The 57084-nt window shown below is 32.4% G+C and carries 74 protein-coding genes (1 of these 74 only partly in view); 3 read left to right on the top strand and 71 right to left on the bottom strand.

The genetic code is table 11. From position 1 onward, the window contains the following. Nucleotides 1-56: the beginning of a glutamine--fructose-6-phosphate transaminase (isomerizing) gene (gene glmS, locus ABDZ93_RS09340; protein ID WP_343825754.1), read on the bottom strand. 1771 nt of this gene lie to the left of the window's left edge; only the first 56 of its 1827 coding nucleotides appear in the window; the start codon lies at nucleotides 54-56; its stop codon lies beyond the left edge, outside the window. Nucleotides 57-1243: 1187 nt separating this feature from the next. Here glmS (ABDZ93_RS09340) and ABDZ93_RS09335 point away from each other — a divergent pair. After that, a complete protein-coding gene (locus tag ABDZ93_RS09335) occupies nucleotides 1244-1459 on the top strand; it encodes a helix-turn-helix transcriptional regulator (protein WP_343825752.1) in 216 nt (71 codons plus the stop codon). Then, nucleotides 1450-1929: a hypothetical protein gene (locus tag ABDZ93_RS09330; protein WP_343825750.1), complete on the top strand. Its 480-nt coding sequence runs from the start codon at nucleotides 1450-1452 to the stop codon at nucleotides 1927-1929. The genes ABDZ93_RS09335 and ABDZ93_RS09330 overlap by 10 nt, the downstream gene beginning before the upstream one ends. A 44-nt stretch (nucleotides 1930-1973) precedes the next feature. On the opposite strand, the gene glmM is transcribed toward ABDZ93_RS09330, so the two are convergent. From glmM to cdaA, 16 genes are all read right to left on the bottom strand, one after another. Continuing rightward, the gene (gene glmM, locus ABDZ93_RS09325; RefSeq protein ID WP_343825748.1) at nucleotides 1974-3323 is read right to left on the bottom strand and encodes a phosphoglucosamine mutase; all 1350 of its coding nucleotides are present in this window, start codon (nucleotides 3321-3323) and stop codon (nucleotides 1974-1976) included. Nucleotides 3324-3544: 221 nt separating this feature from the next. Further along, nucleotides 3545-4840, bottom strand: a complete 1296-nt coding sequence (locus ABDZ93_RS09320; RefSeq protein ID WP_343825746.1) for an MFS transporter — start codon at nucleotides 4838-4840, stop codon at nucleotides 3545-3547. 96 nt (nucleotides 4841-4936) lie between these two features. Continuing rightward, a complete protein-coding gene (locus tag ABDZ93_RS09315) occupies nucleotides 4937-5833 on the bottom strand; it encodes a polymer-forming cytoskeletal protein (RefSeq protein WP_343825745.1) in 897 nt (298 codons plus the stop codon). Between the two features lie 35 nt (nucleotides 5834-5868). Next, nucleotides 5869-6492, bottom strand: coding sequence for a DUF4004 family protein (locus ABDZ93_RS09310; protein ID WP_343825743.1), 624 nt, complete (start codon nucleotides 6490-6492; stop codon nucleotides 5869-5871). Nucleotides 6493-6573: 81 nt separating this feature from the next. Continuing rightward, nucleotides 6574-7368, bottom strand: coding sequence for a polymer-forming cytoskeletal protein (locus ABDZ93_RS09305; RefSeq protein WP_343825742.1), 795 nt, complete (start codon nucleotides 7366-7368; stop codon nucleotides 6574-6576). 750 nt (nucleotides 7369-8118) lie between these two features. Then, nucleotides 8119-8652 carry a 2-oxoacid:ferredoxin oxidoreductase subunit gamma family protein gene (locus tag ABDZ93_RS09300; protein ID WP_343825741.1) on the bottom strand — a complete coding sequence of 178 codons (534 nt, stop codon included), beginning with the start codon at nucleotides 8650-8652 and terminating at the stop codon, nucleotides 8119-8121. 1 nt (nucleotide 8653) lies between these two features. Further along, entirely contained in the window at nucleotides 8654-9406 is a 753-nt protein-coding gene (locus ABDZ93_RS09295; protein WP_343825740.1) for a thiamine pyrophosphate-dependent enzyme, read from the bottom strand. Next, nucleotides 9406-10476 carry a 3-methyl-2-oxobutanoate dehydrogenase subunit VorB gene (locus ABDZ93_RS09290; protein WP_343825739.1) on the bottom strand — a complete coding sequence of 357 codons (1071 nt, stop codon included), beginning with the start codon at nucleotides 10474-10476 and terminating at the stop codon, nucleotides 9406-9408. Before ABDZ93_RS09290 ends, ABDZ93_RS09295 begins: the two co-directional genes overlap by 1 nt. Before the next feature lie 16 nt (nucleotides 10477-10492). Then, the gene (locus tag ABDZ93_RS09285) at nucleotides 10493-10702 is read right to left on the bottom strand and encodes a 4Fe-4S binding protein (RefSeq protein ID WP_343825738.1); all 210 of its coding nucleotides are present in this window, start codon (nucleotides 10700-10702) and stop codon (nucleotides 10493-10495) included. 193 nt (nucleotides 10703-10895) lie between these two features. Continuing rightward, nucleotides 10896-11573 carry a nucleotide-binding protein gene (locus tag ABDZ93_RS09280; RefSeq protein WP_343825736.1) on the bottom strand — a complete coding sequence of 226 codons (678 nt, stop codon included), beginning with the start codon at nucleotides 11571-11573 and terminating at the stop codon, nucleotides 10896-10898. A gap of 9 nt (nucleotides 11574-11582) precedes the next feature. Beyond that, nucleotides 11583-12653, bottom strand: a complete 1071-nt coding sequence (buk, locus tag ABDZ93_RS09275; RefSeq protein WP_343825734.1) for a butyrate kinase — start codon at nucleotides 12651-12653, stop codon at nucleotides 11583-11585. Between the two features lie 14 nt (nucleotides 12654-12667). Next, the gene (ptb, locus tag ABDZ93_RS09270; RefSeq protein WP_343825732.1) at nucleotides 12668-13570 is read right to left on the bottom strand and encodes a phosphate butyryltransferase; all 903 of its coding nucleotides are present in this window, start codon (nucleotides 13568-13570) and stop codon (nucleotides 12668-12670) included. Between the two features lie 18 nt (nucleotides 13571-13588). Beyond that, entirely contained in the window at nucleotides 13589-14680 is a 1092-nt protein-coding gene (buk, locus tag ABDZ93_RS09265) for a butyrate kinase (RefSeq protein ID WP_343825730.1), read from the bottom strand. 281 nt (nucleotides 14681-14961) lie between these two features. Then, nucleotides 14962-16563, bottom strand: a complete 1602-nt coding sequence (locus tag ABDZ93_RS09260; RefSeq protein WP_343825728.1) for an NAD(P)/FAD-dependent oxidoreductase — start codon at nucleotides 16561-16563, stop codon at nucleotides 14962-14964. Then, a complete protein-coding gene (locus ABDZ93_RS09255; protein WP_343825726.1) occupies nucleotides 16553-17791 on the bottom strand; it encodes a CdaR family protein in 1239 nt (412 codons plus the stop codon). Before ABDZ93_RS09255 ends, ABDZ93_RS09260 begins: the two co-directional genes overlap by 11 nt. After that, nucleotides 17761-18621, bottom strand: a complete 861-nt coding sequence (cdaA, locus tag ABDZ93_RS09250; RefSeq protein WP_343825725.1) for a diadenylate cyclase CdaA — start codon at nucleotides 18619-18621, stop codon at nucleotides 17761-17763. The genes ABDZ93_RS09255 and cdaA overlap by 31 nt, the downstream gene beginning before the upstream one ends. A gap of 187 nt (nucleotides 18622-18808) precedes the next feature. Here cdaA and ABDZ93_RS09245 point away from each other — a divergent pair, with 187 nt between their 5' ends. Further along, entirely contained in the window at nucleotides 18809-19819 is a 1011-nt protein-coding gene (locus ABDZ93_RS09245; protein ID WP_343825724.1) for a hypothetical protein, read from the top strand. A gap of 201 nt (nucleotides 19820-20020) precedes the next feature. Here ABDZ93_RS09245 and ABDZ93_RS09240 read toward each other — a convergent pair whose 3' ends face one another. The 54 genes from ABDZ93_RS09240 to ABDZ93_RS08975 form a co-directional block, all read right to left on the bottom strand. Then, the gene (locus ABDZ93_RS09240; RefSeq protein WP_343825723.1) at nucleotides 20021-21316 is read right to left on the bottom strand and encodes a tetratricopeptide repeat protein; all 1296 of its coding nucleotides are present in this window, start codon (nucleotides 21314-21316) and stop codon (nucleotides 20021-20023) included. A 161-nt stretch (nucleotides 21317-21477) separates the two neighbouring features. Continuing rightward, entirely contained in the window at nucleotides 21478-22503 is a 1026-nt protein-coding gene (locus tag ABDZ93_RS09235; protein WP_343825720.1) for a DUF4652 domain-containing protein, read from the bottom strand. Between the two features lie 17 nt (nucleotides 22504-22520). Next, entirely contained in the window at nucleotides 22521-23075 is a 555-nt protein-coding gene (locus ABDZ93_RS09230; protein WP_343825718.1) for an RNA polymerase sigma factor, read from the bottom strand. Between the two features lie 369 nt (nucleotides 23076-23444). Next, nucleotides 23445-24983, bottom strand: a complete 1539-nt coding sequence (gene citF / locus ABDZ93_RS09225; protein WP_343825716.1) for a citrate lyase subunit alpha — start codon at nucleotides 24981-24983, stop codon at nucleotides 23445-23447. Between the two features lie 24 nt (nucleotides 24984-25007). Then, nucleotides 25008-25877, bottom strand: a complete 870-nt coding sequence (locus ABDZ93_RS09220) for an HpcH/HpaI aldolase/citrate lyase family protein (protein WP_343825714.1) — start codon at nucleotides 25875-25877, stop codon at nucleotides 25008-25010. An 11-nt stretch (nucleotides 25878-25888) separates the two neighbouring features. Beyond that, nucleotides 25889-26152: a citrate lyase acyl carrier protein gene (gene citD, locus ABDZ93_RS09215; RefSeq protein WP_343825712.1), complete on the bottom strand. Its 264-nt coding sequence runs from the start codon at nucleotides 26150-26152 to the stop codon at nucleotides 25889-25891. Between the two features lie 175 nt (nucleotides 26153-26327). After that, complete coding sequence (locus ABDZ93_RS09210) at nucleotides 26328-26885, bottom strand: Fe-S-containing hydro-lyase (protein WP_343825710.1); 558 nt, start codon at nucleotides 26883-26885, stop codon at nucleotides 26328-26330. Between the two features lie 16 nt (nucleotides 26886-26901). Further along, nucleotides 26902-27744 (bottom strand): fumarate hydratase, encoded by an 843-nt coding sequence (locus ABDZ93_RS09205; RefSeq protein WP_343825708.1) that lies wholly within the window; start codon nucleotides 27742-27744, stop codon nucleotides 26902-26904. Between the two features lie 163 nt (nucleotides 27745-27907). Further along, the gene (locus ABDZ93_RS09200) at nucleotides 27908-29152 is read right to left on the bottom strand and encodes a methylaspartate ammonia-lyase (protein ID WP_343825706.1); all 1245 of its coding nucleotides are present in this window, start codon (nucleotides 29150-29152) and stop codon (nucleotides 27908-27910) included. Between the two features lie 71 nt (nucleotides 29153-29223). After that, the gene (locus ABDZ93_RS09195; RefSeq protein ID WP_343825705.1) at nucleotides 29224-30678 is read right to left on the bottom strand and encodes a methylaspartate mutase subunit E; all 1455 of its coding nucleotides are present in this window, start codon (nucleotides 30676-30678) and stop codon (nucleotides 29224-29226) included. Nucleotides 30679-30699: 21 nt separating this feature from the next. Further along, the gene (gene glmL / locus ABDZ93_RS09190) at nucleotides 30700-32094 is read right to left on the bottom strand and encodes a methylaspartate mutase accessory protein GlmL (protein WP_343825704.1); all 1395 of its coding nucleotides are present in this window, start codon (nucleotides 32092-32094) and stop codon (nucleotides 30700-30702) included. Between the two features lie 68 nt (nucleotides 32095-32162). Beyond that, nucleotides 32163-32576, bottom strand: a complete 414-nt coding sequence (glmS, locus tag ABDZ93_RS09185) for a methylaspartate mutase subunit S (RefSeq protein WP_343825702.1) — start codon at nucleotides 32574-32576, stop codon at nucleotides 32163-32165. A 17-nt stretch (nucleotides 32577-32593) separates the two neighbouring features. Beyond that, nucleotides 32594-33565, bottom strand: a complete 972-nt coding sequence (locus tag ABDZ93_RS09180) for a GntR family transcriptional regulator (RefSeq protein ID WP_343825700.1) — start codon at nucleotides 33563-33565, stop codon at nucleotides 32594-32596. Between the two features lie 141 nt (nucleotides 33566-33706). Further along, nucleotides 33707-34468, bottom strand: coding sequence for an N-acetylmuramoyl-L-alanine amidase CwlD (gene cwlD, locus ABDZ93_RS09175; RefSeq protein WP_343825698.1), 762 nt, complete (start codon nucleotides 34466-34468; stop codon nucleotides 33707-33709). A 97-nt stretch (nucleotides 34469-34565) separates the two neighbouring features. Further along, on the bottom strand, nucleotides 34566-36191 hold the full coding sequence (locus ABDZ93_RS09170; protein WP_343825697.1) for a Na/Pi cotransporter family protein: 1626 nt from the start codon (nucleotides 36189-36191) through the stop codon (nucleotides 34566-34568). A gap of 284 nt (nucleotides 36192-36475) precedes the next feature. Beyond that, entirely contained in the window at nucleotides 36476-36868 is a 393-nt protein-coding gene (rpsI, locus tag ABDZ93_RS09165; RefSeq protein ID WP_343825695.1) for a 30S ribosomal protein S9, read from the bottom strand. 26 nt (nucleotides 36869-36894) lie between these two features. Further along, nucleotides 36895-37329, bottom strand: a complete 435-nt coding sequence (rplM, locus tag ABDZ93_RS09160) for a 50S ribosomal protein L13 (RefSeq protein ID WP_147520521.1) — start codon at nucleotides 37327-37329, stop codon at nucleotides 36895-36897. Nucleotides 37330-37471: 142 nt separating this feature from the next. Continuing rightward, nucleotides 37472-38206, bottom strand: coding sequence for a tRNA pseudouridine(38-40) synthase TruA (gene truA / locus ABDZ93_RS09155; protein ID WP_343825692.1), 735 nt, complete (start codon nucleotides 38204-38206; stop codon nucleotides 37472-37474). A 26-nt stretch (nucleotides 38207-38232) separates the two neighbouring features. Next, a complete protein-coding gene (locus tag ABDZ93_RS09150; RefSeq protein ID WP_343825691.1) occupies nucleotides 38233-39030 on the bottom strand; it encodes an energy-coupling factor transporter transmembrane component T family protein in 798 nt (265 codons plus the stop codon). A 31-nt stretch (nucleotides 39031-39061) separates the two neighbouring features. Next, a complete protein-coding gene (locus tag ABDZ93_RS09145; protein WP_343825689.1) occupies nucleotides 39062-39916 on the bottom strand; it encodes an energy-coupling factor transporter ATPase in 855 nt (284 codons plus the stop codon). Beyond that, nucleotides 39901-40779: an energy-coupling factor transporter ATPase gene (locus tag ABDZ93_RS09140; protein ID WP_425544785.1), complete on the bottom strand. Its 879-nt coding sequence runs from the start codon at nucleotides 40777-40779 to the stop codon at nucleotides 39901-39903. Before ABDZ93_RS09140 ends, ABDZ93_RS09145 begins: the two co-directional genes overlap by 16 nt. A 151-nt stretch (nucleotides 40780-40930) precedes the next feature. Further along, complete coding sequence (gene rplQ / locus ABDZ93_RS09135) at nucleotides 40931-41272, bottom strand: 50S ribosomal protein L17 (RefSeq protein ID WP_035133348.1); 342 nt, start codon at nucleotides 41270-41272, stop codon at nucleotides 40931-40933. A gap of 12 nt (nucleotides 41273-41284) precedes the next feature. Further along, on the bottom strand, nucleotides 41285-42232 hold the full coding sequence (locus ABDZ93_RS09130; protein WP_343825685.1) for a DNA-directed RNA polymerase subunit alpha: 948 nt from the start codon (nucleotides 42230-42232) through the stop codon (nucleotides 41285-41287). A 63-nt stretch (nucleotides 42233-42295) separates the two neighbouring features. Then, entirely contained in the window at nucleotides 42296-42916 is a 621-nt protein-coding gene (rpsD, locus tag ABDZ93_RS09125) for a 30S ribosomal protein S4 (protein WP_150845882.1), read from the bottom strand. A 19-nt stretch (nucleotides 42917-42935) separates the two neighbouring features. Continuing rightward, entirely contained in the window at nucleotides 42936-43328 is a 393-nt protein-coding gene (gene rpsK, locus ABDZ93_RS09120; protein ID WP_035133342.1) for a 30S ribosomal protein S11, read from the bottom strand. Between the two features lie 15 nt (nucleotides 43329-43343). After that, nucleotides 43344-43712 (bottom strand): 30S ribosomal protein S13, encoded by a 369-nt coding sequence (gene rpsM / locus ABDZ93_RS09115; protein ID WP_343825681.1) that lies wholly within the window; start codon nucleotides 43710-43712, stop codon nucleotides 43344-43346. A 43-nt stretch (nucleotides 43713-43755) separates the two neighbouring features. Further along, complete coding sequence (gene rpmJ / locus ABDZ93_RS09110) at nucleotides 43756-43869, bottom strand: 50S ribosomal protein L36 (protein ID WP_003373491.1); 114 nt, start codon at nucleotides 43867-43869, stop codon at nucleotides 43756-43758. 15 nt (nucleotides 43870-43884) lie between these two features. Continuing rightward, complete coding sequence (gene infA, locus ABDZ93_RS09105; protein WP_035133338.1) at nucleotides 43885-44103, bottom strand: translation initiation factor IF-1; 219 nt, start codon at nucleotides 44101-44103, stop codon at nucleotides 43885-43887. A gap of 8 nt (nucleotides 44104-44111) precedes the next feature. Next, complete coding sequence (locus ABDZ93_RS09100; RefSeq protein WP_343825680.1) at nucleotides 44112-44393, bottom strand: KOW domain-containing RNA-binding protein; 282 nt, start codon at nucleotides 44391-44393, stop codon at nucleotides 44112-44114. Nucleotides 44394-44406: 13 nt separating this feature from the next. Beyond that, a complete protein-coding gene (gene map, locus ABDZ93_RS09095; protein WP_343825678.1) occupies nucleotides 44407-45153 on the bottom strand; it encodes a type I methionyl aminopeptidase in 747 nt (248 codons plus the stop codon). After that, nucleotides 45140-45802 (bottom strand): adenylate kinase, encoded by a 663-nt coding sequence (locus ABDZ93_RS09090; protein WP_343825677.1) that lies wholly within the window; start codon nucleotides 45800-45802, stop codon nucleotides 45140-45142. The genes map and ABDZ93_RS09090 overlap by 14 nt, the downstream gene beginning before the upstream one ends. A gap of 25 nt (nucleotides 45803-45827) precedes the next feature. Then, nucleotides 45828-47111 carry a preprotein translocase subunit SecY gene (gene secY, locus ABDZ93_RS09085; RefSeq protein ID WP_343825676.1) on the bottom strand — a complete coding sequence of 428 codons (1284 nt, stop codon included), beginning with the start codon at nucleotides 47109-47111 and terminating at the stop codon, nucleotides 45828-45830. Beyond that, nucleotides 47112-47552: a 50S ribosomal protein L15 gene (rplO, locus tag ABDZ93_RS09080; RefSeq protein ID WP_035133331.1), complete on the bottom strand. Its 441-nt coding sequence runs from the start codon at nucleotides 47550-47552 to the stop codon at nucleotides 47112-47114. A gap of 17 nt (nucleotides 47553-47569) precedes the next feature. Then, nucleotides 47570-47749 carry a 50S ribosomal protein L30 gene (gene rpmD / locus ABDZ93_RS09075; RefSeq protein ID WP_343825675.1) on the bottom strand — a complete coding sequence of 60 codons (180 nt, stop codon included), beginning with the start codon at nucleotides 47747-47749 and terminating at the stop codon, nucleotides 47570-47572. Nucleotides 47750-47761: 12 nt separating this feature from the next. After that, nucleotides 47762-48259, bottom strand: a complete 498-nt coding sequence (gene rpsE / locus ABDZ93_RS09070) for a 30S ribosomal protein S5 (protein WP_343825674.1) — start codon at nucleotides 48257-48259, stop codon at nucleotides 47762-47764. 17 nt (nucleotides 48260-48276) lie between these two features. After that, nucleotides 48277-48639: a 50S ribosomal protein L18 gene (gene rplR / locus ABDZ93_RS09065; protein ID WP_150845878.1), complete on the bottom strand. Its 363-nt coding sequence runs from the start codon at nucleotides 48637-48639 to the stop codon at nucleotides 48277-48279. 25 nt (nucleotides 48640-48664) lie between these two features. Next, nucleotides 48665-49204 (bottom strand): 50S ribosomal protein L6, encoded by a 540-nt coding sequence (rplF, locus tag ABDZ93_RS09060; RefSeq protein WP_343825671.1) that lies wholly within the window; start codon nucleotides 49202-49204, stop codon nucleotides 48665-48667. A gap of 23 nt (nucleotides 49205-49227) precedes the next feature. Beyond that, nucleotides 49228-49626 (bottom strand): 30S ribosomal protein S8, encoded by a 399-nt coding sequence (gene rpsH / locus ABDZ93_RS09055; protein WP_147520505.1) that lies wholly within the window; start codon nucleotides 49624-49626, stop codon nucleotides 49228-49230. Nucleotides 49627-49658: 32 nt separating this feature from the next. Continuing rightward, the gene (locus ABDZ93_RS09050) at nucleotides 49659-49844 is read right to left on the bottom strand and encodes a type Z 30S ribosomal protein S14 (protein WP_035133318.1); all 186 of its coding nucleotides are present in this window, start codon (nucleotides 49842-49844) and stop codon (nucleotides 49659-49661) included. A 14-nt stretch (nucleotides 49845-49858) separates the two neighbouring features. Then, entirely contained in the window at nucleotides 49859-50401 is a 543-nt protein-coding gene (rplE, locus tag ABDZ93_RS09045) for a 50S ribosomal protein L5 (RefSeq protein WP_343825668.1), read from the bottom strand. A 22-nt stretch (nucleotides 50402-50423) separates the two neighbouring features. Beyond that, nucleotides 50424-50738, bottom strand: coding sequence for a 50S ribosomal protein L24 (gene rplX, locus ABDZ93_RS09040; RefSeq protein WP_343825667.1), 315 nt, complete (start codon nucleotides 50736-50738; stop codon nucleotides 50424-50426). Between the two features lie 17 nt (nucleotides 50739-50755). After that, entirely contained in the window at nucleotides 50756-51124 is a 369-nt protein-coding gene (gene rplN, locus ABDZ93_RS09035) for a 50S ribosomal protein L14 (protein ID WP_035133311.1), read from the bottom strand. Nucleotides 51125-51147: 23 nt separating this feature from the next. Then, nucleotides 51148-51402: a 30S ribosomal protein S17 gene (gene rpsQ, locus ABDZ93_RS09030; RefSeq protein ID WP_035133308.1), complete on the bottom strand. Its 255-nt coding sequence runs from the start codon at nucleotides 51400-51402 to the stop codon at nucleotides 51148-51150. Nucleotides 51403-51423: 21 nt separating this feature from the next. Further along, nucleotides 51424-51636 (bottom strand): 50S ribosomal protein L29, encoded by a 213-nt coding sequence (gene rpmC / locus ABDZ93_RS09025; RefSeq protein WP_035133305.1) that lies wholly within the window; start codon nucleotides 51634-51636, stop codon nucleotides 51424-51426. Next, entirely contained in the window at nucleotides 51626-52069 is a 444-nt protein-coding gene (gene rplP, locus ABDZ93_RS09020; protein ID WP_035133300.1) for a 50S ribosomal protein L16, read from the bottom strand. Before rplP ends, rpmC begins: the two co-directional genes overlap by 11 nt. A gap of 27 nt (nucleotides 52070-52096) precedes the next feature. After that, complete coding sequence (rpsC, locus tag ABDZ93_RS09015; protein WP_343825664.1) at nucleotides 52097-52762, bottom strand: 30S ribosomal protein S3; 666 nt, start codon at nucleotides 52760-52762, stop codon at nucleotides 52097-52099. A gap of 16 nt (nucleotides 52763-52778) precedes the next feature. Continuing rightward, the gene (rplV, locus tag ABDZ93_RS09010; protein WP_035133296.1) at nucleotides 52779-53114 is read right to left on the bottom strand and encodes a 50S ribosomal protein L22; all 336 of its coding nucleotides are present in this window, start codon (nucleotides 53112-53114) and stop codon (nucleotides 52779-52781) included. A 22-nt stretch (nucleotides 53115-53136) separates the two neighbouring features. Then, a complete protein-coding gene (gene rpsS, locus ABDZ93_RS09005; RefSeq protein WP_035133294.1) occupies nucleotides 53137-53418 on the bottom strand; it encodes a 30S ribosomal protein S19 in 282 nt (93 codons plus the stop codon). Nucleotides 53419-53480: 62 nt separating this feature from the next. Further along, nucleotides 53481-54314: a 50S ribosomal protein L2 gene (gene rplB / locus ABDZ93_RS09000; RefSeq protein WP_343825662.1), complete on the bottom strand. Its 834-nt coding sequence runs from the start codon at nucleotides 54312-54314 to the stop codon at nucleotides 53481-53483. Between the two features lie 52 nt (nucleotides 54315-54366). Next, nucleotides 54367-54663 carry a 50S ribosomal protein L23 gene (rplW, locus tag ABDZ93_RS08995; protein WP_343825661.1) on the bottom strand — a complete coding sequence of 99 codons (297 nt, stop codon included), beginning with the start codon at nucleotides 54661-54663 and terminating at the stop codon, nucleotides 54367-54369. Then, entirely contained in the window at nucleotides 54663-55283 is a 621-nt protein-coding gene (gene rplD / locus ABDZ93_RS08990) for a 50S ribosomal protein L4 (protein WP_343825660.1), read from the bottom strand. Before rplD ends, rplW begins: the two co-directional genes overlap by 1 nt. A 17-nt stretch (nucleotides 55284-55300) precedes the next feature. Then, nucleotides 55301-55930 carry a 50S ribosomal protein L3 gene (rplC, locus tag ABDZ93_RS08985; protein ID WP_343825659.1) on the bottom strand — a complete coding sequence of 210 codons (630 nt, stop codon included), beginning with the start codon at nucleotides 55928-55930 and terminating at the stop codon, nucleotides 55301-55303. Between the two features lie 107 nt (nucleotides 55931-56037). Continuing rightward, entirely contained in the window at nucleotides 56038-56346 is a 309-nt protein-coding gene (gene rpsJ, locus ABDZ93_RS08980; RefSeq protein ID WP_035133283.1) for a 30S ribosomal protein S10, read from the bottom strand. A 660-nt stretch (nucleotides 56347-57006) separates the two neighbouring features. Then, on the bottom strand, nucleotides 57007-57084 hold a 78-nt coding region (locus ABDZ93_RS08975; protein WP_486187758.1), incomplete at its 5' end, for an EF-Tu C-terminal domain-related protein.

Here is a 57084-nt window from a genome sequence, read left to right as displayed (position 1 = left end):
TCAATAAGCAGTGGTGCTGCTTCTCTCTTTCCAAAATAACCTACTATTCCGCACATAAAAAATCTTCCTCCTAAATGTCTTCTATTTCAAATTAGATTTAACTCTATATGAATAAGAAAAACCCTTGATTCAACACAATCTCTGAAAATAACTATCAATTAAATTAAAAATAATTATTTTTAGCAATAGAAATACCCTACAATGCTTCATGAAGTTAAAACTATTATCTTTAACCATCCACATGTTCAGATTATACCTATCAACTTATCCACATTTAGTTAAGGTTTTACACCAGATTGCTTTGTAACAGAAATCACTTTCTATCTTTATCAATCGTTAACGGTAGTGCGATACCGTGGGGCACCCGCCGAAGATTCGATACTCCCCATCCTCGTCGACTTAAGTGACACTCCAAATCTATGATTTGGCTAGTAGAACTTACCCCACAGAACGTATGTGAAGCGGAGTTTCCACTAATAGCCATATATAAGATTGAGTTTCCTTTTTCCCCCTCTAAATCTTTGATTTAGTTAGGTGAACTTACTCATTGAAATGCAATGAAAAGGAGCTTCCTTTTCACTTAAGTCCTGGCGCTTAGTTAAGTGGTTAGACTATTTCCTCCTTTCTAACACTTGGTTTTCAAAGTGTATTATAAAAGAGTAAGGATGTACACATTTTATATACTCTCTTAAACTCATACTCCACATATACGATATAAAGAGCAATAAAGTTTGTGAACTTAATATTAAAATTAATTATTTAAATCAAATTTTTAATATTTATCTATCCAAAATCTAAAACCGATTAACCTCATTATATTATATTCATTTAATGCATTTTGGTCAATGGTATTTATTAATAGTGTCTAATAAATGAAATTCATCTATATATATACATATTTCAATTATAATATTATTTAACTTTATATTATTTTATTTCAAATTAATTCCACAATTATAAATGTTTATTTAATTCTAATCTTAATTATACAAATATTTATATATAAAAATAGTTAAACTTTTTTATACAAAACTATTTACCTATATAAATATTTAACTAGTTGTTGTCGCCATGCGGGTTTCAAGGTTTTCCTACTTAAAATATAAATAATTTTCATAAAAATGTATAGTATGCTTGACATTAAAAGTAAAGTGTACTATACTTAAATTGTAAAGTTTGCTGTACATTTAAAGAACCTAAAGATTTATTATTAAATATTACTAATAGAACAGGATGTGATAAGTTGAAAAACAGAATCCAAGAACTTCGCAAAGAAAAACGAGTTACTCAAAGTGAACTTGCTGATGCTGTAGATGTTACTAGACAAACAATTATTTCTCTTGAAAACGGTAAATATAAAGCTTCATTGGTATTAGCCCATAAAATTGCTCAGTATTTTGAAATGAACATTGAAGACATTTTTATTTTTGATTTAGAGGAGGAAAATTTATGTTATTAAAAGCTATTATATCTAACGCTACAACGGATAAAGATTATAAAAAAGTACTAAAGAAAAGATTTTCTTTACTTTATATTGTGGTTATTCTTGGAGTTGCCACTATAGCTATTAGTTTTATATTTTCTAATGGAAAATATGACTATCTACCTGACTTTTTAAATGGATTTTATACTGGAATCGGTGCTGCATTAATTACAATAGGTTTAATATTTATAATTAAGATAAAAAACATTTTAAAAGATGAAAAGAAACTAAAAGAAAAAAGGTTAGAAGAACAAGATGAGAGAAATCAAATGATTACTCAGAAAGCTATATACTCTTCAGCTATTATACTAAACATTCTTGTTTATATAGGCTTAATGATATCTGGAATATTCAACCTTGCTATATTCTGGACTCTATGGATTGTACTTGTTGTATTTATGGTTACATTTGTCATTCTACAAGTGTACTATAGTAAAAAACTTTAGGTGAATTTTATAATAAAAACCCGTGAAATTTCACGGGTCTTATTTTATCTATTCGCTTTTTCTTCTATTTTTTTAGCTAGTTCATGAGCCATTTTATCTATTTCTTCTTGATTTTCACCTTCTAGCATTACTCTCACTAGTGGCTCTGTACCCGAAGGTCTGATTAATACTCTACCGCAACCTGCCATTTTATCTTCCATTGCTTTTATATCTGCTATGATTTCTTCATCTTTCTCATGGATATCCTTCATGTTATTTGGTACCTTCGCATTTACTAATACTTGTGGTAATTCCTTCATTGTTGCTGCAAGTTCACTTAAAGTTTTTCCAGTACTCTTCACTGTTTCTGCAAGTTGAAGTCCTGAAACTAAACCATCTCCTGTAGTATTGAAATCTAAGAATATAACGTGACCTGATTGCTCTCCCCCAATAGAATATCCTTCTTTAGCCATCTCTTCTAGCACATATCTATCTCCAACCTTAGTACTAATAGTTTTAATCCCAGCTTCTTTTAAAGCTATATGAAGTCCAAGGTTACTCATAACAGTTACAACAACTATATCCTGATTTAATTTACCTATAGACTTAAGATGTTTAGCTGCTATTACCATCATGAAATCTCCATTCACAAGGTTTCCTTTTTCATCTACTGCTAGGCATCTATCTGCATCCCCATCAAAGGCTAATCCTAAATTGCATCTATTTTCCACAACAAATTTCATTAGCTCCTCAGGGTGAGTTGAACCACAATCCTTATTTATATTAATTCCATCTGGATCGCTATTAATTATAAAAACTTCTGCTCCTAATTCTTTTAATGCTTTTACTGAAGTTTTATAAGCTGCTCCATTTGCACAGTCAACGGCAATTTTCATACCACTTAAATCACCATCAATAGTAGATTTAGCAAACTCTACATAGTCACTTATGGCATCTTCTCCTATGTATTTTCTACCTAACATTCCTCCTGTAGGAATATCAATTCCTTCAAAATCACTTTCTATTAACTTTTGAATTTTATCTTCTAATTCATCACTTAACTTAAATCCATCTTTATTAAAGAACTTAATACCATTATATTCAACGGGATTATGTGATGCAGATATTACAACACCTGCTTCTGCCTTATACTTTCTTGTTAAATACGCAACAGCTGGAGTTGGTACTACCCCTAGACAAAGAGCCTCTGCTCCTACTGATAAAATCCCTGCAACTAAAGCTGATTCTAGCATATCTCCAGATATTCTTGTGTCCATTCCTACAATTATTCTAGGTTTGCTAGTGCACTGAGTTAAAACTAATGCTCCCGCTTTTCCAAGTTTATATGCAAGGTCTACAGTTAATTCCTTATTAGCAATTCCTCTTACTCCATCAGTTCCAAACATTCTACTCATATATCATTCTTCTCCTCTTTATATGATTTCTTATCTACAAATAATCTCATTTTATCTACTAAGTTTACATTATCATGTGAAGTTTTCACTATAACATACAGATTTATTATAATATAAATTATATATCATAACAATAATAGTTTACCATTAATCCTTAAATATAACAAAAGCAACACAAAATCTGTGTTGCTTTTATTGTCTACTATTCTTTTTATACCATATTAACTTCCTAAGGCAATACCATTTGTTTTCTCTATAAGTTCCTCTACGGTACCATCACTGCTTTCATATTCCATCAACGCTTTACTTCCTCTTACTGAAACCAATGCTATAGCAAATATAAAAGTTACACCTAGAAGAGATAAAATAGCTGCTCTTATAGGCATAAATTCACCTAAAATTCCACCAACCAAAGTTCCTATAGGCTGTAATCCTCCACTTATGGTATTCATTAATGCTCCAATTTTACCTCTCTTATCTGATGGTACTACAAGCATAATTGCAGAATTAAATATAGTATTAAATATTACATTGAATAAAAAGGATATAAATGCTATAGGTATCATAACATAAAAATTTTCTACTATAACCACAAAAGGTAGCATTCCAAGACATATCAATGCACCAAATTTATAAATCTTAAACTTTTGATTCTTTTTAATGCTAATTATTGATAAGAGTGCACTTCCTACTAACATTCCCATAGGTATAGATGCCATAAATAAACCGTATTTTTCTGGTCCCAAAAATGGCATAGATTTAAAATATGGAAGTATTAATATAAATGCTGCATTAACAAAAAGATTTAGTAGTGATGCAAGTAAAAATAAATTTCTTAAAGTTTTAAAGTTCCAAAGAAATCTAAATCCCTCTTTAAAATCTTCTACAAAAGTTATTTTTTCAGCTTTCTTCTCTCTTTTAGGCTCGGTTATAAATATTTCTGTAAAAGCTGAAATTAAATAAGATATACCATTAGCCAAAAACATGTATGGAGCACCAATGGCTACATATATAACTCCGCCTATAGCACTTCCTATCATATCCATACCAGAAGTTGCAAGACTAGTAACAGAATTAGCTTTTACAAATTTAGATTCGTGAACTAATTCTGGTTTTATTGAATTTACAGCTGGTCCAAAAAAAGCAGAACATAACCCACTAATTATTCCAACTATAAATACCATCCATACCTGTATAAATCCAAATATACCAGCAATGCCTACAAAGGTTATAACTATACCTCTTATAAAATCCGTTAAAACTATAATATTTCTTCTATTCCACTTATCTACAAAGACTCCTGCGAAAGGTCCTAAAACTATTCTTGGTAGCATTGTAAGAGCACTTAAAAGTCCCATAAGTCCAGTGGAGCCAGTAATGTCTAGTATCCAAAAGTCCAATGCTATCATATATAATATATCCCCAAGCATAGATACCAGCTGTCCTTGCCAAAGCAAGAAAAAGTTCTTATTCCATAATCTTATATTTTCCCCTTGATCTTTTAACTTTTCCTCCATGATTTTCCCCCTTCTTGTTTTAATTCATATGTTATTAATTATATTTAACAGATAACTTTACATTATATTAACAGCTGTAACTTATATTGTTTTTAACTATATCCTTATAGACTCTTTAACTATTCCATCATCTTCTATGATAAGCTCTCCTGAATATTCAACTCTATTAATAATTGATCCTTTTCCTATGGTAACATTTTTACCTCTTACTATAGCTACCTTGGAATTTTTAAGTAGTATGTCATCCCCTTCTATACATTGACAATGAAGACTTCCTTTATTTCTAAATCTATTAGCAAATAGTGAATTTATTATTCCATTTCCTGATATATTTTCTGTTACTGCTACAAATCTTCCACCTATTTCTTTAATATGATGATTTCCTGACATGGTAATGTATATCTCATCACCATTTATTAGTCCATCACTATTTGTATCCCCACTTAAAGTTATTTTTTCTCCCTCTATACCTTCTTTTACAGTTATATCTCCCGATATAACTATATCTCCACCAGTAATTTTCCCTTCACTTTCTATATCACCTGAAGCTTCAATTTTATCAGCTTTTAGATTTCCTCCAATAACAGCATCTCCACTTAAATGAAATAATCCAGTACAATCCAGGTTGCTTTTTACGTCTAAATCCCCACTTATTCTGAGGGTTCCACAAGTTAATCTTCCATCTACATTAACATCTCCACTAATCTTTAATTCTCCCCTTACAGATAAATTCTCATGGATATCTACATCTCCACTAACTCTTAGAGTTCCACACTGTAGACTATTTTTTATATCCACATCTCCACTTACTTTAAATAGGTCTTCACAGTATACATTTCCCTTTAATTCTGCATCCCCACTTACACTGATAGTTCTACAATTAATATCCCCATTTATAGTTCCATCTCCACTTATTTTTATATCTCTATAATTTCCACCTTGTGATACCCAGTCATCATTTATTTTTAAATCAGCACAATTATCATAATTCATTTTTACACCCCATTTTTTATATTTTTAAATGTTAACTATACTGTTAATCTCATCTTAATATTTTCTATAGTATTTTTAATATTTACTTCACCTATGATTTTGCTGCCATCATCCACAATTATTTTTTCTCTGTATGCTACTACACAAATTCCAATACCTAATCTTCTTATGATATAAAGTGTTCCATCTTTTTCTTCTATATTTCTATATTCTTTATCAATGAGTTTTAACATGATTTCTATCTCACTAATAGTTAGCTTTCCTAAATCAAATTCACTTTGAAGTATATGCATCAGTAAAATATCCTTAAAATTATATTCATTCTTTTCTCTGAATATATCCTTATATATAGGAAGAGTTTCTTCTCTTATAATTTCTTTTTCTATAACATACTCTTCACTTACATCATCTACCTTTGGTTTGTTAGTAAACATTGCGGCTAAATCATCTAAAGGCATATCATCCTTTAACTCTATAATTTTATTTATTCTATTTATTATCTTCTCCCTAGGGAAGAATGTTTCTTGACCCGTATAACTCGACTTCTTTATAAACCACTCTTCTGGAATAAGCTCTTTTCTCTTCCATCTATATAGTTGTCCGTAAGATATTCCCGTCATATCTAATATTTCTTTTTTAGAAATTAACTCTTCCTCCACTTTATTTCCTCCTCTTTTATAGTCTAGTTTTTAGCTCCATCTAAACTTTTTATATCTTTATCAATTAAATAATTATAAAATCTATAGCTTCATTTCCTCTTCAATAATAGAATCTGAATTTAGTTTTTCTAGATTCTCACTATATTCTATTCTTTTAATTTTACACCCCTCTCCTATAGTAATCTTTCCCCCACGAACTACATCTGCTATGGTATTTTCTAAATAAATTTCATCTGCTTCAATAGTTCTTATAGTTAAATATCCATAATTTTTACTAAAGAGTTTACAAATAAATCTTCCAATAACATTCATAGTAGAGTATTCTTTTAAAACTTTTACCTTAGTGGCTCCAATTTCTTCAACTTCACAACCACCATTTAACTCTATATTTACTTCATCTCCGTTTACCATTCCTAGACTTTTAAGGGCACCTTTTATAGTTATAAACTCACCTTCAATACCATGACCTACTCTAATAGCGCCTAAAAGCTTAACATTAGTTGCATTTATTCTACCTTCAATTCTTCCTGCTCCTGCCACAGTGAGCTCTTCTCCTTTAAAGTTACCACCTATTTTACCACTTCCACTGATATTAAATTTATTTGCATGGATAGAACCTAGTACAGAGCCACTTCCGCTGATACTACCAGTAACACAGTTTAAGTCTCCAGTTACTTTACCACTTCCACTAATACTAAAGCTATTACTTATAACAGCACCTTCAACCTTTCCACTACCACTTATACTAAATTTCTCACAGTTTACATCTCCAACAATTTTTCCACTACCACTGATAGATGTAACTCTATATCTTCCACCTGTAGCACTACCTGAACCTGATATCTTTAAATCTCCAAACTGTTCATTATTTACCATAATTCATACCTCCATTTCAATTTTCACATAACAATGTTACACTACCTAATTACACACAGTCCCTTTTCACCATAAATTACTGCATACTTAACTTTCTTTTACCATATTATTATGGTAACATAACATTGTTACGCTTGTAAATAGTTTTTTTCAATTTTTATACAATTGTTATAAACAGAATTCTTAGTATCAGTATTTTCGATACTAAGAATTCGTTGTCCTTTAGGGGAAATCGTTATCCAAGCTCTTCACTCCCACCTTGAAGAAGATGGGAGTATTAGAGCTGGTAGTCATCAGGTAAAAAAGTAAAAAGTATAAAACTTAAACAATAAGTTTTATACTTTTTACTTTTACCCTTATTCTCTTACTTAGTCCTATACATTAAAAAGTGGCTTTCACAAAATATATTACTAATCTTAAAAATGTTGAGCTTGCCTTTTATATTATTGTTAGCGAATGCCATTTGCATAAGTAAGAATCTAAATCTTTGATTTAGTTATTCGAACTTAGTTCTTCTAACTTGTTAGAAGAACCTCCAAAACATTGACTACTTAGCATTTATGAATGGCAAAATCGTAAGCAATACAACCTGTTTGAGTGTATACGAGTTGTTGTATTGTAGATTTTTCATTGAATAAATGCTTTGGTAAATCAATATTCCGAAACGGCTGAGCGTTAATAATATATGGGCATGCTCAACATTTCTTTTAGATTAGCTAATTTTGCGAAAGCCACTTTTAGCTAATAAGCTTATTTTACTACGTATGATGCTCCAATTTCTAAAGCTTTTCTATTGATTTCAAAGAATTTTTCTTTTCCGTGATCTCTTAGAGATTGAAGTAAAGTTTCCATAGAAACTATTTGTGTTTTTGCAACTAATGCTCCTAAAAGCACCATGTTTGCAATTTGTTTGCTTCCAAGATTATCAGCTTCTGTTTGAGCTGGTATTTTTATAACTTCAATATCATCTCTTTCAACTGGTCTTTCAACTAAGTCGCTATCTAATATTAGTAATCCACCTGGTAAAATTTCTTTTTCAAACTTATCAAGGGAAGGTCTATTCATAACAACTAGTGATGTAGGGTTAGTTACTATTGGAGAACCAACAGCTTCGTCTGAAACAATAACAGAACAGTTTGCAGTACCTCCACGCATTTCTGGTCCATAAGAAGGTAACCATGAAACATTCATATTAACATCCATTCCAGCATAAGCTAAGAATTTACCCATTGATAATATTCCTTGTCCACCAAATCCAGCAAATATTATTTCTTGTGATGCCATACTATTTCCCCTCCTCAGTTGTTGTATCTTTTTTAACACCTAGAGTGTAGAATGGCATCATATTATCTCTTAACCATCCAAGTGACTCTTCAGTTGATAGTCCCCAGTTAGTTGGGCATATTGATAGAACCTCAACCATTGAAAAACCTTTTCCAGCAATGGCATTTTGGAAGGCTTTCTTAATAGCAGCTTTAGCTTTATTTACATGTGGTACGTTATCTACTGATACTCTTTCTACATAGCAAGCTCCATCTAATGTAGATATCATTTCAGATACTCTTATTGGATGACCTTGAAGTTTAACATCTCTTCCATATGGAGAAGTTTCTGTAACTTGTCCTGGTAATGTTGTTGGAGCCATTTGTCCTCCTGTCATACCATAAATACAGTTATTTACGAAGATTGTAACTATGTTTTCTCCTCTTGTAGCTGCATGTACAATTTCTGCTGTTCCTATAGCCGCTAAGTCTCCATCTCCTTGATATGTGAATACAACTTTATCAGGATTAGATCTTTTTATTCCTGTAGCTACTGCTGGTGCTCTTCCGTGTGCAGCTTCAAACATATCACATGCAAAGTAGTCATATGCCATAACTGAACATCCAACTGGAGCTACACCAATTGTTTTATCTATAACATTTAATTCTTCAAGTACTTCCCCTACTAGTCTGTGGATTATTCCATGAGTACATCCTGGGCAGTAATGGGTAGGCACGTCTAATAATGCTTTTGTTGGTTGAAATACTATTGCCATTATTTAGCACCTCCTATGAATTTTTTAACATTTTCAAGGATTTCATTAGGGCTTGGAACCATTCCACCTGTTCTTCCAAAGAAGAATACTGGTTTTCTTCCTTCAACAGAAAGTCTAACATCTTCTACCATTTGACCACAGCTAAGCTCTATTGATGCGTAACCATGTTTAGTTTTATTCACAGTTTTTTCAAAAGCTTCTACTGGGAAAGGCCATAATGTTATTGGTCTTATTAAACCTAATTTTATTCCTTCTTTTTCAGCTAATTTTACAACAGTTTTGCATATTCTTGAAGTTGTTCCATATGCAACCATTATTAAATCTACTTCATCTTCACAATTATATAATTCATATTTAGTTTCATTTTCTTTTATAGCTTTATATTTAGCTTGTAACTTTAAGTTGTGAGCTTCAAGACCTTCTGGTTTTAAGTAAAGTGAGTTTATTACATTATGGTTAGTTCTTCCGTTTAGCCCATTAGCAGCCCAAGTTTTTTCTGGAAGTTCTTTTGCACTTCTTTCTTTAAACTCTACTGGCTCCATCATTTGTCCAAGCATTCCATCTCCCATAACCATAACTGGAGTTCTGTACATATCAGCTACATCGAAAGCATCTTGAACTAAATCTACCATTTCTTGAATTGAACATGGTGCATATACTGGCATGTTGAAATCTCCATGTGCTCCACCTTTAGTTGCTTGGAAGTAATCTGATTGAGCTGGTTGAATTCCACCAAGGCCTGGACCACCTCTAACTATGTCAATGATAACACAAGGAAGTTCTGCACCTGCTATATAAGATATTCCTTCTGCTTTTAAGCTTATTCCAGGTGAACTTGAAGATGTCATACATCTTACTCCTGTTCCTGCTGCTCCATATACCATATTTATTGCAGCAACTTCACTTTCAGCTTGTAGGAAAACTCTACCTATTTTAGGCATTTTTCTTGAAAGATATGCTGATATTTCTGTTTGTGGTGTTATAGGGTATCCGAAGAAACATTGACAACCAGCTTGGATAGCTGCTTCACCTATGGCTTCATTACCCTTCATTAAAACTTTTTCTGACATGAATCTTTCCCCCCTATTATTTCTCCACTGTAATTACAAGATCTGGACACATTTTTCCACATGATGCACAACCAATGCACTTAGGCATATTTTCTTCTGTAACTGTGGCTGGATGATATCCTTTTACGTTTAGTTCCTCAGAATAAGTTATGATTTGTTTTGGACATGCATTTATACATTGTCCACATCCCTTACATCTTTCTTCCCTAAAAGTTACCTTTGCCATAATACTTACCTCCTTATATAGAAAGTTTAGAATATTTTATCTACTATATATTGTTTATGACCTACATTTAAGTTGTAATACGTTTACATTTTATTGTCTTATATCCCCAAGGATAATGGACTAAATACGTTTACATATATATAATTTATCACTTTTTAGTACAAGATGTCAACTTAGCACTTAATAATTAGTGCTAAATTGAATCTTTTCTCCATGGTGGCAACATATATATACGAATTGGGAATAGTTTTCCTGAAACCTTCCCTTCCACTGCCTCTACAAGTTCTTTTGAACATACAGTGTAGGCATGAGGAATATCTAATTCTTTAGAAAGCTCGGCTATTTCCATATCCCCTTTAATTATATGTTCCTTTGTAGTTTCATATGATAAGTTTGTATTAGATATAAGATGAGTCACTTTTAATCTTGAAGCTCTCTCTATATCTCCAAGAAACTCTACAGTATCCTTGTCATTAGATGTAAATGGTCTATTACCATTTATTACAAAGTACATATCATAAGGTTCTTCTTTAAAATATCTGTTATATTGACCAAGAGCTATTGCTCCTGCATCATCTCCTCCAATATCAAAAATTACCTCATAACTTTTATCATTAAATACACTTCTAACTTCTGCTGGTACTACCATAAGTTCAGCATTAACATAATCCGGATTTGAAGATATAACTCTTATATTATATTTTTCCTTCAGTTCCTGTGTAAGATCTCTAACACAAAAATATGGATTTACTATATCTAAATCTACAAGGGCTACTTTTTTCCCCTCTTTAGCTAATTTGATTGCATAATTTATTGCTATTTCTGTCTTTCCACTTCCAAAGTGACCTGTAAAAACCCTTATTCTACTCATAGTTTCACCCTATTTATATTCCTTAGCAGCTTCTTGACCTGTTAATACTCTAAGTCCACCTTCTGCTAAAGCAAGTAATTCGTCTTCACCTGGATAAACAACTACTTGTGATATAAATTCTACTCTTTCTTTAATATAATCTACTATATATTTTGCATATGCAATTCCACCAGTTAGTATTATTGCATCAACTTTCCCTTGTAATACCGCAGCACATCTTCCTATTTCTTTAGCTACTTGATATGCCATAGCATCAAATATTAATTTAGCTTCTTTATCTCCTGCTAATGCTCTATCTCCTACAACCTTAGCATCATTAGTTTGTAGATAACCTACTATTCCACCCTTACCATTTATCTTTTTCTTTATTTCATCCATAGTATATTTTCCACTAAAGCAAAGCTTAACTAAATCTCCAACTGGAAGTCCGCCACTTCTTTCAGGTGAGAATGGACCTTCTCCATCTAGTGCGTTGTTTACATCTACAACTCTTCCTTGTTTATGAGCTCCTACTGATATTCCTCCACCCATGTGAGCTACTATAAGATTTAATTCCTCATAAGAAGTATTTTTTTCCTTAGCATATCTCTTTGCTACAGCCTTTTGATTTAAGGCATGAAATATACTTTTTCTATCAATTTCTGGCATACCAGATATTCTAGCCACATCTTCTAATTCATCAACTACAACTGGATCCACTATAAAAGATGGTACATTTATCTCTGTAGCTATTTCATGAGCTATTATTCCACCTAGATTAGAGGCATGTTGTCCTAAAACTCCTTGTTTTAAGTCTTTAATCATAGCATCATTTACGCTATAAGTTCCACCTTCGATAGGTTTTAAAAGTCCGCCTCTACCTACTACTCCTGATAGTTCCTTTATATCAAAGCCTTTTTCTTTTAATACTTCAAGTATTACTTCTTTTCTAAACCCTAATTGATCATATATTTCTTTATACTTACCTATTTCTTCTGCTGAATGTCTTAAAGTTTCAACTAGTATAGGATTTTCCTCATCATATACACCTATCTTTGTTGATGTTGAACCTGGATTTATTATCAATTGTTTGTATCCCATTTTTTTCCTCCTTATTATCTTCCTGCTACTAATGATGCAAGGGCTATAGAATTCATTTTTGTTTCTGGTGAATCTGCCCTTGATGTAACTATAACTGGTGCAGCTGCTCCCATTAATAATCCACCATTTTTAGATTCTGTAGTATATGTTAAGCATTTATAAACTGCATTTCCAGCTTCTATATTAGCCATTAATAATATATCTGCCTCTCCTGCCACTGGACCTGATATTTTCTTATGAGCTGCAGCTTCTTTTGAAAGTGCATTGTCAAGAGCTAGTGGTCCATCAATTATACATCCCTTTATTTGACCCCTCTCATTCATTTTGGAAAGGTTTGCAGCATCTAGTGTAGCTGGCATACTAGGGTTTACAACTTCAACTGCACAAATTGGTGCTACCTTTGGAATTTCATTTTCAAGGGCATGAGCTACTTGAACTGCATTTTTTATTATATCTATCTTTTCTTTAAGCTCTGGATACATATTAAAGGCTGCATCTGTTACGAATAATAATCTATCATAGCCAGGAACTTCAAATACTGCAATGTGTGACATCTGTTTTCCTGTTCTAAGACCTACTTCTTTATTAAGTACTGCTCGTAAAAATGTAGCTGTATCAACTAAACCTTTCATCATCATATCTGCTCTACCTGAAGATACAAGTTTAACAGTTTCTATAGCTGCTTTGTTTACATCTTTCTCATCTATAATTTCATACTCATCTACATTCATTCCAATTGTTTCTGCAATTTTTATTATTTCTTCTTTGTCTCCAACTAAGATAGCATCTGCAATACCATTCTTTTTAGCATCTCTTATAGCTTCAAGTACTGGTTCGTCTTGTGCTACTGCTACAGCTACTTTCTTCATTGATTGAGATTTAACCTTAGAAATTACCTCATCAAATGTTTTAATCATTTTGATTCCCCCCAAATGTTAATCAAATTTTACTTCATCGTCATATATCTTTGGTGTTTCTTCACCATTTAATACTCTTAGTGCTCCTTTTGCAAGAGCTAACATTTCATTTTCACCTGGCACAATTTCTACAGGCGCAATAAATTTCACATCTTCAGTAATCCAGTTAGTAACTCTTTTATTATACGCTATTCCACCAGTTAAAATTATAGCATCAATCTTACCAAATAATGCAGTAGCCATTCCACCTATTTCTTTACTAAGTTGATATGCCATAGCTCTCAATATTAATTCTGCATTTTTATCGCCTTCATCAATACGTCTATCAACTTCTCTTCCATCATTAGTTCCAAGATAAGCTACTAATCCACCTTCTCTTGTGATTTTATTTTTTAGTTCTTGTAGTGTATATTTATTGCTAAATGCTAGCTCAACTAAATCTCCAACTGGAAGTCCTCCTGTTCTTTCAGGTGAGAAAGGTCCATCTTCATTTGCATTATTACAATCAATTATCCTGCCACCTCTTACTGGTGATACAGTTATTCCTCCACCTATATGTGCTACTACAAAATTACTTTTTTCAAAATCTAAGTTTTTATCAGCACATACCTTTCTTACTACAGCTTTAATATTTAAAGCATGCACAAGAGAACGCCTAGATATATCCTCCATACCAGATATTCTTGTTACTTCATCCACTTCATCAACAGCAACAGGATCTACTATATAAGATGGTATTCCGGCCTTTTCTGCAATTTCAAAGGCAATAACTCCACCTAAATTAGAAGCATGTTGTCCTTGAAACCCTACAATAAGGTCGTCTAGCATCTTATAAGTTATCTTGTAAGTTCCCCCTGGCATAGGCCTTAAAAGTCCACCTCTACCAACTACAGCAGCAAATTTTTCAAGAGAATAATCGTTTTCATTAAGCCAATTGTATATGACTTCTGTTCTCATATCCTTTTGCTGACATATATGAGAATACTTCTTAACTTCCTCTGCACTGTGAGATAAACTAGCTGAGGCTACACATTCCTTCCCCAAAAATACAGCTATTTTCGTAGATGTTGATCCTGGATTAATCACTAATACTTGCTTATCTTCCCTCATCACTATACCTCCAATGAAATATTTATATTAGCTTTAATACATTTTTGCAATAGATTCAGAATTATATAAAATTTATATTTTTCTAAATCTTAGCAAAATTTATCCTAAAGGATAACAATCTCTAATGAGCAAAAGCTCTAAGAAATCTGTTTATCCTAAATCCTATCTTTACTTCTTGCTGCAAATTCATATCCTCATTAAAGAAAAGAAGAATGGATAAAATAATATTCTTAAATATTATATTAACAATTGACCATATAAATATCAAGTTTCTCTTTGTTTTATTTTGGTGAAAATTCTGTTATAATTTGCTCAGCCACCCTAAGTCCATCTACAGCTGCCGACACAATTCCCCCTGCATATCCAGCACCTTCACCCGTTGGATATAATCCTATAACGTTAATGCTTTCGTAATTGTCATTTCTGTTAATTTTCACAGGAGCAGAAGTTCTTGTTTCCATACCTGTTAGTATGGCATCTTCTCCAGCATATCCTGGTATTTTTCTGTCGAATACAGGTAACGCCTCTTTTATAGCATCTACAACAAAATTGGGTGCGCACCTTTTTAAGTCTACAAATTCAGTTCCAGGAGTATATGTTGGTTTCACCTTTCCAAAACTCTTTGATACTTTATCATTTAAAAAGTCTTTTACAAGCTGAACTGGTGCATTATAATTTCTACCTCCAACTTCATAAGCTAGAGCTTCATAACGTCTTTGAAAAGCAATTCCACCTAATGTAGTATTTCCTTCAAAATCACTAGGATCTACTGATACTACTAAAGCTGAATTAGCATTTATACCATCACGCTTATAATTACTCATCCCATTTACCACTACGGTATTTTCTTCTGATGCTGAAGCTACTACCTGACCACCTGGACACATGCAAAAACTATATACTGATCTAGATAATTTATTACTTGTATAAGTTAGTTTATAATCCGCTGCTCTAAGTTTTGGATGTGTTGCATATTTCCCATATTGATTTTCATCTATCATATGCTGTAAATGTTCAATTCTAAAACCTATAGCAAAAGGCTTTGGAGATATAGAAACACCTTTAGAAAATAGCATTTCATAAGTATCTCTAGCACTATGACCTGTAGCAAGTATAAGATTATCACAAGGTATATGTTCACCTTCTACTACTATTTCAGAAATTTTTCCATTCTTTATTACTATATCTTCAAGCTTAGACGAAAATCTTACTTCTCCACCATATTCCTTGATTTTTTCTCTTATATTTTTGACTACATTTTTTAATATATCCGTTCCTATGTGTGGCTTTCCCATATATGTAATTTCTTCTGGGGCACCTGATAATACAAGTTTTTCTAGAACATATCCACATCTATGATCTTTAATTCTAGTGGTTAACTTTCCATCTGAAAATGTACCTGCTCCACCTTCTCCAAACTGAACATTACTTTCTGTATTGAGTATTCTATTATTCCAAAAACCATCTATACTCCTAGTTCTACTGTCTACGTCTTCACCTCTCTCAATTATAAGAGGGTTGTATCCCTTTTCTGCTAAAAGAAGACCTGCAAATAGTCCTGCTGGTCCCATTCCTACTACTACAGGTCTATTTTCTAGCTTCTTTGTTCCAATTTCAAAATCAGCTTTATAATTCTCTACACCTAATCTAACATCATTACTATTTGCTCTAGCTATTACTTTAGATTCATTATCACACTCTATCTCTACGGCATAATTTATTCTTATATCTGATTTTTTTCTAGCATCGATGGATTCCTTAGTAATTTTAAATGATTTAAAATCACCTTCTTTTATTCTCAGTTTATTAGCCACCTTTGATTTTAAGGTGGCTAAACTATCTTCATTTATTCCTAAAACTAAATTATTTATCCTAACCGGCATTATTATCTTTCTCCTCTGTTTTGGCTTTTATAGTTAAAGTTACACTTTCTGGTGTTTGACTCTTAACTTGTACTGTATTTGGTACTCCTGATAATTGAACCTTAACCTCATGAGAGCCTTCTGTTAAACTTTTTAAATCTACTATAGCCTTAAAGTTATCTCCACTGACCTTACTTAGTTCACTCTCTTCTCCTGTAATAATCAATTTAAGTGTTGGAGTTGAGTTTTCTAGTGTAAGCTTTTCTCCTAAATTTGTATAATCTATTGGTATACTCAAAGTTTTTTCACTATATTTCTTCACTGTAATTTTTACTTTTACAGTTTGTTCATTATTTACACTGTGTATACCTTCTGGCATTACTAGATTTGAATCTATAGTAGTGCTTTCAGTTATTTTACTAATATCTATAGGCGCTGTATTGATACTTGTAATTTTATCTATCACTTCACTTGTACCAGCTACCTCTATACTCTTTGGTGCTGCTTCCATACTTACTATGGTTACTCCTGGTGCTGCTGTTCCAGTAGTCTGTACCTTTACCCCTAAATACTTACCTTTTTTTACATGAACTTTCACCTGTACATATTCTGGATATATAGATAGTCCAGTAACTTCCTTTTCATCTGAATCTACTAAAGTAACCTTACAGCTTTTATCTATATCTGTACTTGCATTAGTTATATCTACTTGCGCTACTGCTCCAACTACTTGATCTAAATATCTTTGTGGGCCTGATATTTTTACAGAATTAGGTGATATTACAGAATCGTCATTGTAATAACCTTCTGCTACTTTTCCTACAATTTGAGATGTTACATTTACATGTTTATCTGCTAAAGTATCCACATCTATATCCATTAAAAGCCCATCAGAGTTTACAACTGAAACTCCAGGACTTGATTCCTTTACTTTAACTTGAACTTTATTTTCTCCTGGGGTTAGTGCATAACCTTGAAGGTCTGCTACAAGAGTAAAATCTTTATTCCTTAAATCCTTAATTGTTGATGCTGGAGCCTTTACTGTTAAATTTATATAAAAATCTTGATTTGGTATTAGTACTAAATCTCTATCTGCTAGAGTATCTTCATTTAGTATTTTTACAGGCACATATTTTATTACACTAGTAGTGACAGGGTCTTCGCTACTACGAATATACATCCACAATACTAGTGCTGCTACTACACAACAAATTCTTATTATGATGTCTTGTCTTTTTTGCTTATCCATAGCTTTACCCTCTCTTTAAATGATTCTTTTCTATTTTGTCTACTCTTCATTATTTTGAGTAGCACATTTCTTAGCTTATCCTTATCATAATTTCTAAGTAACCTTCCATTTATGGCTAAGGAAATTACTCCTGTTTCTTCAGAAACTATAATAGTTATACAATCTGCTACCTCTGTAACGCCTATTCCAGCCCTGTGCCTTGTGCCTAACTGTTTATTTAACTTATCATCATTGGTAAGTGGTAAAAAGCAACCTGATGCTACAACTTTATCATTCCTTATGATAGTGGCACCATCGTGAAGTGGAGTATTTACAACAAAAATATTTTGTAGTAACGCTGAAGATACATCACCATTTATTTTAGTTCCAGTGTTTATAATATCTCCAAGACCAGTCTTTTGTTCTATTATTATAAGTGCTCCAACTCTATCTTCAGCCAATACTTCTACAGCATCTACTATTTCATTAACTACGCTCTTCATAACCTCTTCATCTTCATAAATTATTTTATCTACAAAGGAAGTTCTTCCAATATGTTCCAGAGCCTTTCTAATTTCAGGTTGAAATATAATTATAATAGAAATAACACTAATTGTTAAAGTGTTTTCTAATATCCAATTTAAGGTTGTTAAGTTTAAAACATCACTTACTGGTATTAACAAAAATATAAGTACAATTCCTTTTAATAATTGCTCTGCTCTTGTCTCTTTTATTAGTGTATAGCCTTTATAAAATATAAAAGAAACTACAATAACGTCAATTATAGAAAATATAGTCATTCCCTTAAAAATATTTATGAATGCATTTACGAATGCATTAATGCTTTCCATATAGTCACCACCTAACGATAATACTATTTTAATTATACACCAATACTTCTATTTGTAATATAAATTTTGATTTTTAGAACAAAAATATTTTAATCAAATAAATGTTAATAACCACGAATATTTTAGTTTCTACTTTAATATAAAGAATTATAATATATTTTTTAAAATACAAAGGGGGATGCTGTAAGTGAGTTATAAAAATTTCAAAATAGAAAACATAGTAATCAAATATTTATGCTTCTTTATTATTGGTATAATTTTATTTTTTATGAGTTATTGTTTTTTCAGTAAGTTTTCTTTTAATAAAGGAGAAAGATATCTTTCTAACACTATGAAATCTATATGGAAAGTTAATAATAGATCTAAAAGCTTTCTAGATAATAATCATATAGATGTTGAGAAAGCTCTTAGTGTTTTACCTGAAATGAAAGCTGATTTGATAGATATATCTATAGACTTAAATTCAAGTCCTTGTATTGAAGAATCCGTTTCATCAGAAAGCTTTGGGAATTTATCTAAGGGTTTAAATGAAAATATTCTGGTTATAGAACAAATTGATGCAATGCTTAAGAATCCTTATGGGAGTGATATAGAACTAGCTGCTAATAATTTAAAAACCTTTAGAGATACTACAGAAAACTATTATAGATTAATTAATCTAAAGGATTCTAGTTATGATTTAGGTACTCCTATGTATTCAGCCATTAATTCGACTATAGACTATTGTATATCTTCTAATAATTTAAAGAAAATATCTGATTTAAAATCAGCAGAATCTACTAAATTTATTGATACTTTAAGAGAGTTAGTTATATCACTAGATAGCTTAAAATATAATTTCTATGAAGATGTTTTAAAATGTCGTAGTGGCAACATGACCTATGAACTTTTAATCTCTAACATAGATGATACTTCTAAAAAATTAATCTCAGTACAAAATGTTTTATCTCAAATGTCCATACCTGATAATTTTTCGTCATTATATAAAGATTATTCGGAAATTGTGTCCCTATATAATGATTACTTATATGGAATCAAGTATGCTATATTAACTGAAAAAGTTCGTAGAGATAGTAAAGATTTAAAGGAAGATTTTATGGATTCACTTTATGTTTCAAGTAATGAAACTTATGATAACGTAGAAAATATGTATAAAAATTTTACTAAAGAGTATAATAACCTAAATAGCAATTACTGAAAAAGGAGATGAATTATATGAAAAAATTCATTTTGATTCTTTTACTTTTCTGTAACATCATTGTTGTATCTCCATACCACATAGATACCCTTAATAGAGTTAACCCAACTAGAATAGAAGTATAAATACATTTAAAATAAAAAAAGAGAGAATGGGTTTATAAAGTAACCCATTCTCTCTTTTTATGGTAGAAATATAGTTTTATTTTAATATAGACTCTATTCTACTATTGTTATAATCTGATTTACTAAATCTATTAGTAAGAATTTCAGCATATTTTTTTGACTTCTCCTTATCTATTCCTTCATTATTTGTTGCTAAGGAGTAAAGACATTGTTCTATATATGAACCGCTTTTTAGATATTTGTCTACGTATATCTCATAATACTTGTTTGCATTTTCTATATCTTCTAAACCTTCATAGGAACTAGCCATCATAAATATCATATGCTCATTTAGATACATACCTTCACTATATTTATAAACCAAGGTGAAAATTTCTATTGCATTATCATACTTTTTATCTTCAATATAACTAACGCCTTTTTCATATAAGGACAATACCCCTTTTTCTTCTATTAAAGTTACTGCATTTTGAGCTATATTCCTATCATTTATATTTAAACCTTCTATATCATATTTTTCTATGTATTTAATAATGTTTTCATAGTCTTCAGCCTCTATATATGATTTTAATGTGCTTCCGTCAAAACTCTCATTTTTCTCTTTTTCTTCATTGCTTTCTTCACGTTCTACTTCCTTAATAGAATTCCCCTCTATTTTTTCACTATTTCCTTGGAAATTGTCTAAATTTGTTTTATCCTTATTAATTTCTTCACTTTTTTCTGCTTGTCTACTTTGTAGCCAATGCTGAACTTTGCTATATCCTTTAAATATTCCAAAGCCCATTAATGCCACAATACACACTGCAACTATACTTGTTCCTAATACTACTGCAAACTTCTTAAACTGTACACCAGTCTCCTTTGGTATAAAATCTAACTCTATTAATTGCTTTTTTAAATTCAAAGCTTCTAAATTATGTTTATCGATAGTTAAAATATCCTCTATATATTTAACAGCCTTATTATGTTGCCCTAATTGCATGTAACATTTAGCTATGTATTTCCAAAGATTTATACTATTAAAATGGGAGCTTTCACATTTTAAGAAACACCTTAAAGCATCTTTTACCCTAACTTCATTAAATAGATGTACACCTTGACTAAATATATATATATCACCTTCATCACGTCTAGAATCATCTAAATATTTTTTAGAAACCATATCTCCATTTAATTTATAGCTTAATTTCCAAAAAGTCTTTGCTTCTTCTAACTCTCCACGAATATAATATATTAGTCCCTTTAAATTTAATGTAGGAGAATGACTTCTATCTATGTTTAATACCTTATCACAATAATTTAATGCTTTATCTAATCTTCCATCACAATAAAAATCCATCGCTTTTTTATAAAGTTTATTTATATTAATCATTACTTCACCACTTATACTTTATTTTATAATTTATTCTATATTTTATAGTATCTATTATTATATATCTTTTTACAACTAATTTTATCATGTTATTGGTTTTCTTATCAATAACAATGAATAATAAAAAGGGTATTACAACCTTTAGTTGCAATACACTTTTCTTATTCCCCTTCTATTACATCTCCAAGAATATAATTGTCAAAAGTTTTAGATTTATCTTCTTTATCATTCATCATATCATCTAGATAAAGAACATATTTTAATATTAAACTATCATTTTCTCTTGTTATAGATACAAATCTTTCTTTATCCTTAGCAGTAGCTATAAGCATTTGCTCTCCTGTAGTTACATCTAAGATTACAATACGTTCACCATTAACTAATGTTCCATATCCTAAACCATGAACTATCATAATATGAGTATCATCATACCAGCTTATTGATAGTGGTGATTGCTGACTTTCTTTTTCCGTTGCAGTGTACTCATACATCTTATTAGTAGATGTATCTTTTATATAAAGTATACCTATCCCTTCTTCAATAGCGTTTTCGCCTTTTCCCTCTATGCTAGCTTCATATTTACCATCTGCAGTAGCTATAAATGGTGTATTAAAAGTTAATTTCTTGTCTATAGAAACTTCTGTTTTACTATACAAACCTACAATATTCACATTAGATGACATCTTTACATTATCAATAACTTTTTCATCACTTGATGCTACATCTGGAACATTTTCTTTAGTTTCTTTACTGATATTTTCATCTTTTACTTCAGTTTTACTTGTCTCATCTTGTTTAGCTGCCTTATCCTCTATTCCTGATGAAGCTGCTGAAAGCATTTCTTTACCATTCATTAATTTCATAGCTACAGGAGTAACTATAACTCCTAGTAAAAATGCAGCTGCTATAGCTAGTCCCCCTTTGTATTTTCTTCTCACACCTCTTCTACCCTTTGTATATTTATTTTTATCTATACTCTCAATTATTTTACTTGTAGAGTTTTTAAAGTTAATATTTTCATAAGAAAAGGCTTCTTTAAAAGCTTTATATTCTAAAACTTCTTTGTCATAATCATCTTTACAACTTTGGCAGGTTAAAAGGTGACTCCTCATTTCTTCATCTGCTTCAGCTGACAAATTTCCTTCAATATATTCTGTTAACTTATCTTTGCACTGACTACATTTCATTGTGATTCCTCCTAACCTCACTTGCAAAAGACTTTAAATCCATCTCTTACTTTATAGTATCTCCTTTTCACAGTAGTTTCTGTAATATCTAAAATTTCACCTATATCTCTAAAGGTTAACTCCTGAGAATATCTTAAATTTAGTATTTGTTTATCTATTTCATCTAGAGTCTTTATATATTTATTTACATCTTCTTTGACTTCTAAATATTCTAAAGATTCTTCTGGTCCCATTTCAGAAGATGATATATTATAGGCTTCATCAATATCACTTTCATAAGCTTTTCTATATTTCCTTGTATAATCTATGGTTTTATTTTTTGCTATCTGCAAAACCCAATTTATAAAGCTATATTTATTATTATACATATCCAATTTATTATATACAGTTATAAATACCTCTTGAGTAATATCTTCACTTGCTTCCTTCTGCTTTATCATTCCATAAATAAATCTAAGTATATTAAGCTGATATTTCTCTACTAAAACTTGAAAACTATCTACGTCTCCCTTTAATACATTGCTTACAAGAATGGCATCTTCTACAGGAACTCTTCCTTGCGATTCCTTCATCTTCTTCCCTCTCTTTATATAAATAATACGATACTAATTTAATAAAGTTTACTTTATTAATAAATTGACTAAAAAATTTATTATAATCTTAGGACAGACAAATTAATGTAACAAATAAGATAACTATTATTACGATAGCTGCTATTACTGTGGTATTATAGGCATACTTGCCTTCATTATATTCTCTTTTTCATACATTCCTAAAAGGGTCTTTTAACTTATCCATTGAAAAAACCTCCTAAGTAAATAATTTACTCTTCCCTATATGTTATCATAGTAGGACTGTAAATAAAATCTTTATTACCCATTTTATTTAACATAAAAAAGCTTCAAATGGAGTAAAAACCCCATCTGAAGCCTGAATTTCATTTATAATGTTTTCCTAACTACATCTATAACAGTTCCATCTCTATATTCTACCACTGCAACTATATCCTCAGATAATTCGATTGCCTTAGGAGTACCTGTTATTTTTTCTGCTATTTTCTTTAACTCTTCTATAGCTACCACATTAAGTTTTGCTGCTTTTAGTTTTTCAATTAAGTCAACTCTCTTAGGATTAACAGCTATTCCTCTTTCAGTTACTATCACGTCAATAGTTTCACCTGGAGTAGTTATAGTAGTCAACCTATCCTTTATGATTGGTAATCTTGCCTTAGTTAGTTTTGTTACTATTACAGTAAGTTTAGCACCTGCTGCAGTGTCTGCATGACCACCAGAACCACCCATTATAGTACCATCTGAAGCAGTAGTAACATTTACATTGAAGTTTGTATCTATTTCTGTTGCTCCAAGTATTACTATATCTAAGTTATTTACCACAGCTCCCTTGTTATGGGCATTTCCATACATAGAAGCTGACATAGTTATGTGTTTTTTATTTTTAGAGCAAGACTCTACTGCCTTTAAATCAAAGCATTGTACATCTAGTAAGCTATCAAATAATCCTTCTTCAAACATGTCTACAATGTATCCAGTTATTCCACCAGATGCAAAGCTACCTTTGATGTCATTCTTCTTCATGTATTCTCTAAGTTCTGCAGCTACAGCTAGAGATATACCACCGGCTCCTGTTTGAAATGACATTCCGTCTTTAACAAGTTCTGAAGCTATCATAGCGTCTAAAGCATTCTTTGCAATTTTAAGTCCAATAGGATCTTTAGTAATTTGTGTAGTTCCTGATACTATTCCTGCTGGATTTCCTATAGAATCTACTTTAACTACATAATCCACATAAACTTGACTTATTTCTATTGGAGAGTTTGGATATGATACTAGATTATCTGTAATAGCTATTACAGTATCTGCATATTCTGCATCAGAAACTGCATATCCTAAAGCTCCACAAGCAGATTTGCCAGTAAGACCGTTTATATTGCCATACATATCACTAGAAGGTGCTGCTAAAAATGCTATATCGATATGTAAATCTCCACTTTCAATAGCTCTTGATCTTCCGCCATGGGTATGCATTATAGCTGGGTATTTTAACTTTCCCTCTGATATAGCAGCTGCCACAGGTCCTGATATATAATTTGCATATATTTTAGATACAGTGCCATCTTCAATATATGCAACTAATGGTTTGTGAGTTGGAAATATAGAACTGGCTGCCACAGTTAAATTCTTTATACCTCTCTTAGCCATGGCTTCTACAACCATGTTAAGAATATAATCCCCATTTCTTAAGTGATGGTGAAAAGATATACACATTCCATCCCTAATTTCCACTTTATCTAAAACTTCTTCTATAGAATTTACTAACTTTGTATCTCCAGGAACTACAGGTTTAATTTTTGTTGACACCTTTTTTAAAGGCTCCATATTTTTAAAAGCACCTTCAAAGGTTCTCACATTTCCATATCCTTCTATATACTTTGGAATCTCTCTTCCTAATACATTATTCATATTATTATCACCTCAATCCGCTCATTAAATAAGGCCTAGTTTTTTACTTAAGTCTACAGTTGTTTTTGCTCTATTTATAACTGGTGCATCTACCATTTTACCATCTAAAGAAAATACTCCCTTACCTTCTCTTTCGGCTTCTTCCATAGCATCTAATACTCTTTGAGCATGGATTATCTCCGCCTTAGTTGGTGCATATACTTGGTGTATGGTATCTATTTGTCTTGGATTAATTGATGCTTTCCCAGTCATTCCAAGGGATTTTGCAAGAAGAGTATCTTTCTCTAATCCTTCAAAGTCATTAGTATCTGTAAATGGAGTATCAATAGCACCTACTCTCATAGCCTTACAAGCCACAGCTACTCTGTTTCTAGCATAAAATATCTCATTACCTTCTTTAGTTCTCTTAATTCCCATATCAGAAGTTAAATCTTCTCCACCTAAAAGAACTGCTACTACTCTGTCTGAGGATTTTATAATACTATATACATTCTCAACACCATAAGCACTTTCTACTATCGGTATTAACTTTATAGATTTATCTTCAAATCCTTCTTCCTTTTCTATTTTTTCAAGTCTATTACTAATCTCTATAAGTTCATCTTCTGTTGCCTTTGGAACCATTAGTGCATCTGGCTTAACTCTAGCAATAACTTCTATATCTTCACTTGAAAATTCTGTAGTAAGCGGATTTATTCTAACTACCACCTCTACTCCAGTATAATCAACATTTTTAATCGCTTCTCTAACAAGTATTCTAGCACTATCTTTTTCTGTAAGACTTACTGCATCCTCTAAATCAAGAATTATAGAATCTGAACCTAAGATTGCAGCATCTTGAAGCATACCTGGATTGTTCCCTGGCATAAAAAGCATAGTTCTTCTTAATTTCATATTTATACCCCCTACTGCGCTCTTTTTACTGCAGTTTCAACTCTAGCTCTTATTGTATAATCAAGAGCACCTTTATCTTGAGCTCTCACAATAGCATTTTTTACTTCTAAAGTATCTAAAGTTTCTCTAATTGCTTTTTCTATATCTGCTCCAAATTGTTTCATAACCATACTTTCAAGTTCTATGGCTATGCCACCTTCTTCATTAGGCATGATTATAACATATATATCATTGGATTCTAGAGTTCCAGCCTTTGAAATTTTGTTAATTACCATCTAAATCACCTCTACATGTAGTAATCCTTAAGGAACTTTCGCAAAATATATTACTAATCTTATATAAAATATTAAAGTACTTATTTAATATTTATTTAGATTAGCTCATTTTGCGAAAGCCTCCCTAAAAGATAATATTAACCATACTATTATCTTTTCTATTACTTTCTTCAATTTATTTTTTACTATTTAAATAAGCTTCTCTGCCTACCTCATATAAATTATTTCCTTCTGAATCTATTACTACAACTATAGGTAAATCCTCTACTTCAAGTCTTCTTATAGCCTCAGCTCCTAAATCTTCATAGGTCACTATTTCTGCTTTCTTTACACATTTACCAATAAGTGCTGCAGCCCCACCTATAGCTCCAAAGTATACCGCCTTATTTTTTTTCATAGACTCTATTACTTCAGTATTTCTTAATCCTTTACCAATCATCCCTCTTAAACCATGGTCTAAGAGTGCCGGTGTATATGCATCCATTCTATAACTAGTAGTTGGTCCTGCTGAACCTATAGCCATTCCTTCCTTTGCTGGCGTTGGCCCTACATAATATATAACAGCATCCTTTACATCTATAGGAAGCTCTTCTCCTTTTTCTAAAAGTTCTGCAAGTCTCTTATGAGCAGCATCTCTCCCTGTATATATAACTCCACTTAATAAAACACTGTCTCCAGCTTTTAAGCCTTTAACTTTTTCTTCTGTTAGTGGTGTAGTTATTCTCTTTTCCATAAACCTTACCCCCTAATTATAGCTCTATTTCTGCATGTCTTGTAGCATGACAATTAATATTTACAGCTACTGGTAATCCTGCAATATGAGTTGGATATGTTTCTATATTTACAGCTAATGCTGTTGTTTTCCCACCAAATCCTTGAGGTCCTATACCTAGTTCATTTATCATAGTTACTAGTTCCTCTTCTAACTCTGCATAGAATGGATTTTCATTTCTCACATCTATAGATCTAATAAGTGCTTTCTTAGCAATTGTTGCAGCCTTATCAAAGGTTCCTCCAATTCCTACTCCAACAATTATTGGTGGACATGGATTTGGACCTGCTTCTTTAACTACTTTTATTATAAAATCCTTAACACCCTGAAGGCCATCAGAAGGTTTTAACATTTTTATTTGACTCATATTTTCAGAACCAAAGCCTTTAGGTGCTACAGTAATCTTTAGCTTATCTCCTGGAACTATATTATAGTAAATCATAGCTGGAGTATTATCCTTTGTATTTACTCTATCTAATGGATCCTTAACTACAGATTTTCTTAGGTATCCATCTTTATATCCTTGTCTTACACCTTCATTTATTGCATCCTCAAGAGCCCCTCCAACTACTTGAACATCTTGACCTATTTCTATAAATACACAAGCCACACCAGTATCTTGACACATAGGCATATCTTCATTTTTAGCTATATCAGCATTCACTAATATTTTATTTAATATTCCCTTTGCAATATCCCAATCTTCTTCCTCATGAGATTTCATAAGTCTATTTTTTATATCACTACCTAAATAGTAATTTGCATCAATACATAGTTTTCTTATAGCTTCTGTTATCTGTGAAACTTTAATTTCTCTCATATATAATCCTCCTAAACCTATTAATTAAACACATTATTTATAAGATTAATTCACTACTGTAGTTTGATTTAAATCCCATGAATAATATCTCTCATTTCTATAATTATTATAAGTAAAAAGGCAGTTTTTACTTAAACCGCCTTTTTACTTTATACCTAATGGATTATTTATTTCTTCTATTTACTAAGGCAACAACCCTATTCATTTCATTGTTTACTATCATGTAGCCTTCATCAACACCCATACCTGGTTTAGCTAGACATTGATCTGCTCCACAAGCCATAGCAATGTTAGTGCAAACTTCTGCTGATCTATTTGTTTCGTTGCATGTTCCTCCACAGTAAGCTCCAACATGTTTCTTCTTGCAATACAATATAGCTTCTATTGTATTATTTACTCCTCCAAGGTCTGGAGTTTTTATTTGAAGCATATGTCCTGAATTGTTATCTGCAAAGAATGCTACGTCTTCATAAGTATTACACCATTCATCAGCAACTAATTCCACATTGATATTTCTATTATCAAGTTCAACTGTTAGCTCCCTTAATGCTTCCATTTGTCTTTCTCTATGCTCTACATCCATTGGTCCTTCTATTCTTAATTTAAATGGTTTAGCAGCCTCTTCTAATGTTGCTATGTAGTCTGCCATTGCTTTTGTATCACAATTAAATGCAACTCCTATAGTTCCATAAACATCTATATGGAATATTGGGTTATAGTCTTCACTAGTTCTTAATTTTAAAACTCTATCACTTAACCATTTTACATATTCAAGAAGTTTTTCACCCTTTAAGCCTAACTTCTCTTCTACATTGTTTATTAAAGCATGAGGCAAAACGTCTGCTCCCTTGATAATCATCTTATCAGCATTGTTGTATCTGTCATCTCCTGATTGGGTAAATATAGGAATTCTATTGATTTCTACTCCAGTATTATATTCATCTCTTACAACTTCAGCCATAGTAACTTTTTTAGCTTTAGCTACACCATCAAGGATCGCTTGAGTTACACCATATCTGATAGCTGTATGAAGTCTTTTACCATTTACCAACATTTTATCAAATTCTTCAGCTAAACATTTAAAATTAGTTAATTCTCTACCTATAAGTTTTGGTGCTATTTCCTTTTCTATAACTGGTATGAAATCTTTAGCTAAAAATAATGGATCACGTCCACCTGCTCCTGAATATTGAACAGCTGCACAATCACCGTGTGCTACTTGACCATCTTCAAGTATTAACATTACAGATATAGATTCTCCTGCTTGTCTTATAGATGTAAATCCTTCAGTTACTGGCTCTCCAATATAAGTAAATCCATCATGACCAGCTCCAGCTTTTATTGCTCTTTGGTCATCAAAATAAAATCCAGTTCTTCCTGCAGAACATACTACATCAACAATTTTCATTTAAATACACCTTGCTTTCTATAATTTAAGAATTTTATATTAGTTTATTGTTAGCTTATAAATTATAAATGTTATTTTTCTGGTCTTCCAACAAGCTTTCCTTTTCCTACAGCAAATATATCATCTATTGTCATTTGGAATCCAACTGGACGATTTTCGTATTTTCCTCTTTCGTCTAGCTTTTTCATATTGAAAGCTTTAAGCTCTGCTGTAAATGGAACATTTCCAAATTTAAGATATCTTACTGCTCCATTATTATCTCTTGCAGGCATCATTTTACCAGCGTTATATTTACTTGGTGCAAATGGAATATCTATAACTCCCATATCAAAGCCTTTAACAGCACCTTTCGCTAAGTCACCGTCTCCTACTTCATATAACTTATCTACCATGCATCTTGTTTCAGCTTTAATTATAGCAATTTCAGTTCTAAGTTCATCAGATAAGTGCATTTGTTGACCTTTTAATAAGTTTAAAGTCATTTTAGTTGCTCTTATACCTTGAGCATTTGCTTCTTTAGTTGGTATACCTATAGCTTCATGTGGAGTTTTAACTATAACTTTTGTAGCTCCTGCTAATGCTGCTGCTGCTGCCCCTGTAGATATAACACCAAAAGCCTTAGCTTCATCAGCTGGGAATCCTCCCATCCATTGATGGAATACTGTTGTTAAATAAACATCACCGTAACCATAAGCTCTTAAGTAATCGCTACATTGTTCTTCAAGAGCTCTAATTGCTGCTACGTCTTGTATTAAGTTACCACACTGACCATATCCAACTGTAATATTTTTAACACCTTGCTCTGCTGCAAGTAGTGCTTCTACTATTGCAACTGCATTAGATGTACTTGGTGGTACTAAAGTTCCTGTTAATGGACCAAATGGCTCTCTATTAATAGATATGCCTTGCTCTTCATAGAAACCTACTAATCTATCACAATATTGCCAGTCAAGAATAGTTTTTTCTAGTGTAACACTTTTAGCATATGGTATATTATATGATATACCGCCACCTTCATTTGATGTCCAACCTGATGCATGAGTAATTTCTGCAAGTAATCTACCATCTGGAGTACCGTGTCTTGATTCTAATGGTAGATTAACAGATTCAAATACTCTTCTGCATCCTTTAACACCATGGTTAACTCCTGGAAATCCATTTAAAAGTGATCTTCTAGCTTTTATACTTTCTTGTATTCCAACTTCACATTCTTCATATCTGTTTTGTCTTGTGTAACTATCTATTGTTGATGGTAGAAGATCTGCTCCGCCTTCTTTGTCTAAGTAATTTAGTAATTCTATGTGGCTATCTAATAAAGCTACACCGGCCCTAGGTTGAGCTAATGTTATGCCCGCTTCCTTTGCTTCAATTAATTTTTTAGCAAAGTTCTTGTGTGCTGGAATTTTTTTGTTGTAGTCTATAGCCTCCTGTAAATCTACTTCTTTACCTGTTGGCCATTGTGCTAAAACCTCTTCTCTTGTCTTAAAAAACTCTTCCTCGGTCCACTTTTTGTTTTTTAGTTCCACTTTAATTTACCTCCTAGTAATTTACACTTCCACTAAATATTTTTTCATTATTCTTACTGCTTTATCAGGATAATCCTGAGCTAACAGACCCATTGATGATAATATATAAGTTTTATCTACTAAAGTTTTTGGATTCCTAGGTCTTAAAGAAGTAGCATTTTCTTTATGGAAGTTTCCTGCCTTCAATATTTCACCTGGATGTTTACTATGAACTAAAACCCCCCCTGTACCAATCATATATTTTACATCCATAAGATCTTTTCCTAATTGATTGTATACAGCTCCCATAGGTGTATATATGCATTCAACAGTACCACAGTGTCTTTCCATAGAAAGCTCTGTAGCTGCCTTTGCCATAGCTTCATCAAATTTTATATCTTCATCTGTTGCAGGTACCATTTTAATATTGCTATTTCTATATTTACATCTTTCTTCAATGTCTATCTTTCTATCTTTATCATTTAAATATGCTCTAAGCTTTCTACTACCTGCAGCTTCCCAAAGAGACACAGCTGAATATCTCATACCTAAGTCACCTTCTACAGTTCTTTTTGCAAAAGGCTCCTCTAACCCCTTCATATTTACTCCGCCCTTTGTTGGCTCTCCATATCCAATAGAGTGTACATCAGTAGTAGCTCCCCCTATGTCAACAATGATTAAGTCTCCAATACCTTCCTCTTCATCAGTACCTTCACCCAACACTCTAGCTGCTTTAAGTACAGCTGCTGGTGTAGGCATCAATATGCCATTTACAAAATTTTCTGCGTTGGATAATCCTTTTGCATCGGTTATCCTATCCATGAATACTTTTCTTATTTCTTCTCTTGCTGGTTCTACATTCAAAGCATTTAATTGTGGCATAACATTTTCTGTTATACTGAAATAAAATCCTGCTTTTTCAAAGATTTCTTTTATCTCATCATTAGCACTTTTATTCCCTGCTACAACCATAGGAAGATTAACATCTAGATCTACTAACATCTTTGCGTTATGTAGAATACATTGTTTATTTCCTCCATTAGTGCCACCAGCTAAAAGAATTATATCTACATCAGAATTTTTTATTTCTAATACTTCATCTTTGGTTAATTCATAACTATATACTTTTATAACTCGAGCTCCTGCTCCTAAAGCAGCTCTCTTAGCAGCTTCTGCTGTAAGATCTGGCACAAGTCCAATCGCTACCATTTTTAAGCCTCCAGCTGCAGATGAACAAGCAAGCTTTTCAATGAAATTTACTTCTTTTCCTTCTAGCTTATTCATAAGCTTATCATAAGCTTTATTAAATCCTATCATTATATCATCTTCGATAGTTGTTATGTCCTTGGCTGTAGCTAATATTTCTTCATTATCTATATCTACTGCAGTCAATTTGGTATAAGTACTACCAAAGTCCAAAAGTAAATATGCATTCATTTTAATCACTCCAGCTCTCTATTATAATTCCAAGTAAAATATACTTTAGTTAGTTTATATGATTCTGTCTATTCTATTTCTAAATCTTCCTTTAAGTCATGGATAGTAGTGTCTATACTTGTTCCTGGTGGGTAAACCCTATTAAATCCCATAGCTTTAAATCTTGAATGAACCTCATCCCAATCTTGTTTACCTACAACTATGTTACCGCCAACATAGATAAGAATGTCTTTTAATCCTGATTCATCACACTTTTCTCTTAAGCCTCTACAGTCAATCTCTCCATGTCCATAAAGAGAAGAAACGATTATTGCATCAGCATTTGTTTCCACTGCAGCATTTATAAAGTCTTCTTGTGGTGATAGTACTCCGATATTGATAACTTCAAACCCTGCTTCTGTTAATGCATAATCCATGATTTTGTTACCTACAGCATGGCAATCTGCTCCAATAACACCAAGAACTAATGTCTTCTTTTCCATTTTTAATTCCTCCTGAATTAATTTTTTTGATACTTTAATTCTACAATTTTTGACTTAAGTGCCTTCACTGATGTGGAGTCTAAGTTATAAGAAAATTCTATAAGCTCTTTATTTTCATGATTAAGCTTACAAACATCCTTATATCTACCTGGAGTTACTATTAGTACCTCCGATTTATCAACTATGTGTTTTAATTTAGCTTCTTCAGTTATACTAAAATACTCAACTGATAAATCTGAAAGACCCGCTTTATCAAGTGCTGACTTTATTTTAAATATAAACTCTTCAGATAAACAAATAAAAGTAAACTTTGTTCCTGAAGGATGTCTAGCGATTCTTACAATGGATTCTAGATTAGGGCTTACTGCTACTCCTAGTATTTCTTTGTTAAAGCCAGTCAAAAACCCATCTACATCATTTACATGATTGAAAGGTGATATAATTACTTCACAAGTCGAAAGCTTGTCCTTTGTGTCATCACTCATCTTTTCTAAGTCTGTTAAAGTAAATGGTATCGTATTCATATTTGTTATTGACGTTATTTCTTTACTAAACATTCTTGCTTGCTCGATATTACATTCTACAAATGCCGAAGTAACTTTATTCATAACATCCTTTTTTTCACTAACCCTATTTGTTACTATGTCTAAAAAATCATCTGGATCTATGCCACATTCTAAAGCTTCTTCAAGGGCTAAATCCACAAATTTATTTATTTTCCTTCTACTATCATAACTTTGCCATGATACGACTTCTTCTGCTACAAATGTACCTTTTCCTCGAATAGATTTTAATACGCCCTTAGCTTCTAGTTCATTATAGGCAGCACTAATGGTATTTCTACTAACTACTAACTCTTGAGACAATTCTCTTTCTGTAGGCATCTTACTTCCAACTCTCAAAGTTCCATCTTTTATAAGATTCATTATTTGTTTTTTTACCTGTATATAAAGAGGTACCCCATTTTTTTTATCAATTGTAATGTTCAAAATCTCATCTCCTGACCCTTTGGACTAATGGCTTAATCCAATCCTTAATCATAATATCATATGGCCTAATCATTTGCAATTTTATATTTCTGTATATTCTATAAAGAGCCTACCTTTTATAGAAAAAGTAAGCTCTTATCTTTAATTTTCTCCTTCTTTCAAGTAAATGCTTATAGATTCAGCCAATGCATCCGCAATCTTTTTTTGATAATCTTCATTTTTTAGCTTTTGCGATTCTTCAAGATTACTTAAAAATCCACACTCTACAATAACCCCTGGCATGTTATCATTACCTCTTAATACCTTATATTGAGTTCCTGCAGCCTTTGCTTTTCTCTTATTGGACTGGTCCAATTTATCTTTTAATGTACTTTGCATAATATTTGCTAATTTCTCACTTTCCTCATAATTTGAATACCATACTTGAGCACCTTTACAATAGGATTCTGGGAATGTATTTAAATGTATACTAACAAATACGTCACAATTTGTTTCTTCTTTTAAACTAACCCTTTTATTTAAGTCCTCATGCTTTTTCTCTTTAACTGATTTTCCTTCAGTATAAAGTCCAACATCTTCTGTTCTTGTAAATTCAACATTATATCCTTGACTCTTCAGATTTGCCCCTAAGAGTAGTCCAATATTTAGGTTTATATTCTTCTCTGTAGTTCCATCTTTAGATGAAGCACCTCCATCCATTCCTCCGTGCCCTGGATCAATCAGTATTATCTTACTTTTTTCTTGTTCTGATTCAGCATTTTTATAAGTAGTAACCACGTTATTTACATTAATTACAGACATGCATATGAATCCTAAAATAATTACTGTAAGTATAGATATTAATTTAGTGTTCTTAATGGTTCCCCCCACCTTTTTTATTACTCTGTAATTATACTTATTCATAAATCTCTACTATTATTCTTTTACCTACATAATAAAAACCTTTTGGATACATATTCTCCAAAAGGTTTTTAACATTATGATATAAAATACTACTAATTTAGTTTTCATATATTATTTCTGCTATATTTACTGAGTGATCTCCTATTCTTTCTAAATTACTTATTAAATCTAAGAAAATTGTTCCCACTACAGCATTACAGATACCAGTATTTAATCTCTTTATATGTGATGCTCTTAATTCTTTTTCAAGAGAGTCTATTCTTTCTTCTATCCCTCTTATACCTGCTGCTTTATCTCTATTATAATTTTTAAAACAATCTATACTCATTTCTACTGCACTTACAGTATAGTCAAACATACCTTTTATTTCATTCAAAGCATCTGGAGAAAAGGTCAATCTTTTAGTGATCCTCTCACTCGCAAGGTCTGCAATATTCTCTGCATGATCTCCTATACGCTCAATATCATTTACTACATGAAAATATGCAGCTAGTTCTGCTCTCTGCTCTTCTCCTAAATCTGAGTTAGACAACTTAACTAAATACCTTGTGATATCATGTTCTAGTAAATTTATTACTTTTTCATTGTTGTATGCTACTTTTATTTGTTCCTCATCACCTTGTAAAAAAGAATTCATAGCTACTTTTAGATTTTCCTTTGCCTTCTCAGCCATTCTTACAATTTCATTAGTTGTTTGACCAAAGGCTATTGCTGGAGTCTCTAGTAACCTTTCATCTATATATTTAACTCCTGGTACATCCTTCTCCTCTTCACCAGGAATTATCTTATTAACAAAGGCAACAAGATATTTAATTAAAGGAAGTAATAGTAGCGTATTTACCAAATTAAATAAAGTGTGAGCATTTGCTATTTGTCTTGGTATAGCTTCTGCCCCTGCATTTGGGCTTATTGCTAAAACTACATCAGCTAAGAATGTAACTGGAATGATTAAGAATATAACGGCTCCTATTAAGTTAAATAACAAGTGAATAACTGCTGCTTTTTTTGCAGTTATTGAAGTTCCTATACTAGATATTAAGGCTGTCACGCATGTCCCAATGTTATTACCTAATAATATTGGTATTGCTACAGTTAATGGTAAACTTCCTGTAGATGCTAATGCTACTAGTATACCTGTAGAAGCTGATGAGCTTTGAAGTACAGCTGTCATCATCATTCCTATTAAAAGTCCAAATATAGTATGTCCTTCTAATTTTAGTATTAAATTTGTAAAGAATACTGATTCTTTAAGAGGCAACATTGCACTTGACATAAGTTTTAACCCTAAAAATAATATTCCAAAACCAAGAACAATTTGACCCACTTCTTTTACTTTTCTTTTATTGCAAAAAAGTATCATAACTGCACCAATAGCTAAAAATACAGGTGCAAAAGCATCAAATTTAAATGTTATTAATTGAGCTGTTATTGTAGTTCCAATGTTAGCTCCCATTATAACAGAAGTTGCTTGATACAAATTCATGAGCCCTGCATTAACAAATCCAACAATCATTACTGTAGTAGCACTACTACTTTGAATAATAGCAGTAACGATAGTACCAGTTAATACACCTTTTACTGGATTAGATGTTATTCTATCAAAAATTCCTTTCAGTTTATCTCCTGCTGCATTTTCAAGACCATCTCCCATTAGCTTCATTCCATATAGAAAAAGTCCCAGTCCTCCTAAAAGGTTAATAATCAAAAATATGATATTATACATCAATTTACCTCCCACAACAAATCTCATTCCTCGATATGTACATTGTCTTTATTCATTAAAATTCCATACTAATAATACACTATAATTAAATTTATGTTAATACCTTTTTACATATTTAACATGAATTTAACATAACTTTTCATAAATATGTAAGTAGTTTTGCAATTTTAATTTCACTAATGTTATAAATAAAAAGTCTTGACTAAAAAAATTTTCCAAAAAATAAAAATAAGGAGTATATGCACTCCTTATTTTTATATGACATACAGTTGTATGTACAAATACTATCTTTTTGAGAATTGAGAAGCTCTTCTTGCTTTCTTAAGACCGTATTTCTTTCTTTCTTTCATTCTTGGGTCTCTTGTTAAGAATCCAGCTTTTTTAAGTTCTGGTCTTAAGCTCTCATCAGCTTTTAATAAAGCTCTTGATACTCCGTGTCTGATAGCTCCAGCTTGACCTGTGTATCCACCACCGTGTACATTAACTAAAACGTCAAATTTATCTTTAGTTCCTGTTAATACTAATGGTTGGTTAACTATGAATTTTAATGTATCTAATCCAAAATAGTTATCCATATCTCTTTTATTTATTACAACTTTACCTTCACCAGGTACAAGTCTTACTCTAGCAACTGATTTCTTTCTTCTACCTGTTCCAAAATGTTGAACTTTTGCCATTATTTATTCCTCCTTACAATACTATATTAGTATTTTAATTCTAATACTTCTGGTTTTTGAGCATGATTTTTGTGCTCTGGTCCTCTGTAAACTGTTAGCTTCTTAGCCATTTGTCTTCCAAGAACTCCTTTTGGAAGCATTCTTCTTACAGCTTCTTCAAATACGAATTCTGGCTTCTTAGCTAATGCTTCTCTGTAAGGGATCTCTTTTAATCCGCCTGGATATAATGAGTGATGTCTTAACATTTTTTGATCTAATTTCTTTCCTGTTAAAACTATTTTCTCTGCATTTACAACTATTACATAATCTCCAGTATCTACGTTTGGAGTAAATTCTGGTTTATTTTTACCTCTTAATATAGAAGCTATTTGACTTGCAGCTCTACCTAAAGTCATTCCTTCAACGTCTACTACATACCATTTTCTTTGTATTTCACTTGGTTTAGCTAAGTATGATTTCATCTTACTACCTCCCTGATTTTTAACAATTATAATTCTATGGATAAAGATCCGGGGCTAATGGATCTTACACACAAATATTTATTATACGAACAAAATTTATTATAATACAATTTCCCGGGTGTGTCAATAATTTTTACTATTATTAATAATAAACTTCAATTAAACATAAACCCTGAGGTGAACATGTCTTTCCTGCTTTTTTTCGATCTCTACTTAATATTATTTTAGGTATATCCTCTGCTTTTATCTTCCCACTTCCTACATCTATAAGAGTTCCTATTATAATTCTTGCCATATTATATAAAAATCCATCAGCAGCTATATATACTTTGATATAGTCTTGATTTTTAACTATATCAACTTTACTAATAGTTCTTGTAGTTGTTTTAACTGAACTTCCTATATTCCTAAAAGCCTCAAAATCGTGAGTTCCTATAAAAAACTTTGCAGCTTCATTCATTTTCTCTATGCATAAATTCTTTCTATAGTGATATGAAAAATTTCTACATATAGGCATTCTTACTTCTGTATTTAATATTGTATAACAATACATCTTCCCTTTTGAATCATATCTAGCATGAAAATCATCATCAACTTGTGATGACTTAATTACAGATATATCTTCTGGTAATACATGATTTAATGCTTCCCTAAACTTTTCTACAGGAATATTATTATTAGTCTTAAAATTACACACATATCCTTTAGCATGGACTTTACTATCTGTTCTGCTACAGCCAACTAATTCAACTTTTTCACCAGTGAGCTTAGAAATTGCACTTTCAACTGTTCCTTGAACTGTTTCTCCCTTAGGTTGTTTTTGCCAACCCATATAATTAGTTCCGTCATATTCTAGTATTAACTTAACATTTTTCATATATATATCCCTTTATTCTACTACATCTAAAATCTCATATATATAACTATTACAGTTAATGTTGCCATTACAACCATTCCAACATAATCTCTAGAAGTGACTTTAAGTATTTTCATTCTAGTTCTTCCTTCTCCACCTCTATAACATCTAGCTTCCATTGCCATTGCTAATTCATCTGCTCTTCTAAAGGAACTAATGAATAGTGGTACAAGTAATGGTATAAGGCTTTTAGCTCTATTCACGATACTTCCACTTTCAAAATCTGCACCTCTTGCCTTTTGAGCCTTCATTATTTTATCAGTCTCATCCATTAAAGTAGGTATAAACCTTAGTGCAATAGTCATCATCATAGCAAGTTCATGAGCTGGTACCCCAATTCGTTTAAATGGTCCTAGCAATTTTTCTATTCCATCAGTAAGTTCTATTGGTGATGTAGTTAAGGTTAATAGAGATGTTCCTATAATAAGAAAAGTAAGTCTTAAAACCATGAATACAGCTGTTACTATACCTTCTTTATATATTTTTACAAATCCCCATTGCCATAATAATACGCTGCCTCTAGTTAAAAACACATTAAATAGTGCTGTTATTATCATTAGTATAAATATAGGCTTTAACCCCTTATATATGTATCTAAATTGAATCTTAGATACCATTATAGCCATCATTGTAAATATAAAAATAACAATATATCCTGAGAACTCTTTTATTAAAAATAAGTCTATTATAAATAGTAAGGAAAATAGTATCTTTACCCTAGCATCTAACTTATGGACAAATGAATCTCCAGGTATATATTGGCCTATGGTAATATCTTTAATCATATTTACTCCTCCACAACTTTATAAAAGGAGCCTAGTTTTTTGCTAGTATCCTAAGTAACTCTTTTTTAGCTTGTTCTAATGTGAAAATATCATCAGGTAATTCAAATCCAACCTTTCTCAATTCTCGCATAAGATATGTTACCTGTGGCACTGCAAGACCTACATTTTCTAAAGTATCCACTTCTTTAAAAATTTCCTTTGGTGTACCATCTAATACACATTTTCCTTCATCCATTACTAATATTCGGTCTGCAACCTTTGCCACATCCTCCATACTATGAGATACAAGAATGATAGTCATGTTATAAGATTTATGAAGTTTATATAGCTCTCCTAGAATTTCATCTCTCCCCTTAGGGTCTAATCCAGCTGTTGGCTCGTCTAATATTAAAACCTTTGGTTCCATAGCTACAACTCCAGCTATTGCTACTCTTCTTTTTTGTCCTCCACTTAGGTCAAATGGAGATTTATTTTTGTAAGTTTCATAGTCTAAACCTACCATATCCATAGCTCTTTTAGTTCTCTCTAAAGCTTCTTCATCATTAAGCCCTAAATTCTTAGGTCCAAACATTATGTCCTTTTCTATTGTTTCTTCAAAAAGTTGGTATTCTGCGTATTGAAATACTAAGCCAACCTTTTTTCTTATGTCTGTAAGCTTAACTCCACTAGCAGTAATATCTACATCATCCACAATTATTTTCCCTTGGTTAGGCTTCAATAATCCATTCATATGCTGTATCAATGTAGACTTACCTGAGCCTGTATGTCCAATGAGAGCTACAAATTCGCCATCATTTATATTCACATTAACATTACTAAGGGCAACCTTTTCAAAGGGAGTTTTAGCCATATATATATGAGTTAAATTTTCTATTTTAATTGACATAATTCTCTCACCATCTCATCTATAGTTAATATATCTGATTTTATATTAACACCTGATTTATTTAATTCATAAGCCAATTCTGTCATTTGTGGTACATCCAAACCTAAGTTTTTCATAATTTCTACATTTTGAAATACTTCTCTTGGCTTTCCTTCTACTATAACTTTTCCTGAATCCATAACATATATCTTATCTGCTGCAACAGCTTCTTCCATAAAGTGTGTTATGTATACTATTGTAATTCCATTTTTTTTATTTAAATCCATTATTGTACTCATAACTTCTTTTCTTCCAGATGGATCAAGCATGGCTGTTGGTTCATCTAATACTATACACTCAGGCATCATAGCTAATATACCAGCAATAGCTACACGTTGCTTTTGACCTCCAGATAGAAGATGTGGTCCATGTTTTTTATAATCATACATGTTTACTCTCTTAAGTGACTCATCTACTCTTCTTCTTATCTCATTGGTTTCTACTCCTAAGTTCTCCGGTCCAAAAGCTACATCCTCTTCTACTATGGTAGCAACGATTTGGTTGTCAGGATTTTGAAAAACCATACCTGCTTTGCTTCTTACATTCCATACATTTTCCTCATTACTAGTATCATATCCAGACACACTAATTTTGCCCTCTGTCGGAATTAAGAGTGCATTTATATGCTTTGCAAAAGTAGATTTTCCTGATCCATTATGACCTAATACAACTACAAATTCGCCCTTATTAATGGTAATATTAACACCATCTATAGCTAATTTTATATTACCTTCACTATCCGGAGGATAAGTATATCTCAAGTTTTCACTAATAATTTCTGGTATTTTTACACTCGATGAATTTAAATTATCAAATTCATTCATTTTATTGGTTTCATTAGACTGTTTTATTTGATTATCTCTAAAATTTATATTAGTTTCCATCAATTATCCCTCCATTAGAGAGTTACTATCTAAAGTTCAATTTTATAACAAAACGGGGACTAAGTTAGCCTTACTTAATCCCCTTGAATTATTATACTAATTCTAATACAACAACCTCTGCTCCATCGCCTCTTCTTGGTCCCATTTTCATTATTCTAGTGTATCCACCATTTCTCTCAGCGTATTTTGGAGCTACGTTATCAAATAAATTCTTAACAACATCCTCTTCTGTAACAAATGCAAGCACTTGTCTTCTAGCATGAAGATCTCCTCTTTTAGCTAAAGTTATCATTTTCTCAGCTAATCTTTTAGTTTCTTTTGCTCTAGCTTCAGTTGTTTCTATTCTACCGTGCTTTAAGAAACTAGTCGTAAGATTTCTAAGCATTGCCATTCTTTGATCAGTTGGACGTCCTAACTTACGTTGCTGTGCCATATCTATACCTCCTTACTCTTCGCTAGGTTTGAATCCCAATCCTAAGCCTTCAAGTTTTTGTTCAACCTCTTCAAGAGATTTCTTTCCTAGGTTTCTTACCTTCATCATATCATCCATTGATTTTTCTGTTAACTCTTGAACAGTATTAATACCTGCTCTCTTTAAGCAGTTAAAGCTTCTAACAGATAAATCTAATTCTTCAATAGTCATTTCTAGGACTTTTTCTTTCTTATCTTCTTCTTTTTCTATCATTATCTCAACATTATCTGCATGATCAGTTAATGTCATAAATAACTTAAAGTGTTCGATAAGAATTTTAGCTGATAAACCAATGGCTTCATCAGGTCTAATAGTTCCATTTGTCCAAATTTCTATAGTTAATTTATCATAATCTGTGATCTGTCCTACTCTTGTATTCTCAACTGTAAAGTTAACTCTCTTAACTGGAGTATATATTGAATCAACAGGTATAGTTGATATTGGCTTATCATCAGTTTTGTTCTTATTTTGAGAAACATAACCTCTACCACTATTAATATTTATCTCCATAAATAACTTTCCACCATCATCTAGTGTAGCTATATGAAGATCCTTATTAACTACTTCAACATCTCCGTCTGCTTTAATATCTGCTCCTGTAACTTCACCAGGACCTTCAGCATCAATATATATTGTTCTTGGGCCCTCACCAGACATCTTAAGTGCTAATTCCTTTATATTTAGAATTAACTCAGAAACATCTTCTTTAACTCCATGTATAGTTGAGAATTCATGTAAAACACCATCAATTTTAATCGAATTAGCAGCAACTCCAGGTAGTGAAGAAAGAAGAATTCTTCTTAATGCATTACCTAAAGTTATTCCATAACCTCTTTCTAATGGTTCAACAACAAACTTGCCATATGTACCATTTTCAGCGGTTTCAACACATTCTATTTTTGGCTTTTCAATTTCTAACATTTATAACCCTCCTTTTAAATTTAGTGGTTTTTTTATATCGAGGGCAACTGATTACATTATTGACTATTTACTGTATAACTCAACGATTAATGTTTCGTTAACAGGAACGTCTATGTCTTCTCTTGCTGGTATTGAAGCAACCTTACCTTCAAATGATTCAATATTTCCTTCTAACCAAGTTGGTAGAGTTTTTGGATTTTCAGCAAAAACTTTGAATTTTTCAGAAGATCTGCTTTTTTCTCTAACTGATATTACATCTCCAGCTTTAACAGAGTAAGATGCGATATCTACTTTTTTACCATTTACTAAGAAATGTCCGTGGTTTACTAATTGTCTAGCTTCAACTCTTGAGCTTCCGTATCCTAATCTATAAACAACGTTATCTAATCTTAATTCTAGGAATTTTAATAAGTTTTCACCTGTAATTCCTCTTTGCTTTTCAGCTTTCTCATAGTACTTTCTAAATTGTCCTTCTAGAACTCCATATATTCTCTTAGCTTTTTGCTTTTCTCTTAATTGAGTTCCATAGTTTGACATTTTCTTTCTACTTTGACCGTGCTGACCTGGTGCATAACCTCTTCTAGTAAAAGCGCACTTCTCAGTAAAGCATCTATCACCTTTAAGGTTAAGCTTAAGGCCCTCTCTTCTACAAAGTCTGCATGTAGCGCCTGTGTATCTTGCCATTCATTACACCTCCTGTTAATTAAACTCTTCTTCTTTTTGGTGGTCTACATCCATTGTGTGGAATTGGAGTTACATCTTTAATTAAAGTAACTTCTAATCCTGCAGCTTGAAGTGATCTTATAGCCGCTTCTCTTCCTGCTCCTGGACCTTTAACGTAAACTTCTATACTTTTTAAACCATGTTCCATCGCTGCTTTAGCTGCTGTTTCAGCTGCCATTTGAGCTGCAAATGGAGTACTTTTTCTTGAACCTCTAAATCCTAATCCACCAGCACTTGCCCATGACAATGCGTTTCCAGCTGCATCAGTAAGTGTAACGATGGAATTATTGAAAGTAGATTTAATGTGTGCAGCACCGTGCTCAACATTTTTTCTTTCTTTTTTTCTTCTACTTCTAACTTTCTTTTGAGCCATTATATTCCCTCCTTACTATTTCTTCTTACCTACTATAGTCTTCTTAGGACCTTTTCTTGTTCTTGCATTAGTCTTAGTCTTTTGACCTCTAACTGTAAGACCTCTTCTATGTCTTATTCCTCTATAACATCCGATTTCTTTAAGTCTCTTTATATCTAAGGCAACTTTTCTTCTAAGATCACCTTCGACCATTATGTTCTTATTTACATAATCTCTTAAAGTATTTACTTCATCTTCAGTTAAATCCTTGATTCTTGTATCCGGATTCACTCCTGTAGCTTCAAGTATCTCATGAGATTTTGGTAGTCCTATACCAAATATATAAGTTAGACCTATCTCAACTCTTTTTTCTTTTGGTAGGTCAATACCTGCAATTCTTGCCATCTACAATCTACACCTCCTAAGTATCACTACTTATTTATTTTCATTAACCTTGTTTTTGTTTATGTTTAGGATTTTCACAGATAACCATTACTCTTCCTTTTCTTTTTATAACTTTACATTTTTCACATATAGGTTTAACTGATGGTCTTACCTTCATAGCTAACCCTCCTTATTACTTATCTCTCCAAGTTATTCTCCCACGAGTCAAATCATATGGAGAAAGTTCTACTGTAACCTTATCGCCTGGTAAAATTCTTATAAAGTTCATTCTTAACTTTCCAGAAATATGAGCAAGTATCTTGTGCCCACTCTCTAATTCAACTTGGAAAGTTGCATTAGGTAGAGTTTCTAGAACGACACCTTGCATTTCAATTATATCATCTTTTGACATAAGGGTAATCAAACCTCCTCTATTATATCCTCAACCTGCAAAAATTTTCTTATTTTAGAATTACTGATCTTTCCATCAGATAAGATAGTACTTCTAATATCTTCAGCCAAAATATTTGTAAAAGACAAATGCTTAATTTTCTTTTTCTTTGGCCTATCAATTTTTCTAAGGTCTCCATCTGAAATATAGACATACTTATCGTCTATTATACCAATAATGATAAAGTATTTTCCTTTATCTCTTCCTGATTTTGAATGTACTACCTTACCTAAAAGGCTGTCATCATCCACACTAGTCACCTCATTAGCTCAAAGTTAGTATTTCTACACCATCATTAGTTATAGCTATAGTATTTTCGTAATGAGCAGATAACTTTCCATCACTAGTCACTACAGTCCAACCATCTGGTTTAATTTTAACTTTGTAATTTCCCATGTTTATCATAGGTTCAATTGCAAGTACTACACCGTGTACTAACTTAGGACCTTTTCCAGCAGTACCGTAATTAGGAACTTGTGGGTCTTCATGCATAGCAGTTCCTATGCCGTGTCCAACAAAATCCCTAACCACAGAATATCCAAAACTCTCAGCATGCTTTTGAATAGCTGCTGAAATATCGGTAAGTCTGTTCCCCACTACTGCTTTTTCAATGCCCTTAAAGAATGATTCTTTAGTGACATCTATTAGATGTTGTGCTTCCTTAGAAATACTTCCTACTGGAAAAGTTCGTGCAGCATCACCATGATAGCCATTAAGTATCGCTCCACAATCAACACTGATTATATCACCTTCAACTAATACGGTGTCATTCGGGATACCATGTATTACTACATCATTTACTGATGCACATATTGATCCTGGAAACCCTCCATATCCTTTAAAAGATGGTATAGCTCCTTGTGCTAATATAAACTCTTCAGCAAGTTTATCAATTTCTGCAGTGGTTATTCCTGGTTTTATTACCTCTTGAATCATTGCTAGGGTATCGGCAACAACCTTACCAGCACTCCTCATATATTCTAGTTCTGTATCACTCTTAATATTCATCACTATTTATCGCTCCTAAGATACCACAGATATTCTTAAAAACATCATTAATAGCTTGCGTTCCATCAACTTCTGCTAATAGATTTTTCTTTCTATAGTACTCTATTAACGGTTGAGTTTGTGCATCATATATTTCAAGTCTTTCACTTACTGTCGCTTCATTATCATCTGTTCTTTGTATTACAACACTACCGCAAACGTCACACTTTCCATCGTTTTTAGTAGGATTATATTTTACGTGATAACTAGCTCCACAAGTAGTACATACACGTCTTCCTGTCATTCTATCTATAATAAAACCCTTAGGAACCTCTATCAATAGGGCAGTATCTAGTTTTAATTTCATTTCTTTAAGTAAAACTTCTAATGCCTCTGCTTGATTTACAGTCCTTGGATAACCATCTAGTAAAAATCCATTTTTGCAGTCATCCTGCTTTAATCTATCTTTAATTAAATCGATAGTTAATTCATCTGGTACTAGATGACCTTTATCTATATATTTTTTAGCTTCAATCCCTAAAGGCGTTGCTTGAGAGATATTATATCTAAAAATATCTCCAGTAGATATGTGTGGTATAGAGTATTTATTACAGATTGACTTTGCCTGAGTTCCTTTTCCGGCTCCAGGAGGACCTAATAAAATAACTCTCACTAGTATCAACTCCAAATTAAAATTTTTATTTAAGGAACCCTTCATAATGTCTCATTACTAGCTGAGATTCTAATTGTTTCATAGTATCAAGAGATACACCAACTAAAATTAATAAACTAGTTCCACCAAATGAAACTCCCTTAAAATTACTGAATATAGCTGCTAATATAGGCACTATAGCTATAATTCCAGCAAATGTTCCACCTAAAAGGGATATTCTTGTCAAAATCTTCTCTAAGTAAATTTCAGTTTTTTCACCTGGTCTTATACCTGGAATAAATCCTGATGATTTATTCATATTTTCAGCCATCTCGTCTGGTTTGAAAGTAATTATAGTATAAAACCAAGCAAAGAATAATACTAATAAAAAGTATGCTATTACATATTTTATAGTATCTTGCTTAAATATACTCCAAGAACTGTTATTAACAAATACCGCAAAGGAAGATTCCGGCCATATTTGTGCTATAACCGATGGAAATTGCATTACTGACATACCAAAGATTATTGCCATAACTCCAGAAGAATTTAATCCTATTGGAATATGTGATGATTGACCTTTTATAACTTTTCTTCCTATTGCCTTACCGGCATATTGCACTGGAATTCTTCGTTCTGCTAAATTTATAACAATTACTGTAATTAATAAAGCTAAAGCTACTGCTACGAATATTACAACCTCTACCGGACTAACCTCTCCTGTTTTAAGAAGCCCTGCTATTTGATAAGCTGTTTGTGGTAGTGAAGATATTATGTTTACAAATATAATCACTGATACACCACTTCCAATTCCATATACTGAAATTTGTTCACCTATCCATACCAACAAGGCCGTACCCGTTGTCATTGTTAGTATTATTAGTAAAAGGCCCATTGAACCTTCTATCAATATAGCTCCTGAGCTTTTTATTAAGGCATATGCTGCATATGCTTGAATAACAGCAAATACTAGAGCTGCATATTTAGTATAGTTTTGTATTTTCTTTCTTCCCTCTTGACCCTCTTTAGAAAGTTGCTCTAAATAAGGAATTGCAATTGTAAGTAATTGAATTATAATCGATGCATTGATGTACGGAGTAACACCTAAAGCAAATATACTAAACTTACTAAAAGCTCCTCCTGCAATCATGTCATAGAAACTTAGAAGGGAACCAGAATTACTACTAACTAAAGTTGCAATCTTACTAGCATCCACTCCTGGTACTGGGATAAATACACCCATTCTAAAAATAATAACTATCATTAATGTAAATAGTATTCTTTTTCTTAGCTCAGGAACTCTCCAAGCGTTTCGTAGGGTTGATAACATCTATATCACCTCAACTTTTCCTCCTGCCGCTTCAATCTTCTCTGCTGCAGCTTTGGAAATCTTATTAGCTTTAACAGTTAATTTCTTTTCAATGTTACCATTTCCAAGAATCTTTATCCCATCGTTTACTCTCTTAGCCATTCCAGATTCACGAAGTAACTCTGGAGTAACTACAGTTCCATCCTCAAATATGTTTAGTCTATCTACGTTTATACAAGTATATTCTTTAGCAAATATATTTGTAAATCCTCTCTTAGGTAGTCTTCTATATAAAGGCATTTGACCTCCCTCAAATCCTGGTCTTACACCACCACCAGATCTTGAGTTTTGTCCTTTTTGACCTTTTCCAGCAGTTTTACCCCAACCTGAACCAGTACCTCTACCGATTCTCTTAGGAGATTTTTTTGCACCTTCTGCAGGTCTTAACTCATGAAGTCTCATATTTACACCTCCTTAGTTTAAGCTTCTTCTACTTTTAGTAGGTAACTTACTTTATTAATCATACCTCTGATCTGAGGAGTCTCCTCGTGCTCAACAGTTTTACCTATTTTTCTTAATCCAAGAGCCTCTACAGTAGCAATATGATCTTTCTTTCTACCAATTAAACTCTTTACTAATGTTACTTTAACTTTAGCCAAGGTTTTCCCCTCCTATCCTAGAATTTCTTCAACAGTTTTGCCTCTAAGTTTTGCAACTTGCTCTGCTGTTCTTAATTTTGATAATCCATCTATAGTTGCGCTAACCATGTTTCTTGGGTTGTTTGAACCTAATGATTTAGCTCTAACGTCCTTTAATCCTGCAAGCTCAAGTACTGCTCTTGCTGGACCTCCAGCGATAACACCTGTTCCTTCTGAAGCTGGCATTATGTGAACTGTACCAGTTCCAAATCTACCATCTATAGTATGAGGAACTGTAGTTCCATCTAATTCAACTTTAACGATGTTCTTTTTAGCATCTTCGATACCTTTTCTAATTGCTTCTGGTATTTCGATAGATTTTCCCATTCCAACACCAACGTGTCCGTTCTCATCACCAACAACTACTAGTGCGCTGAATCTGAAGTTTCTACCACCTTTAACAACCTTAGCAACTCTGTTTATGTGTACAACTTTCTCTTTAAGATCAAGTGTGCTAGGATCTATTTTCATGTGTGTACCTCCTTTTTTTAGAATTTAAGTCCTGCTTCTCTTGCACCTTCTGCAAGCATTTGTACTCTTCCGTGGTATACATATCCACCTCTATCGAATACAACCTCAGTAATTCCTGCTTCTATTGCTTTTTTAGCTACCACTTCACCAACTAGTTTTGCAGCTTCCTTATTGCTACCAACTTTTAGAGAAAAGTCTTTATCTAAACTAGATGCAGCAACTAATGTTCTTCCAGCAACATCATCTATAATTTGAGCATATATATTCTTTTCACTTCTGAACACTGCAAGTCTTGGTCTTTCAGCTGTTCCATGAATTTTTTTACGTACTCTTAAATGACGTCTTTCTCTTGATAGCTTTCTATCAGCTTTATTGAACATGAAATTCTCTCCTTTCTAATAGCTATTATTTACCAGTCTTACCTTCCTTACGTCTGATAACTTCATCAGAGTACTTAATACCCTTTCCTTTGTAAGGCTCAGGTTTTCTCCAAGTTCTTATATCAGCTGCAACATCACCAACTAATTCCTTGTCGATTCCTTTTACTACTATAGTATTAGCATCTGTTAATTCAAATGTAATTCCATCTACAGCATCTATTTCAACTGGGTGTGAGAATCCTAGGTTTAAAGTTAATCCCTTACCTTTTGCTGTTGCTCTATATCCAACACCAACTAATTGTAATGTCTTAGCGAAACCATTAGTTACTCCAATTACCATATTATTTATTAATGCTCTTGTTAATCCGTGTAGAGCTCTATGTTCTTTTATATCGCTTGGTCTTGTAACGACCACTTGATTATCCTCTATAGCTATGTTTATATTGTTCACCATTGCTTTAGTTAATTCCCCTTTAGGTCCTTTAACTGTAACAACGTTGTCTGGCGTTACTGTAACAGTTACACCAGCTGGAATAGCTATTGGAAGTCTTCCTACTCTTGACATAATCGCACCTCCTTGTTCCTAAACTACCAGATGTAGCAGATAACTTCTCCGCCTAATCCTAATTTTCTAGCTTCTCTATCAGAAACTAATCCTTTAGAAGTTGATATTATTGCAACTCCTAATCCATTTAAAACTTTAGGGATATCATCCTTACCACTATAAACTCTTAGTCCTGGCTTAGATATTCTCTTAAGTCCTGTTATAACTCTCTCTTTATTTTGGCCATATTTCATGCTAAGTCTTAACATTGAAACATTTCCATCTTGATATTCTTCTATATTTTTAATATATCCTTCTTGAAGCATAATGTTTGCTATGCCTTTCTTTATTGTTGAAGAAGGAACTTCTACTATTTCATGTCTAACAATATTTGCATTTCTTATACGTGTTAGCAAATCTGCTATCGGATCAGTCATATTCATTAATTGTGCCTCCTTTCGCTATGATCTGTATATTACCAGCTTGCCTTTTTGCATCCAGGAATTTGTCCTTTGTAAGCAAGTTCTCTGAAACATATACGGCAAATACCAAATTTCTTTAAGACAGAATGTGGTCTTCCACATAATCTGCATCTAGAGTATTCTCTAGTTGAATATTTCGGTTCTTTTTTCCACTTTTCTATTAAAGCTTTACGTGCCAAGTCATTCCCTCCTTTTATTGAGCAAATGGCATTCCAAGGAATCTTAATAATTCTCTTGCTTCCTCGTCTGTCTTTGCAGTAGTTACAAATATTATATCCATTCCTCTTACTTTATCAATTTTATCATATTCTATTTCAGGGAATATTAATTGTTCTTTTATTCCTAAAGCATAATTTCCTCTTCCATCAAATGATTTAGTAGGAACGCCTCTGAAGTCTCTAACTCTTGGTAATGCTATATTCATTAATTTGTCCGCAAATTGGAACATTTTCTCTTTTCTTAATGTAACTTTGCATCCAATTGCCATGTTATCTCTTATTTTAAAGTTGGCAACTGATTTCTTTGCTCTAGTTAATACAGCTTTTTGTCCAGTGATTAATTGCATATCACTTACAGCAGCATCTAAAACTTTAGAGTTATCTTTAGCTTCGCCAACTCCCATATTTATAACTATTTTTTCAAGTCTAGGTACTTGCATTATATTTTTGTATCCGAACTTATCCATCATAGCTGGTATTACTTCACTATTGTATTTCTCTTGTAGTCTTGTAACCATTTGTTAAACCTCCTTTCGCGAATTAAAATGTTTCTCCGCACTTTTTGCAAACTCTAACTTTTGTACCATCTTCTAGTACTTTATTGCTTATTCTAGTTACGCTCTTACACTTATCGCAATATAGCATAACTTTTGAGCTGTTAATAGCTGCTTCAAAGTTAACTATTCCACCTTGCATATTTTGTCTGTTTGGTTTTTGATGTTTAGTTACTACGTTAACGCCAGCAACTACAACTTTTCCAGTCTTAGGATAAACAGCTAAAACTTCTCCAGTTTTACCTTTGTCTTTTCCAGAGATAACCATAACAGTGTCTTTCTTTCTAACATGAACTTTCATCTTTGCTACCCCCTATCCTATAGTACTTCAGGTGCTAGTGATAATATTTTATTATATTCTTTATCTCTTAGCTCCCTAGCAACAGGTCCGAAGATACGAGTTCCTTTTGGATTCTTATCGTCTTTTATAATAACAGCTGCGTTCTCATCAAATCTGATATAAGTCCCGTCTGCTCTTCTCAAACCTTTAACTGATCTAACAATAACTGCTTTTACTACGTCACCTTTTTTAACAACTCCACCTGGTGTTGCACTTTTAACGCTAGCAACAATTACGTCTCCGATGTTTCCCCATTTTCTCTTGGAACCACCGAGTACTCTAATACACATTATTTCTTTAGCACCAGAGTTATCCGCTACTTTTAATAATGTTTGTTGTTGTATCATGTAAATACCCTCCCTTCAGTTAACTATTTAGCTCTTTCCATGATTTCAACAAGTCTCCATCTCTTATCCTTAGATAATGGTCTTGTTTCCATTATTAATACTCTATCGTTAACTTTTGCTTCATTATTTTCATCATGAGCCTTAAATTTAGTTGTTCTATTAACTGTTTTTCCATATAATGGATGTCTAACTTTAGTTTCAACAGCAACAACAATTGTCTTATCCATTTTGTCAGAAACTACTCTTCCGATTCTACTTTTTCTATTTCCTCTTTCCACAAGATGAACCTCCTTTCAGTATTACTGCTCACAAGCCCTTAATTCTTCTTCTCTAAGGATGGTTTTAATTTGGGCTATAGACTTCTTAACCTGTTTAATTCTCATTGGGTTTTCTAACTGTCCTGTAGCTAACTGAAATCTAAGGTTAAATAATTCTGATTTAAGATCAGATAGTTTTACATTTAAATCTTGAGGAGTACTTTGTCTCAACTCTTTCAATTCATTAGCCTTCATTGATTTCACCACCCATTTCCTCAAAATCTCTTCTAGTAACAAATTTGGTTGTTACTGGTAATTTGTGAGACGCAAGTCTCATAGCTTCTCTAGCAGCTTCTTCAGATACTCCAGATATTTCAAATAATACTCTACCTGGCTTAATTACTGCTACCCAGTACTCTGGTGAACCTTTACCAGAACCCATACGTGTTTCAGCTGGTTTTTCAGTTACTGGCTTATCAGGGAAGATTTTTATCCAAACCTTTCCTCCTCTTTTAACGTATCTATTTATAGCTATTCTGGCAGATTCGATTTGGTTGCTTGTAATCCAACCACATTCTGTTGCTTGTAAAGCATAATCTCCATAAGCGATGAAGTTACCTCTTGTAGCTTTACCTCTCATTCTACCACGTTGTACCTTACGATGTTTAACTCTTTTAGGCATTAACATGTCAAATTCCTCCTTCCTTACACGTTATTATGAGTTACTTTCTTCCTTTTCAACTTTCTTAGTTGGAAGAACCTCACCTTTATATACCCAAACTTTTACACCAATCTTACCATAGATTGTGTTTGCTTCTATAAATCCATAGTCGATATCAGCTCTTAAAGTTTGTAGTGGGATTGTTCCCTCATGATACTGTTCTGTTCTTGCGATTTCAGCTCCGCCTAATCTTCCTGAACATGCAGTCTTAACTCCTTTAACACCTGTTCTCATAGCTCTTTGAATTGTTTGTTTCATAGCTCTTCTGAAAGATATTCTCTTTTCTAGTTGAGCTGCTATGTTTTCAGCCATTAATTGTGCATTATTTTCTGGTGTTTTAACTTCTACTATGTTAATTAAAACAAATTTATCTTGAACAACTTCTTTTAATGCAACTTTAAGTTCTTCTATACTTTGACCGCCTTTTCCTATAACCATTCCAGGTTTTGCGGTATGTATATTTATTTTAACTCTTTTAGCTGCTCTTTCTATCTCAATTTTAGATATTCCAGCAGTGAATAATCTTTTCTTTAAATATTCTCTGATAGCATTATCTTCAACTAAGTTATCTGCAAAATTTTTCTTATCTGCATACCATTTAGCGTCCCAATCCTTGATAACACCAACTCTTAGGCCGTGTGGATGTACTTTTTGACCCACTCTATATCCCTCCTTCTTATGCTCTTTCTTTAACTACTATAGTTATATGGCTAGTTCTTTTTAAAATTCTGAATGCTCTACCTTGAGCGTGTGGTCTAAATCTCTTTAATGTTGGACCTGCGCCTGTATGAGCTTCTGCAACATATAATCTATTTCTGTCTAAATTAAAATTGTTTTCTGCATTCGCAACAGCTGATTTTAATAACTTATTAACAACAACAGCTGCATCTTTTGGAGTATATTGTAATATAGCGAAAGCTTCATTTACATTCTTATCTCTTATAAGGTCAAGAACAATCCCAACTTTCATAGGAGACATTCTTACATATTTAGCTATAGCTTTAGCTTCCATTGATAATTTCCTCCTTCCCGTACTATCTCATTCTACTTGATTTTTCCTTCGCGATATGACCTTTAAAAGTTCTAGTCAAAGCGAACTCTCCAAGTTTATGTCCTACCATATCTTCTTGAACATATACTGGTACGTGTTTTCTTCCATCATGTACAGCAATTGTGTGTCCTATCATTTGAGGAAAAATTGTAGAGCTTCTTGACCAAGTCTTTATAACTTTCTTTTCGCCAGCTTTGTTCATTTCTTCTATTTTATTTAGAAGAGATTCTTTTACAAAAGGTCCTTTTTTAATTGATCTACTCACTATTAGTGGCCTCCCTTCATGTAAAGTGGTTGTAATCAGAAGAGAATTTATTTCTCTTCTAACTATTTACCATTTCTTTTCTTAACAATAAATTTATCAGAGTATTTCTTAGTTTTTCTAGTTTTGTATCCAAGAGCTGGTTTACCCCATGGAGTACGTGGACTAGCATGACCAACTGGAGATTTACCTTCTCCACCTCCGTGTGGGTGGTCATTAGGGTTCATTACAGATCCTCTTACTGTTGGTCTGATACCCATATGTCTCTTTCTTCCTGCTTTACCTATACTAACAATTTCGTGAGTTAAGTTTGAAACTGTTCCTATTGTAGCTCTACAGTTTACTCTTACATATCTAACTTCTCCGCTTGGTAGTCTTACTTGAGCATAAGCTCCTTCTTTAGCCATTAATTGAGCTGAAGAACCTGCTGATCTAACAAGTTGAGCACCTTTTCCCACTTGTAATTCAATGTTATGAATTATTGTACCTATTGGTATGTTAATTATTGGAAGCGTATTTCCAACTTTGATGTCTGCATCTGATCCAGATACTACAACATCTCCAACTTTTAATCCAACTGGAGCTATTATGTATCTCTTCTCACCATCTGCATATACAACTAACGCAATATAAGCTGATCTATTTGGATCATACTCGATAGTTGCAACTTTAGCTGGTATACCATCTTTAGTTCTCTTGAAATCTATTAATCTATATTTTTGCTTCGCTCCACCACCGTGGTGACGAACAGTAATTTTACCTTGAGCATTTCTACCACCTGTTTTTTTCTTACTTACAAGAAGTGACTTTTCAGGTACATCTGTAGTTATTTCCTCAAATGAAGCCATAGTCATATTTCTTCTTGAAGGTGTGGTAGGGTTAAATTTTTTAACTGCCATTAGGTTTCCCTCCTTTTTCGCTTATCTGGCTCTAGCCAATAAATGCGTTATATTATTGCATTCCTTCAAAGAATTCAATTGCTTTGCTGTCAGCTGTTAATTTAATAACCGCTTTTTTGAAGTCAGCTCTTTTTCCAATGTGAACTCCAACTCTTTTAGTTTTACCTAAGTTTCTTAAAGTTTTAACATCTTCAACAGTTACTCCAAAAACTTCTTCAACAGCTTTTTTTATTTGAACTTTGTTTGCGTGTATGTCAACGATGAAAGTGTATTTTTTATCTGCCATAGCAGCCATACTTTTTTCAGTTATAACAGGTTTTCTTATTATATCATAACTAGTCATTTTCATTATGCATACACCTCCTCAATTTTTGATACAGCATCTTTAGTAATCATTAAGTTTTCATACTTTAATATGTCGTAAACATTTATGTTGTTTACAGGCACTACAGCTATTCCAGGAATGTTTCTTGCTGATTTATAAACATTCTCATTTGATTCAGCTACAACTATTAATGTCTTTTTAGTTTCAAAAGCATTAAGAACTTTCACCATTTCTTTAGTTTTAGGTGCATCGAAAGCTAAGTTTTCTAATACTATCATTTCATTATCTTGTACTTTTGAAGTTAAAGCTGATTTCATAGCTACTCTTCTCATACTCTTTGGAACTGAAACTCTGTAATCACGTGGTTTTGGTGCAAACACGATACCCCCGTGAATCCATTGTGGAGCTCTTATAGAACCTTGTCTTGCTCTTCCTGTTCCTTTTTGTCTCCAAGGCTTAATTCCTCCGCCTCTTACTTCAGCTCTTGTCTTAGCACTTTGGGTTCCTTGTCTTTTGTTAGCCAATTGAGCTAATACAACTTGGTGCATTGCTTCAACACTAACTTCTACCCCGAAAATGCTTTCATTTAATTGAATTTCTCCAACTTCTTTTTTCTCAGTGTTATACACTTTTACTGTAGGCATTCTGCATCCTCCTTTCCTTATGCTTTAACAGCGTTTCTTATTACTACTAAACCTTTGTTTGGTCCTGGTATTCCACCTTTTATAAGAATAATATTCTTTTCAGGTATTACTCTTACTACTTCAAGATTTAATACTGTAGTATTAACATTTCCCATATGTCCAGGCATTTTTTTATTTTTAAATGTTCTTGATGGGTCTGATGATGCTCCCATTGAACCTACTGCTCTATGGAATTTAGAACCGTGGCTCATTGGTCCTCTGTGGAAGTTCCATCTTTTGATTACGCCAGCGAATCCTTTTCCTTTAGATATTCCAGATACATCTATTTTATCTCCTGCTGCGAAAATTTCTGCTTTTATTTCAGAACCTACTTCGTAAGCACTTGTATCTTCTAATCTAAATTCTTTTATGTGTCTTCTTACAACAACACCAGCTTTTGTGAATTCACCTTTCTTAGGTTTATTCACTAACTTTTCTCTTATATCTCCAAATCCAACTTTTATGGCTTCATATCCATCATTTTCTACGGTTTTCTTTTGGATTACTACGCATGGACCAGCTTCTACAACTGTTACAGGTACTACTCTTCTATTTTCATCAAATATTTGAGTCATTCCTAATTTTTTACCCATTATAGCTTTTTTCATTTAAATACACCTCCTACTTATTAGCGGACCACATAGTGATCATAATAGTTAGTAATAGTTTTTCTATTACCCGTACATCATAGTTCAATTTCATGTACTATGTACGATTATAATTTTATTTCGATATCTACACCTGCTGGTAAGTCTAATCTCATTAATGCATCAACAGTTTTTGGTGATGGACTTAATATATCGATTAGTCTTTTATGAGTTCTTATTTCGAACTGCTCTCTTGAATCTTTGTATTTGTGTGGAGCTCTTAGAACAGTTATTACATCTTTCTCAGTTGGTAGTGGTACTGGACCAGCTACTTTAGCCCCTGTGTTTTTAGCAGTCTCAACAATCTTCTCTGCTGATTGATCTAGTATTGTGTGATCAAACGCTTTTAATCTGATTCTGATTTTTTGTTTTGACATTTCATTCCCTCCTTTTCATCGCACGCTATTACTTCTTACGCGCAACAGCGGAAGTTCTGTAAACTGTTCCTGGCGTTTCTTATTTTTAAGAAACATAGCAACACCACAGACCCCGTCGCCCAATTCTTGATTGGGCATGCTCGGTTAAGAATTCCCCCGGAAGCCCGGCAACCTCTTACCTCATCGCTGTTACCATATTGCAACTTCTATAGTATACATTATTTTATTAGCTTTGACAAGAGTTTTTATTCATTTTTTATGCTTGCAAGTTTTTAATATCTTTAATTTTCTTCAATAAAAATATTATATATTTAATATGTAACTTTACTAACTATTTGTTTATATAATTGCCTAAAATTCAGAATATATAAAGTTATTAGCTAACTTTTTTATTTTTTAAGTAAATATATTATACAAACGATATTTATGTATTTTACATCATGTAATATTTAAATTCAATAGATAAAATAAGGCAAAATCTATTATTATAGATTTTTCTTTATCTTTACTTATACAATTGATATCTCATTAATGTATGTCTATATAATATGAAAAAAATAGAGAGATAGGCGTCCCCATCTCTCTATTTTACCTAGGTTTTATTGTGCACATTTTCTTTTCAGGATAATAAATAATTTATTTATAAGTCTTAAACCTTAATTATTTAATGATAGAAGTTACAACTCCTGATCCTACTGTTCTTCCACCTTCTCTGATAGCGAATCTTAATCCTTCATC

This window comes from Clostridium subterminale (assembly GCF_039521425.1).
GTDB lineage: Bacteria > Bacillota > Clostridia > Clostridiales > Clostridiaceae > Clostridium_J > Clostridium_J subterminale.
Note: the sequence above shows the minus strand (reverse complement) of the source record. Positions and strands in the feature narration are given on the sequence as shown.

Excerpts from the sequence above, each read along its gene's own strand:
- rplC (WP_343825659.1), bottom strand. The coding sequence starts at position 55,930 with ATGAAAAAAGCTATAATGGGTAAAAAATTAGGAATGACTCAAATATTT.
- ABDZ93_RS09200 (WP_343825706.1), bottom strand. The coding sequence starts at position 29,152 with ATGAAAATTGTTGATGTAGTATGTTCTGCAGGAAGAACTGGATTTTAT.
- rplQ (WP_035133348.1), bottom strand. The coding sequence starts at position 41,272 with ATGGCACAGCAACGTAAGTTAGGACGTCCAACTGATCAAAGAATGGCA.
- ABDZ93_RS09260 (WP_343825728.1), bottom strand. The coding sequence starts at position 16,563 with ATGCCGGTTAGGATAAATAATTTAGTTTTAGGAATAAATGAAGATAGT.
- rplD (WP_343825660.1), bottom strand. The coding sequence starts at position 55,283 with ATGCCTACAGTAAAAGTGTATAACACTGAGAAAAAAGAAGTTGGAGAA.
- rplV (WP_035133296.1), bottom strand. The coding sequence starts at position 53,114 with ATGGAAGCTAAAGCTATAGCTAAATATGTAAGAATGTCTCCTATGAAA.
- rplN (WP_035133311.1), bottom strand. The coding sequence starts at position 51,124 with ATGATACAACAACAAACATTATTAAAAGTAGCGGATAACTCTGGTGCT.
- ABDZ93_RS09300 (WP_343825741.1), bottom strand. The coding sequence starts at position 8,652 with ATGGCATCACAAGAAATAATATTTGCTGGATTTGGTGGACAAGGAATA.
- ABDZ93_RS09295 (WP_343825740.1), bottom strand. The coding sequence starts at position 9,406 with ATGGCAATAGTATTTCAACCAACAAAAGCATTATTAGACGTGCCTACC.
- ABDZ93_RS09205 (WP_343825708.1), bottom strand. The coding sequence starts at position 27,744 with ATGAGAGAAATTAAAGTTTCACAGATAACAGAAGCTATAAGAAAACTA.
- ABDZ93_RS09305 (WP_343825742.1), bottom strand. The coding sequence starts at position 7,368 with ATGGTAAATAATGAACAGTTTGGAGATTTAAAGATATCAGGTTCAGGT.
- rplE (WP_343825668.1), bottom strand. The coding sequence starts at position 50,401 with ATGGTTACAAGACTACAAGAGAAATACAATAGTGAAGTAATACCAGCT.
- rpsI (WP_343825695.1), bottom strand. The coding sequence starts at position 36,868 with ATGGCAAAAGTTCAACATTTTGGAACAGGTAGAAGAAAGAAATCAGTT.
- rplR (WP_150845878.1), bottom strand. The coding sequence starts at position 48,639 with ATGTTCAATAAAGCTGATAGAAAGCTATCAAGAGAAAGACGTCATTTA.
- buk (WP_343825730.1), bottom strand. The coding sequence starts at position 14,680 with ATGAGGGAAGATAAGCAAGTATTAGTGATTAATCCAGGATCAACATCT.
- cdaA (WP_343825725.1), bottom strand. The coding sequence starts at position 18,621 with ATGGAAAGCATTAATGCATTCGTAAATGCATTCATAAATATTTTTAAG.
- ABDZ93_RS09290 (WP_343825739.1), bottom strand. The coding sequence starts at position 10,476 with ATGTCAGAAAAAGTTTTAATGAAGGGTAATGAAGCCATAGGTGAAGCA.
- ABDZ93_RS09320 (WP_343825746.1), bottom strand. The coding sequence starts at position 4,840 with ATGGAGGAAAAGTTAAAAGATCAAGGGGAAAATATAAGATTATGGAAT.
- rplB (WP_343825662.1), bottom strand. The coding sequence starts at position 54,314 with ATGGCAGTTAAAAAATTTAACCCTACCACACCTTCAAGAAGAAATATG.
- truA (WP_343825692.1), bottom strand. The coding sequence starts at position 38,206 with ATGAAAAATGTTAAGTTAATACTAGAATATGACGGAACTAATTATATG.
- rpsE (WP_343825674.1), bottom strand. The coding sequence starts at position 48,259 with ATGAAAATAGATCCTAGCACACTTGATCTTAAAGAGAAAGTTGTACAC.
- ABDZ93_RS09145 (WP_343825689.1), bottom strand. The coding sequence starts at position 39,916 with ATGTCAATTAAAATAGAAAATTTAACTCATATATATATGGCTAAAACT.
- rplX (WP_343825667.1), bottom strand. The coding sequence starts at position 50,738 with ATGAAAGTTCATGTTAGAAAGAAAGACACTGTTATGGTTATCTCTGGA.
- ABDZ93_RS09315 (WP_343825745.1), bottom strand. The coding sequence starts at position 5,833 with ATGAATTATGATAATTGTGCTGATTTAAAAATAAATGATGACTGGGTA.
- citF (WP_343825716.1), bottom strand. The coding sequence starts at position 24,983 with ATGAATAATGTATTAGGAAGAGAGATTCCAAAGTATATAGAAGGATAT.
- glmM (WP_343825748.1), bottom strand. The coding sequence starts at position 3,323 with ATGAGTAGAATGTTTGGAACTGATGGAGTAAGAGGAATTGCTAATAAG.
- ABDZ93_RS09240 (WP_343825723.1), bottom strand. The coding sequence starts at position 21,316 with ATGATTAATATAAATAAACTTTATAAAAAAGCGATGGATTTTTATTGT.
- glmL (WP_343825704.1), bottom strand. The coding sequence starts at position 32,094 with ATGAATGCATATTTACTTTTGGACTTTGGTAGTACTTATACCAAATTG.
- rplW (WP_343825661.1), bottom strand. The coding sequence starts at position 54,663 with ATGAAAATGACTAGTTATGATATAATAAGAAAACCTGTTATAACTGAA.
- ABDZ93_RS09140 (WP_425544785.1), bottom strand. The coding sequence starts at position 40,779 with ATGAATGAATTTGATAATTTAAATTCATCGAGTGTAAAAATACCAGAA.
- cwlD (WP_343825698.1), bottom strand. The coding sequence starts at position 34,468 with ATGAATAAGTATAATTACAGAGTAATAAAAAAGGTGGGGGGAACCATT.
- rplF (WP_343825671.1), bottom strand. The coding sequence starts at position 49,204 with ATGTCAAGAGTAGGAAGACTTCCAATAGCTATTCCAGCTGGTGTAACT.
- rpsD (WP_150845882.1), bottom strand. The coding sequence starts at position 42,916 with ATGGCAAGATACACAGGCGCTACATGCAGACTTTGTAGAAGAGAGGGC.
- ABDZ93_RS09170 (WP_343825697.1), bottom strand. The coding sequence starts at position 36,191 with ATGTATAATATCATATTTTTGATTATTAACCTTTTAGGAGGACTGGGA.
- secY (WP_343825676.1), bottom strand. The coding sequence starts at position 47,111 with ATGTTATCAACCCTACGAAACGCTTGGAGAGTTCCTGAGCTAAGAAAA.
- infA (WP_035133338.1), bottom strand. The coding sequence starts at position 44,103 with ATGTCAAAAGATGATATAATTGAAATGCAAGGTGTCGTTCTAGAAACT.
- rplO (WP_035133331.1), bottom strand. The coding sequence starts at position 47,552 with ATGAGACTTCATGAGTTAAGACCTGCAGAAGGTGCAAAAAAATCTCCT.
- rpsK (WP_035133342.1), bottom strand. The coding sequence starts at position 43,328 with ATGGCTCAAAAGAAAGTTAGAAGTAGAAGAAAAAAAGAAAGAAAAAAT.
- rpmC (WP_035133305.1), bottom strand. The coding sequence starts at position 51,636 with ATGAAGGCTAATGAATTGAAAGAGTTGAGACAAAGTACTCCTCAAGAT.
- ABDZ93_RS09235 (WP_343825720.1), bottom strand. The coding sequence starts at position 22,503 with ATGAAATGTAGTCAGTGCAAAGATAAGTTAACAGAATATATTGAAGGA.
- ABDZ93_RS09230 (WP_343825718.1), bottom strand. The coding sequence starts at position 23,075 with ATGAAGGAATCGCAAGGAAGAGTTCCTGTAGAAGATGCCATTCTTGTA.
- ABDZ93_RS09220 (WP_343825714.1), bottom strand. The coding sequence starts at position 25,877 with ATGAAATTAAGAAGAACTATGCTTTTTATGCCAGGGAACAATCCAGGT.
- rpsM (WP_343825681.1), bottom strand. The coding sequence starts at position 43,712 with ATGGCAAGAATTGCAGGTATTGACCTACCAAAAGAAAAAAGAGTTGAG.
- glmS (WP_343825702.1), bottom strand. The coding sequence starts at position 32,576 with ATGGAAAAGAAGACATTAGTTCTTGGTGTTATTGGAGCAGATTGCCAT.
- rpsH (WP_147520505.1), bottom strand. The coding sequence starts at position 49,626 with ATGAATATGACTGATCCGATAGCAGATTTGCTAACACGTATAAGAAAT.
- buk (WP_343825734.1), bottom strand. The coding sequence starts at position 12,653 with ATGGGATACAAACAATTGATAATAAATCCAGGTTCAACATCAACAAAG.
- ABDZ93_RS09285 (WP_343825738.1), bottom strand. The coding sequence starts at position 10,702 with ATGGCAAAGGTAACTTTTAGGGAAGAAAGATGTAAGGGATGTGGACAA.
- rplP (WP_035133300.1), bottom strand. The coding sequence starts at position 52,069 with ATGTTAATGCCTAAAAGAGTTAAACATCGTAAGGTACAACGTGGTAGA.
- rplM (WP_147520521.1), bottom strand. The coding sequence starts at position 37,329 with ATGAAATCATACTTAGCTAAACCAAGTGAAATACAAAGAAAATGGTAT.
- ABDZ93_RS09130 (WP_343825685.1), bottom strand. The coding sequence starts at position 42,232 with ATGTTAGAAATTGAAAAGCCAAAAATAGAATGTGTTGAAACCGCTGAA.
- citD (WP_343825712.1), bottom strand. The coding sequence starts at position 26,152 with ATGGTAATTAACAAAATTTCAAAGGCTGGAACTCTAGAATCCAATGAT.
- rpsJ (WP_035133283.1), bottom strand. The coding sequence starts at position 56,346 with ATGTCAAAACAAAAAATCAGAATCAGATTAAAAGCGTTTGATCACACA.
- ptb (WP_343825732.1), bottom strand. The coding sequence starts at position 13,570 with ATGATTAAAACATTTGATGAGGTAATTTCTAAGGTTAAATCTCAATCA.
- ABDZ93_RS09255 (WP_343825726.1), bottom strand. The coding sequence starts at position 17,791 with ATGGATAAGCAAAAAAGACAAGACATCATAATAAGAATTTGTTGTGTA.
- ABDZ93_RS09280 (WP_343825736.1), bottom strand. The coding sequence starts at position 11,573 with ATGAGTAGAATAAGGGTTTTTACAGGTCACTTTGGAAGTGGAAAGACA.
- ABDZ93_RS09210 (WP_343825710.1), bottom strand. The coding sequence starts at position 26,885 with ATGGAAAAGAGAATAACTACACCACTAACAGAAGAAAAAGTTAAAGGC.
- rpmJ (WP_003373491.1), bottom strand. The coding sequence starts at position 43,869 with ATGAAGGTAAGACCATCAGTTAAACCTATATGTGAAAAATGTAAAGTT.
- ABDZ93_RS09330 (WP_343825750.1), top strand. The coding sequence starts at position 1,450 with ATGTTATTAAAAGCTATTATATCTAACGCTACAACGGATAAAGATTAT.
- ABDZ93_RS09150 (WP_343825691.1), bottom strand. The coding sequence starts at position 39,030 with ATGATTAAAGATATTACCATAGGCCAATATATACCTGGAGATTCATTT.